The sequence below is a fragment of the Streptomyces sp. NPDC049879 genome (assembly GCF_044461265.1).
GTDB lineage: Bacteria > Actinomycetota > Actinomycetes > Streptomycetales > Streptomycetaceae > Streptomyces.
In genome coordinates this window covers 56,261-110,350 of record NZ_JBITKT010000005.1, presented here as the reverse complement: position 1 = coordinate 110,350, position 54,090 = coordinate 56,261, and the positions used below count along the sequence as shown (strand labels likewise).

Sequence of the window (54,090 nt, the reverse complement as noted above, 5' to 3'; positions counted from 1 at the left end):
GAGGAGCCGGGCCGAGCTGGACTCGGCGTACGTGCCGACCCCGTCGAGGTCCGCCCGCTCCAGCACCCCGCGCAGCAGCGCCCCGCCTATGCCGCGCCCCTGACGGCCGGGGCGTACGGCGCAGTACGCCACGTGGTAGTGCGCCGGCGCGTACGGATGCCGGCCCGCCAGGGTGTCGAACGCCGTGACCGCGCGCTCCGCGTACGGCCCCACCGCCGCCTCCAGGCGCGCCGCGAACCGCGCCGCCCGGTCGGCGGGCGGACGGGGCGGGCCCGGCGGGACGTACAGCAGCACGCCGTCCGCCGTGCCGTCGTCGTCCGACACCAGCGTCTCGCCGTGGGCCGCGAGGTGCTCCGCGAACAGGACGTCGAACAGGGCGGGCAGCAGCGTCCTGCGGCGGCGTTCCTCGGGGAAGATCCAGCGCATGACAGGCTCCGCCTGGAACGCCTGGGACAGCAGCTCGATCACCACGGGCCAAGCCTCCCCCCGCCCGCGCCCGGACAGGCCGGCGCGGCGCCCCGTTCACCGCATCGGGTGAAGATGGGGGCGTGGACCGAGACGCAGCCCTGGTGGGGCACTGGACCAGCGGACCGTTCGACTACGGCGCGATGGAGAGCAGCGACCTCGCCCTCCTGCCCGACGGCGGGGGCTGGACCGTGTACGCGTCCGTGTCGGGGACGCTGAGTGTCACGCGTTTCCTGTGGGGCTGCCCGCGCCCGGGTGTGCTGGAGCTGCGGATGACGCGGATCGTGGAGGGGACCTGGGCCAGCAGGGACGACGGCGGGTTCGCGACGGTGGAGACGGACGAGCCGTGCGACGAAGTGCTGCGCACCGGGTACGCGTTCGACACGGCGCGGGGCGGGGACGGCGCGCTGGTGGAGGCGGTGTGTTTCGAGGAGCCGGTGGAGTACTGCGTGCGGTACGCGCGGGGCGACCGCCGCGTCACGGCCGACCAGGACCCGTCGTGGTCAGTCGTCGGACGCGACCTGCCGTAGCGTGCGGCCGGTGCGCGCGGAGCGTGCGCGGACCGGGTCGGGCGTGCCGTGGCCCGAGGCGTGGCTGTCGTCGCGCTTGACCAGCAGCCATGCCTCGCCCTTGCCTTGACGGAAGCGGGTCAGCGCGTAACCGCCGCGCAGCTTGCGCCCGTTCAGTTCGAACGACAGGTGCCCCCGGCGCAGCGCGTCCGCGACGGACGAGCCGCGCTCCTGGTGCCACGTGCCCTCGTCCCAGATGATGACGGTGCCCGCGCCGTACTGGCCCTCGGCGATGGTGCCCTCGAAGTCGCGGTAGTCCAGCGGATGGTCCTCGGTGGGCATAGCGAGGCGCTTGTCGTGCGGGTCGGTGGACGGGCCCTTGGGGACGGCCCACGACTTGAGGACGCCGTCCGCTTCGAGACGGAAGTCGAAGTGCATGCGGCTGGCGTCGTGGATCTGCACGACGAAACGGGGCCCGGCGCCGTCCGCCGAGCCGCCGCTCGGCTCGCGGGTGCGGTCGAAGTCCCGCCTGCGCCGGTACTCGGACAGCTCCTCGCCGCCGCCGTCCTTCCCGTGTCCCTTCGCGCTCACCCCTCCATGCTGGCACCGGCCCGCCGGGTCCGCACGTCCGCACGCCCGCACGCCCGCGCGACGGGCGGGCCCGGCCGGGGCGGCGGATGATGGCCGCATGGCGCGGCAGGAGCGGGACCACGGGGCGGGGGTCGCCGTACGGGAGCCCGCGGGGCGCCGGGTGCTGGGCGCGGCCGTGTTCGGCTCGGGCATGGCGATGCTGGACGGGACCATCGTCACGGTCGCGCTGCCCCGCATCGGCGCCGATCTGGACGTGCCGCTGTCCGACCTGCAGTGGACGCTCAACGCATACATGCTGACCCTTGCCGGGCTGATCCTGCTCGGCGGCGGCCTGGGGGACCGCTATGGGCGGCGCCGGGTGTTCGTGATCGGCGTCATCTGGTTCACCCTGGCGTCGCTGCTGTGCGGCATCGCCCCGAACGGGAACGCCCTGATCGCCGCGCGTGCCCTCCAGGGTGTGGGCGGCGCGCTGCTCACCCCAGGGTCGCTGGCGCTGATCCAGGCGACGTTCCGGCCGGGGGAGCGCGCCAAGGCGGTCGGCCTGTGGTCGGGGCTCGGCGGGGTGGCGACGGCGTGCGGGCCGTTCCTGGGCGGCTGGCTGGTGGACGGGCCGGGCTGGCGGTGGATCTTCTTCATCAACGTGCCGTTCGCGCTGGTCGTGCTGGTGCTGACGCGCGGGGTGCCCGAGAGCCGGGACTGGGACGCGTCGGGGCGCTTCGACGTGCTGGGCGCCGCGCTGGCCGCCCTCGCGCTGGGCGGCGTCACGTACGCGCTGATCCAGCGGACGGTGTGGGTGGCGGCGGTCGGTGTGGTGGTCGGCGCGCTGTTCGTCCTGCGTGAACGGCGCGCGCCCCGGCCGATGCTCCCCCTGGACGTCTTCCGCTCCCGCCTCTTCACCGCGGCCAACCTGGTCACCCTGTGCCTGTACGCGGCGATCGGCGGCGTCTTCTTCCTGCTGCCGACACAGCTTCAGAACGGCCTCGGCTACTCGGCGCTCACCGCCGGGGTCGCCACCCTCCCGACCACCCTGCTGATGACCGCGCTCTCCGGGCCCGCCGGTGCCCTGGCCCAGCGCATCGGCCCACGGCTGCCCATGACGGTCGGTCCGCTGATCGCCGCCGCCGGACTGCTCCTGCTGCACCGCGTCCACCCCGGCGGCTCGTACTGGACGACGATCCTCCCGGGCGTCGTCGTGCAGGGCCTCGGCATGAGCCTGTTTGTCGCACCCCTGACCGCTACGGTCCTCGCCTCCCTGGAGGACCGGCGTGCCGGGGTGGCCAGCGGGGTGAACAACGCCGCCGCGCGCGTCGCCCAGTTGTTCGCCGTCGCGGCGCTCCCGCTGGTGATCGGCCTGTCCACCGACGACTACCGGGACGCGGGCGCGGTGGACGCCGCCTTCGGCCGGGCGGTGCTGGTCTGCGCGGGGCTGATGGCGGTGGGCGCGCTGGTGTCCTGGTTCACCGTGCCGGGGGAACTGGTGCAGGCGGAGAAGGGACGCGAGGACGGCCGCCGTCCAGGGGGCGAACGCCCCGCCGCGCCGCAGTGCCGCACACACTGCGCCGTCTCCTCGCCCCCACTGGAACCCGGCCCGCACCACGACCGCGCGCGCTGACCCGTAAGCCCCCGCGGGAGGCCCGCATTCGCGTCGCACTCCTGCGCGAGCGGGGCGATAGTGGGGCCATGACATCCTCGCCGGGGCTGTGGTCGCGGAACTTCGCCCTCTTCTTCACGGCGCGCACCGTCGCCAAGCTCGGTGACATGATGCTGCCCGTCGCCCTGGCGGCCGGGCTGGTGGCGCAGGGCGGCGGGGCCGGCTCGGTGGGCGCGGCGCTGGCGTCGTTCACCGCATGCTTCGCGGGGTTCGTCGTCTTCGGCGGGGTGATCGCGGACCGGTTCGAGACGCGGCGGCTGATGATCGGGGCGGACGTGGTGCGCGTCGTCACCCAGTCGGTGACGGCGTGGCTGTTCTTCGCGGGGCAGGCGCAGCTGTGGCAGCTGTGCGCCTTCGGGGCGGTGAACGGGATCAGCGCGGCGATGTTCCAGCCGGGCGTGGCGAGCACTGTGCCGCGTATAGCGGAGGACGTGCAGGGGGCGAACGGGGCGGTGCGCACCGCCGAGTCGGCGATGGCGGTCCTCGGCCCGGCGACGGCGGGCACGCTCGTCGGTGTCACGTCCCCCGGCGGGGTGTTCGCCGTGCACGCCTGCACGTACCTCGTCAGCGCCCTGTGCCTCCTGCTGCTCCGGCTCCCGGCGCAGCAGCGCGGCGAACGGGGCACCGGCACGTTCCGCGCCGACCTGGTGGAGGGCTGGCAGGAGTTCCGGGCCAGGACGTGGATGTGGGGCGTCATCCTCATCTGGATGCTGCTGATGCTGATGGCCTGGGGACCGGCCGTCCCGCTGGTCGCGACCCTGATGATCGGCGAGCACGGCGAGGGCGCGTACGGCCTGGTGAACTCGGCGCTCGGCGCGGGCATGGCCCTGGGCGGGCTGCTGGCCATGCGGTTCCGTCCGCGCTATCCGCTGCGCGTGGGGGCCGTGGTGCTGTTCGGGTACTGCCTCCAGCCGCTGACGGTGGGCGCGGGCATGCCGCTGCCGGTCGTCATGGGGGGTTTCGTCATAGCCGGGGCCGGCATGGCGTTCTGGGGCGTCATGTGGGCCACGTCGGTGCAGACGCAGGTGCCGGGCGCGGTGCTGAACCGCATCCACGCGTACGAGGTCGCCGGTTCCCTGGTGATGATGCCCGTCGGCCAGGCCCTGGCCGGGCCCGCTGCGGGGGTGTTCGGTACGGACGAGGTACTGCTCGCCGGTGCTGTGGCGTGCGTCGTGGGACCCGCGACACTGCTGGCCGTTCCCGCCATCCGGCGGCTGCCGCGCGTCAGCGGCAGCAGGCGTCACCCGGTGCCCGTGCCTGCGCAGCGGCGGGTGGTCAGCAGCGCCGAGGGCGAGCAGCGGGGGTGAGGGCGACGGGGTCAGCCGCGCAGGGGGCAGGGCAGGCGGGGATCGGTGTGGTTGGGCGAGCAGCCGATGACGTCCAGCGTGAGGTACCCCGTCCCGCGCAGGTACCAGCCCGCGTGCACGTCGCCGCCCCAGGCGAGCGTCAGCGCCGCCGACCGTGCCCGGCCGGGCACGTCCGCCCGCTCGTGCGCGTCGGCGAACGCGGGTGCGGCCCGTGCCGCCTCCCGGCCGAACCAGTCGGCCGCCGCGTCCGGCGCGCCGAGGGTACGGGCCACGGCGCCGGAGGGCCGCAGCAGCCAGTCGCTGATCCGCAGGGGCGTGCACGGGTTGGCGAGGAAACCGGGCGAGGGCGGCGTGCCGGGTGCGGCGGCGGGGCGCCGGTCGGCCTCCTGGTCGAAGACGCGGCGTTCGCCCTGCCAGTGGTAGGCGTGGAAGTGCGCGGGCGGCATGTCCCTTCAGGTCGGCCGCGCGCGCCCGGGGCTGGAGAGCCGGAACGGTGACGGCCGCCCGGTCGTTACCGCCACAGCCGACGAAAGGTGAGGATCATGGACGCGCTGTACACCGCCGTCGCCACCGCGAACGGCCGCGAGGGCCGCGCCGTCTCGTCCGACGGGCAGCTCGACGTCGGCCTGGCGCTGCCGCCCGCGCTCGGCGGCGACGGCCGCGGGACCAACCCGGAGCAGCTCTTCGCCGCCGGGTACGCCGCCTGTTTCGCGAGCGCGCTCGCGGGCGTGGGGCGCCGGGAGAAGATCGACACGGGGGACGTGTCCATCACCGCCGAGGTGGAGATCGGGCAGGACGACAAGGGGTTCGCCCTGGCCGTGACCCTGCGCGCGGAGCTGCCGGACCACCTCTCGGGCGCGGAGGGCGAGCGGCTGGTCCGGCAGGCGCACGAGGTCTGCCCCTACTCGCGCGCGACACGGGGCAACGTGCCGGTGACCCTCGTGGTCGAGTAGCGCGCCGGGGTGGGCGGTGCGCGCACGGGCGTCCTGCGCCTGGGCCGCCGTGCGCGGACCGCGTACCCCCGGGAGCGCCCAGGCGTCCCCGCGCGGGAACGAGGCCCCGTCCCCTGACGCGCCCGGTCACCTGCGGCGGTCAGCGGCAAGAGCCCGCGCCCGGCTCAGCCCCAGGTCCGGCCCGCCGGTTCCTTGATGGTGCGGTTGATCCTGTTGAAGAAGTTGGTCAGTGCGATCTCCAGGTTGAGCGAGCCGATCTGCCGCTCGGTGAAGTGCGCGCCGGCCTCCTCCCAGATCTCGTCGGTGACCCCCTCCGCCCCGTCCTGCAGCCGGGTGGCGGCCTCGGCCAGCGCCAGCGCGGCGCGCTCCGCGCCGGTGAAGAACGGCGCCTCGCGCCAGGCCGCCACGGTGTGCAGCCGCTCGTCCGTCTCCCCGGCCTTCCTCGCCGCCGCGGCGGCGGCGTGGACGCACGCCGAGCAGCCGTTGATCTGGCTGGCGCGCAGGTGGACCAGCGCGAGCAGCCTCGGGTCGACGCCTCCGGCGGCGATCGCCTTCTGCAGGTGCCCGACGGCCTTCCACACGTCGGGATTGTCCGTGTCCTTGTCCTTCAGCCGGTTCTGCATGGCAGGTGCTCTCCTCGGTCCGGGGCGGGGTTACCTCACGGGGCTGGTGCCCGTCACCCCTCTGACGGAGCAGCTTCCACGGAGGTATCACCCATGTCCGGCGCACATCCCGCAGATCCGATCGCCGAGGCCTTCGAGGCGCACCGCGACCGGCTCACCGCCGTCGCCCGCCGCGTGCTCGGCTCGCACGCCGACGCGGACGACGCGGTCCAGGAGGCGTGGCTGCGCCTGTCCCGCCAGGACGCGGGCACCATCGACAACCTCGGCGGCTGGCTGACCACCGTGGTCGGCCGCATCAGCCTCGATCTCCTGCGCTCGGGCCGCACGCGCCCGACGGTCCCCCTCGACGACCAGCCGCCCGGGGCCACCGTGACGCTCGACGACGACCCGAACCCGGAGGAGCTGGCGGCGCTGGGCGACTCGGTCGGCCTGGCGCTCACGACGGTCCTGGACTCGCTGCGGCCCGACGAGCGCCTGGCGTTCGTGCTGCACGACGTGTTCGCCGTGCCGCACGGGGAGATCGGCGCCATCATCGGCAGGTCGGCCGACGCGACGAAGATGCTCACCAGCCGCGCCCGCCGGAAGGTGCGGACCGCGCGGCGGTCCGCGGGCGACCGGCGGCGGGAGCGCGAGGTGGTCGCGGCGTTCCTGGCGGCGGCCCGCGAGGGCCGGTTCGAGCGGCTGCTCGAAGTGCTGCACCCGGAGGTCGAGCTGACCGTCCACGCGCCCGGCGGACGGTTCGTCACGATCGGCGCCACCGAGGTCGCCGGCCGCGCCCGGGTGGCCGCCGCCGCGGCGCGCGGGCACGCGGCGACCGTCGGCGGGCGCCCCGGCGTCATCGCCTGGCACGCGGACGGCACGCCGCTGTCCGTGCTCGCGTTCACCGTCGCCGAGGGCCGCATCACCGGGATCACCGCCGTGGTCGATCCAGCCGAACTGGCCCTCATGGACCTGCCGGACGCGGTGTGACCGCCCACCGCCCGGCAGCACGCCGGCCGACCGGAACGGGCGACGGGCGTCAAACGCGCAGCCGCCCCCGCCCCCCGTCCCCCAGGTGTTCGACTCCCGCCGCGCCCCCGCCGCCCGTCGCCGCGCGGGCTGCCCAGGCCGCACCCCGCGCCCGCGCCTGCCCAACCCACTCCCGCCACACAGCCCGCCCACCAGCACCACCGCCCCGCACGGCCCCGCCACCAACGGCCGCCCCACCCGACCGGCGCCGCCACGCCCCGCACCTCCGCGCCCACCACCCCCCACCGCAGGTCAACGCCGCCATGACCCGTCCTCGCACGCGACACCCGCGGCGCACCACCCCGTACGCTCCCTCCGGCGCCCCCAGGCCAACCGTCCCCTCACCCCTCCGTACGACCCGCCGCGCCCAATCCCGCGCGCCCGCCGCCCGTTCCCCCGCGGCCACCCCATGACGCCCGGCCCATACGGCCCGGCACACCGCCTGTGGCGGCCGGTGCACGTCCCGCCCCTTCATCCTGGCGTGACGGCCACCGCGCGGCCGGGGACTTGCCGCACAGCGGAAGGAGACACGTTCATGCCGATCGTCACCGCCGGGAACGCCCGGGTCCACTACACGGTCACCGGCACCGGGCCGCCCCTCGTGCTCGTCCACGGCACGGGCGCGCTCGGCGCGGAGGGCACCTGGAGCGGGATCGCCCCCGCCCTCGCCGACCGGCGCACCGTCATCGCGCCCGACCTCTCGGGCACCGGCAGGACCGAGGACGACGGGGCGCCGCTCACCGTCGAGGGGCTCGCCGCCCAGGTGGCGGCCGTCATCGGGCACGCCGCGGACGGCCCGGCCGCCGTGCTCGGCTACTCGCTCGGCGCCCCCGTCGCCACCGCGCTGGCCGCGCTGCGCCCCGACCTGGTGGCCAGCCTGATCACCGTCGCCGGGTGGGCGCACACGGAGGGGGACGCGTACCTCAGCAACGAGTTCGCGCTGTGGCGATGTCTGGGGGACCTGGACGCCGAGGCGTTCGGCCGCTGCGTCACCATGACGGGCTTCAGCCGCGGCTTCCTCGGCGCGCTCGGCCACGACGAGGTGGAACGGCTCGTCCGCGCCATGCCGCCGACGCCGGGGACGCTGCGGCACGTGGACCTCGACCGGCGCATGGACATCCGCGCTCTGCTGCCCCGCGTACGCGCGCGCACCCTGGTGATCGGCTGCGCGCAGGACGCGACCGTGCCGGTGGAGCACAGCCGCGCGCTGCACGCGGCCATCGCGGGGGCGCAGTACGCGGAGATCGACGCGGGGCACGCCGCGTTCTTCGAGCAGCCGGAGGAGTTCGTCAAGCTGGTGCGGGACTTCGTGCCCGCGTCCTGACGCCGCCGCCCGCCGCCCGTCGTCAGACCGCCGGTTCCGCGGCCTCCGACTCGGTCATGACGGTGTCCCCGAGGATCGTCGCGTGTTCCAGGACGTCTTCGAGCGGGTCGTCGATCTGCCCGGTCCCGATGAGCGCGAAGCGCGGTCCGATGCGGGTGTCGCCCGCGTAGTGCTCGTCGGCCGCCGCGGTGCCCGCGCCCAGGGCCGCCGCACCCGCCGTCGCGAGGGCCAGCAGCGGCAGTCGTGCCGGCAGTCGTGCCCAGAGGGTCCGGTTGCTGGTGCTGTGCATGTCCACGCCTTTCCGACGACCCCGCACCACGCGGGAGTTCGGTCTGCTAATCAGGCGGGCGTCCAGAAGGTTACGGTTTCACCAGGTCGTATTACCGTGCGTCAGGTGACTACTGCATCCCGCCCCGGCCCGCGCGTGACCGCGGCCGTCCCCCTCCTGCTCGCCGCCGCCCTGCTGGCCGCCTGCGACCAGGCATCCGAACTGCCCGGCACCGACCCCGCGCCGCCGTCCGCGTCCGGCGGCGGCACCACCGCGGGCACCACCCTCCCCGGCCTCCCGGAACCGGCCGAGGCCCGCGCGCTCCTCGACGGCCTCACCGTCGCCGACGCCGGCTCGATGAGCGGCTACTCCCGCGACCGCTTCCCCCACTGGGCCGAACGCGACGGCTGCACGGTCCGCCAGCTCGTCCTCGAACGGGACGGCGAGGACGTGACCGCGGGCGACGACTGCCAGCCCGCCTCCGGGACATGGACCAGTGCCTACGACGGCGAGACGTTCACCGAGCCGGGCGACCTCGACATCGACCACATGGTGCCGCTCGCCAACGCCTGGCGCTCCGGCGCCGACGAGTGGACCGACGACGAGCGCGAGGCGTTCGCCAACGACCTCGACGCCCCGCAGCTCCTCGCCGTCAGCGCCGCGAGCAACAGGTCCAAGGGTGACCAGGGCCCCGACGAATGGCTGCCGCCCGCCGAGGACTTCCACTGCACCTACGCCGTGGCCTGGACGGCGGTGAAGGACACATACGGCCTCACCGTCACCGCCGCGGAACGCGACACCCTCGCCGGACTCCTCGACGGCTGCGCCTGACCGCGCGCGGGGACGGGGCGGGAGCCGGGGGAAACCCGTTTCGCACCACGGAATGCGGCGTTATGATCCCGCTGTTCACGTTTTCGGGTGCGACGGCCCGCCGGCCGTCCCCGCGCGGTCCTGTCCCCCCACCCGGCCGGCACACGGACCGCACCGGGAGCCGAGGAGGCAGCGGTGGATCTCTCCAGCGCGCACAGTTACCGGCTCGACTGGATCACCAGCTTCGTCGCCGTCGCCAGGCACGGCGGCTTCTCCGCCGCGGCCAAGGCCCTCTACCGCTCGCAGCCCCGCGTCAGCAGCCATGTCGGGGAGCTGGAACACGTCCTCGGCGCCCGGCTGTTCGACCGCTCGGTCCAGCCCGTCGCCCTCACCCCCGAGGGGCGGGCGCTGCTGCCGCACGCCGAGGAGATCATCGCGCGCCTCGGCGTGTTCGCCGACGTCGCGGGCGGCGCGGACGGGGTGCTGCGCGGCGAGGTGCGGATCGGCATGTACCCGAGCGCCGCCGCGTACGCCTACCCGCCCCTCGTACGCGCCCTGCGCCGGCGCGCGCCGACCGTGCGCACCACCCTGGCCGAGGGCCCCGCGCTCTCGCTGGAGAGCGGGCTGTCGGACGGCGAGATCGACCTCGCGCTGCGGCCGGTCCTCCCGCTCGTCCGCGACGACCGGCTGACGTACCGGCGGCTGTGGAGCGAGCCGCTCGTCGCCGTCGTGCCGCACGGCCACCCGCTGGCCGGGCGCGGGCCGGTGACGCTGGCGCGGCTCGCGGCCTTCCCGCTGGTCACGATGGGGGAGCCGGCCGAGGGGGCGCCCCGGCAGTTCGAGACGAACCTCGCGTTCGCCGAGGCGGGCGTCCGGCCCGAGATCGCCTTCGAGACGACCCAGCCGCAGACCCTCGCCGCCCTGGTCAGGGGCGGGCTCGGCGTCGGCTTCACCAACGCGCTCGCCATGACCACGGCGAACTGCGAGGGCGTCGAGCTGCTGCCCGTCGCCGAGCGCCACATCCGGCGGCACGTCGCCGTCTGGTGGCGCGCCGACCGGCCCGAGTCCCCGCTGCTGCCGCTCGTGCGGGACGTGATCGCCGGGCTGCCCGCGCCCCGGCTGGCCGAGGTCGCCGACCCGTACGACCCCTACGACCCGTACGACCCCTACGGCACGGCGGACGCCGTGGCCTGATCCCCCGGGGTATCGCGACAACGGATGGCCCCCATTCGGGTACGCCCCACCGCGGCACCGGGCACCGCGCGACCAGTCCCCAGGGCGCCTACCCGGGGTTACGGTGACAGCCCCGCGCCGAAGGATCCGCATGACCGCATCGCACGAGCCGCAGCCCCCCGCCGCCCCCCGCAGCGCCGCCTGGTTCGGCACCGAGGGGCGCAACGGCTTCATCCACCGCTCCTGGCTGCGCAACCAGGGCCACGGCCCCGAGGTCTTCGACGGACGCCCCGTCATCGGCATCGGCAACAGCTGGTCGGAGCTGACGCCGTGCAACGCCCACCTGCGCGACCTCGCCGAGGCCGTCAAGCGCGGGGTGTGGCAGGCCGGCGGCTTCCCGCTCGAATTCCCCGTCATGTCGCTCGGCGAGCCGCTGATGCGCCCGACGACCATGCTCTACCGCAACCTCCTCGCCATGGAGACCGAGGAGACGCTCCGCGCCAACCCGCTCGACGGCGTCGTCCTCCTCTCCGGCTGCGACAAGACGACGCCCGCGATGCTGATGGGCGCCGCCAGCGTCGGCCTGCCCACGCTGATGGTGACCGGCGGGCCGATGCTGAACGGCAAGTTCCAGGGCCGCGACATCGGTTCGGGCACGGACGTGTGGCGGCTGAGCGAGGAGGTGCGCGCGGGCCGCATGTCGCCCGCCGACCTGACCGACGCCGAGGCGTGCATGTCCCGCAGCAGCGGCCACTGCATGACGATGGGCACCGCGTCGACCATGGCCTGCGTCGTCGAGGCGCTCGGCGTCCAGCTGTCCGGCGGCGCCGCGATCCCGGCCGTGGACGCGCGGCGGCGCGCGATCGCCCAGGAGTCGGGGCGGCGGATCGTGGCGATGGTGGGGGAGGACCTGCGGCCGTCCGCGCTGCTGACGCGCGAGGCGTTCGAGAACGCGATCCGCGTCAACGCCGCGCTCGGCGGCTCCACGAACGCCGTCGTCCACCTGCTCGCCCTCGCCGGGCGCGCCGGAGTCCCGCTCGCGCTGGACGACTTCGACCGGCTCGCCGCCGATGTGCCGGTCCTCGTGGACCTGATGCCGTCCGGGCGCTTCCTCATGGAGGACTTCTACTACGCGGGCGGGCTGCCCGTCGTCCTGCGTGAACTCGACGCCATGGGCCTGCTGCACGCGGACGCGATGACCGGCAGCGGCCGCACGGTCGGCGAGGAGGTCGCGGGGGCGCGCTGCTGGAACCGGGAGGTCATCCGCACGGCGGAGGAACCGTTCCGCCCCGCCGGGGAGGGGACCGTCGTGCTGCGCGGCAGCCTCTGCCCGGACGGCGCCGTCCTCAAAGTCTCGGCCGCCTCGCCCGAACTGCTGCGGCACCGGGGCAGGGCACTCGTCTTCGACCGCGTCGAGGACTACATCGCGGCGGCCGACGACCCCGACCTGCCGGTGGACCCCTCGACGGTGATCGTCGTGCGCGGCGCCGGGCCGCGCGGCTACCCGGGCTTCCCCGAGGTGGGGAACGTGCCGGTGCCCAAGGTGCTGCTGGAGGCGGGCGTCGAGGACGTGCTGCGCATCAGCGACGCGCGCATGAGCGGCACGGGGTACGGCACGTGCGTCCTGCACGTCGCCCCCGAGGCGGCGGTCGGCGGGCCGCTGGCGCTGGTGCGGACGGGCGACTGGATCGAACTCGACGTCCCCGCCCGGCGCCTCGACCTCGCCGTGGACCCGGCGGAACTGGCCGCGCGCACCCCGGCGCCGGTGGCCACGGAGATCCCCGCGCGCGGCTGGGCGCGGCTGTACGTGGAGCACGTCCAGCAGGCGGACGTGGGCGCCGACCTGGACTTCCTCACCGGCGGCAGCGGGGACGGCGTGCCCCGGCACTCGCACTGACCGCAGGGGTCACAGGGGGCCGGTCACAGGGGCGTGCGGTAGTTCTCCGCCTTGTCGAGCGTCGCGGTGAAGCGCGCCCACTGCTCAGCGCCTTCCGCCGTGGGACCCACGGTGAAGTCCTCCGGGTCGAGGAAGTCGAGCCGTTCGCGTGTGGCGGGATCGAGGTCCCGCCACGCCGCTTCGTCCTGCGGTGACCGAGCCACAGTTGTCGCACACCCAGATGTTGTTGTCCACGCGTCGCCTGCCGCCCCCGACCTGCCCTGTTACGGACAGCGGCCGTGGGAGAGACCGACTGTAGCGTGCCGCGCGGGGGCGCGGCAGCCCCTGACGCCGCGGGGTGACGCGTACGCCCGCGCGGCGTCAGGGGTGGTGCGTACCGATCAGGCCACGCGGGTCAGCCGTTCGCCGACGGCGGGTTCCGCCAGGTCGTCGGCGAGGGCGACGGGCACCTTGGTGCCCGCGACCGTCAGCGTCCCGACCTCCGTGCCCGCCGCCGCGCTGCCCGGCACGCCGTCCTCGGCCGGGGTGAGCGTCAGGTCCACGCTCATCCCGGCCCAGCCGACGGCGGTCACATCCTCGGTGACGGCGACGGGTGTCCGGCCGCCGAGCCCGTCGTCCACATAGCCGACGACATCACCCGCCGACAGGATCGTTTCGGTCCGCAACTGTTCCTGCGCGAAACGGATCAGAGTGTCACTGGCCGCGATCGCCCCGTCGAGTATGGAGTTGTTGAGCGGGTCCTGGTCCACGACGGCGCCGACGATGAGGCGGTGCTCGTCCTCGCCGACCGGCTGCTCGACGGCGAACAGCAGGTTGCCGCCCGCCGCGGTCGTCGTGCCGGTCTTGATGCCGACGACGTTGTTCAGCGGCACGAGGCCGTTCCAGTTGTAGTGCAGCTCGTCGTACATGTCGGTGTACGAGGGCTGGCGCGCGATCTCCCGGAAGATCCCGTCCCGCATCGCGGCCTCGCCGAGGATCACCTGGTCCGCCGCCGTGCTGACCGTGGTGTCCTCCAGGCCGCTCGGGTCGGTGTACGTGGTGTTCTCCATGCCGAGTTCGCGGGCGGTCTCGTTCATCTTCTCGACGAACGCCTCCTCGGACCCGGCGTCCCAGCGGGCCAGCAGGCGCGCCACGTTGTTCGCCGACGCGATCAGCAGCGACTGGATCGCCTCGTACTCGGTGATCTCGTCACCCTCCTGCACATCGACGGTGGACTCGTTCTGCGCGCTGAGACCGCTGTCCTCCTCGGCCTGCTGGTCGATGGGGATCAGCTCCCCGAGCCCGGCCTCGTCGGTGATGGGGTGGTCGCGCAGGATGATGTAGGCCGTCATCACCTTGGCCACCGAGGCTATGGGCGTCGGCTCCTGCGCGCCGGACGAGCCGAACGAACCGATTCCCGCCACCTCCAGATGCGCCTGCCCGGACGACGGCCAGGGCACGTCCGCCGCGTCGCCCTCGAACGTGAACGTCTCCGCGGCCGTCAGCCGCAGCTCCGGATCGGGCAGCGGGCGCAGGAACTGCGCGACCGCGACCGCGACCACCAGCAGCAGGACGACCGGCGTCCAGATCTTCACGCGCCGGGCGGCGGTGCGCAGGGGCGTGGGCGGGGGCGGCGGCCGGTTGGTCAGGGCGGCGAGCAGCTCCAGCGGGTCCTTGGGCTCCTCGGCGGGTGCGTCCGCCGACTTCAGCGGGACGTACGTGCTGGCCGGGGGCTCGGTCGTCCCGGTGGCGGAGGGCGGCAGCCGGAGGGACGTGGTCTTCCGGTCGGCGGGAGGTTCCTCCCGTTCCTCCGGTGCGCCGTCCTCCTCGGTGGCCGAGGGCGGCAGCCGCAGGGAGGTCGTCTTCCGGTCGGCCGGGGGCTCCTCCGCCGTGTCGGCCGGGACGCGGAGGGCCGTGGTCGGCTGGTCCACCCGCTTCCCGGGCAGGGCGAACATGGCCGTCGGCTGGTCGACGGGACGCTCGTCCCCCTCGCCGCCGTCCTCCTCCGGCTGTCCGGCCTTCCCCCGGGGCTTCTCGCCGCCTGGCTTCTCCTCCGCCGGATCGTCCGCCGGCGCGACGTCGGCCTGCCCGGAGGCCTCCTCGGAGTCCTCGTCCTTGTCGTCGTCCTCCTCGGGCTCGGCGCCGCTCTCCGCCGCCATGGGAACGCGCGGATCACGCGGGGCGGGGAGCTTCAGGGCCGTGGTGGCCTGTTCGACATCCTTGCCCGCCTGCCCGGCGTCGCCACGGTCCGCGCTGTCCGCGCCGTCTGCGCTCTCCGTGCCGTCCGCGTCCTCCGCGCCGCCTGTGTCCCCCGTGGTGTCCGTGCTGTCCGGGCCCGAGGGCGACCGACCGGCGGGCTCCCCCGCCTCCTCGTCGCCGCCCTCGCTCTTCCCGGCGTCACCGGCGCTGTCCGTGCTGTCAGCGCCGTCCGTGCCGTCCGCGGCGTCGCTGCCGTCTTCCCCGGCGTCCTCCGCCGTGGTGTCGGCCGCTTTCTCCGCGTCCTCCGGCTCCGGCGCCTCAGCGGCCCGCTCTACGTCCGCCCCCTCTTCGGCCTGCCCGGTCTCCGCGGTGTCCGCCGTCTCAGGGCTCTCCGTGTCCGTACGGTCTTCCGCCGTGTCCACCCCTGTGCTGTCCTTCGTCACGCCCTCGTCCCCGGGAACCTTCGCACTCCGGGGAACCTCCAAGGCCCTCCCGGACGTCTTCTCCGATGACTCCCGCTCCCGCTCCGAAATGTCCGGGGACCTGCCCGACACCCGTGCCTCCCTGCAAGTCGTTCTCGCCGCGCTTCGAAGTACCCGTCGGCCCTACCAGTCTGCCGGGTCCTGTGCACCTCGGTACGCCACGTCCGTGGCGACGGGTTTCTGCCGTCTGCCCTTGAGGACGACAACGACATATCTACGGGTTCCCGCCCATAGCGACCACGCGCTCTCGACAGAACAATGTGAGAGGCGTCACCCTGTCTTTCATCCACGCGGGGAGGCATGGATGGGCAGGAGTCGTAGAACCATTCCGGAGGAGCTGCTGCTGCTGGCTCTGGACCCGGCGACGGGCACCACAGCGCAGCCTCAGTCGCTCGACCTCGGCCTTGCCGGGGCGCAGCTCGTCGAGCTGGCCCTGGCGGGTCGGATAGCCCCTGATGGGGACCGAATAGCCGTGATACTGGCACGGCCGACCGGAGATCCCACCCTGGACTCCGCTCTGGAACTGCTGCGCAGGCGCGGCAGCCCGGTGCGGGCCGTCCACTGGATCGGCGGGCCCAGACTGGGACTTCGCCAAACCTACCTCACTCATCTGGAACGCTGCGGCATGGTGCACGCGGTGGAGAACCAGATGTGCGGGGTTCTGCCGACGACCCGGTACCAGGCGACGGACACCGCGGTCAGCAGGCAGATCCGGGCTCGGCTGGACAGCGCGATCCGCACCGGCACACCGCCGGACGCGCGGACCGCGGCACTCGCGGCACTGGCACACGCGGTCGGCCTGGGCAAGCACCTCTATCCCGGCAACGAGGGGCGGTCGTCCCGCTCCCGGCTGCGGGATCTGATCAGGCACGACCCGATGGGCGGCCTGGTGGCCCACGCCGTCATGGACGTCCAGAACGGTGCGGCGGGCCAGGCGGCCGCCGCACGGCGCCCGCAGCCCAGCGGCGCGCCACGCAAGACGGGACACGCTCCGGTGGCCGCGGCCATGGCCGTGGTCGGACAGCCGGGGCCTCCCGAGCAGATGCGGCGGAGAGGGGTGACACGGGCCGCGCCCCGCCCTTCGTTGTCGCACTAGACGGCGCACCGGCGCACGCGCCGGGACGCCCACGCGCCACCACATGAACACGCGCGATACCGGACCACCGGGAGCCGCACAGTGAGCGTGGGGTGTGGCTACGGCCCCAGACGACGGCCGTAGCCACACCCCACGCTTGCGCGCGGCCACACACAGTCGCCAGTCTGATCATCATGCTGTCGCCAATCCTCTGCGGCGGCGCCCCGCCGGGTGGGACGCTGCTCCTGCGACAGGTACGTGATCGCTGACCGACGGAGGTGCAAGTCCGTGGCGGGCAATGTCAATCCCACTGTCCGGCGACGCAGGCTCGGCCAGGAGTTGAGGCGTCTCCGGGAGGAGCGGGCCATGACGGCGGAGCAGGTCGCCGACCGGCTGCTCGTCTCGCAGTCGAAGATCAGCAGACTGGAGAACGGGCGGCGCAGCATCAGCCCGCGCGACGTCCGCGACCTCTGCGGTGTCTACGAGGTCGAGGACCAGCTGCTGATCGATTCCCTCATGCAGATGGCCAGGGAGTCGCGCCAGCAGGGCTGGTGGCACGCGTTCGCCGAACTCTCCACCACCTACAGCGTCTACATCGGCCTGGAGACGGACGCCTCGTCCCTGCGGGTGTTCGAGCCGCAGGTCGTGCCGGGGCTGCTGCAGACCGAGGCGTACGCCGAGGCCGTCATCTCCGGGGCGCTGCCCGAGGTGGGGCAGGATGAGGTCGCCAGCAGGGTCCAGGTGCGGATGCGGCGGCAGCAGCGCCTGCGGGACGACCGGAACCCGCTGCGGCTGTGGGCCGTGGTGGACGAGGCCGTGCTGCGCCGCGAGGTCGGCGGCCCCGCGACGATGGTCGAACAGCTCCACCGCCTCGCGGAATGCGCCCAACTGCCGAATGTGACGCTCCAGGTGATGCCCTTCTCCGCGGGCGCGCACCCCGGTGTGAACGGGCAGTACTCCGTGATGGAGTTTCCCGAGGCGAGTGATTCGACGGTCATTTACCTGGAGGGCGGCACGAGCGACCTCTATTTGGAGAAGCCGCACGATGTGCAGTACTACAGCGTGATGTACGAGCATCTGCGCGCCCAGGCGCTCAGCCCCGACCACTCGCGCGCCTTCATCGCCAAGTTGGCTGCGGATTACGGGAGTTAGGCAACGGGCACGGGGGTGCCGGGCGCCGGAATATACACGCCCGTCCCCGTGCGCGGTGGGGGAATTCCGGGAGGAACCATCCGGTCGGGTGACGATGTCCGTGGAATGCCGGGTGTGACGGCTACGGTCACGGCGTTACTACCGACCGGCACTTTCCGGAGCAGACACATGGCAATCGAGCAAGGCATCACGCGCACCTGGACGCGCTCCTCCTATTCCGCGGGCAATGGCGCCTGCGTGGAGGTGAAGTCCCCGGCCCGCGGCCTGCTGGCCATCCGTGACTCCAAGGTCCCCGGCGGTCCCCGGCTCGGGTTCGCCCCCCGGTCCTGGTCGGCGTTCCTCGGTGTGATGGACGGGGCGGCGCGCGTCGGCGAGCGCGCCTGACACAGGCCCGGTGCCGTCCGGATGCCGTCCGTCACGCTCCGGACGGCATCCGGGCGCACCACGCACCGCACGCGGCCCTGTGTGCCGCGTCGGTGTGCGTCGCGTTGATGTGCGCCGCGCGGCGTCACGATCCGGTCCCCCCTCCGCCCGTCTCTCGTGGCCTCCCTCCTCGCGTGCGGACCGGGCGGTCAGCCGGCCTGCTGCGGCGGGCCGCCGCGCCAGCGGGGGAGCGGCCTGCGGCCGACCGCCACCTCGAAGGCCGCCCGCGCGGCGATCCGGGTCGAGTCGAGCAGCGGCAGCGACGATTCCTCCTGCCCGACGAGCAGCGGTATCTCCGTGCAGACGAGCGCGACGGCGTCGCAGCCGCGCCCCGCCAGCCGGTCGATCACCTCCGCGAAGGCCCGCCGCGCCTCGCCGGTGAACCGCCCGTTCAGCAGCTCCTCGAAGATGATCCGGTGGACGGTCTCCCGGTCGCGTGGCTCGGGCCGCTCCGCCGCCATCCCGCGCCGTGCGAACGCCTCCCGGTAGAGCGGGCCGTCCATCGTGAAGCGGGTGCCGAGCACGCCGATCCGCCGCCTGCCCCCGGCGGCGGCCCGCTCCGCCACCAGGTCGGGCAGGTGCAGCCCCGGCAGGGCCAGCGCCGGACCTGGCAGCCCGAGCGCGAGATGCGCCGTGTTGTCCGGGCAGACGAAGAAGTCGGCTCCCGCGCGCGCGAGGCGGGCGGCGCTCGCGGCCAGCGCCGCGCGGACCGCCGCGTGGTCCCCCGCGTCCCACGCGGGCATCGACCGGGAGAGCGGGATGAGGTCCAGCGTCACGTCCGGATGGTCGTGCTCCCCCAGCTCGGCGAATCCCTCCTGGCAGAACGCCCGGAAGCAGAGCGCCGCGCCTTCGGCACTGTGGCCGAGGAGTCCGGCGTGCAGCGTCCCGTCCGGACGTGCGGCCTCCCGTGTCGCCGTTCCCGGCGTCGCGCCTGACATCATGACCCCCTGTTCGCCCCACCGAACTTCCGTCCACTGCAGTGAACACGCCTGCGGCCGCGTTCGTCAAGACGAACGAGCGGTCCGCCACAGCGAACACCCGAAGGAGTGACGACCCGTGGATCTCAACGCGACGATCGCCGCGTCCATCCGCCGGGAGAGAGCCCGCGCCGGGCTCACCCTCACCGAGCTGGCCCGCCGCGCCCGCCTCGCGAAGTCGACGCTGTCGCAGCTCGAATCGGGTGGCGGCAACCCGAGCGTGGAGACGCTCTGGGCCCTCGCCCTGGCCCTCGACGTCCCGTTCAGCCACCTCGTCGATCCGCCCGCGCCCCCCGTCCGCCTCGTCCGCGCGGGGGAGGGGGACGCGCACCACGCCGAGGACGCGGACTACGCGGCGACGCTCCTCGCCGCGGGTCCCGCGCACGTCAGGCGCGACCTCTACCGGATCGCGGCGGAACCGGGCGACTCGCACCTCTCCCCGCCGCACCGGCCCGGCACGGTCGAACACCTCGTCCTCGCCACCGGCCGCGCCGAGGCGGGGCCTTCGGACGACCCCGTCGAGCTGGCGCCGGGCGACTACCTCGCCTACCCGGGCGACGGCCCGCACCTCTTCCGCGCCCTCGCACCGGGCACGACCGCCGTCGTCGTCATGGAGCACCCCTGACCGGGTCCACGGGCCGCCCCTGAAGGCGCGCGAAGGTGACTGTCAGTGGCGGATGCCATCATCCGGGACATGGACGGACGGGGCATGGACGAACGGGCGAGAACGGTCGCGGCGCACTGGGACCTGACGGTGGCCGCCTTCGACGACGAGCCGGACCACGGCCTGCGGGACCCCGCCGTCCGGCGGGCATGGGCCGGGCGGCTGGCCGGATGGCTGCCCGGGGAGGCGTCCGACGTCCTGGACGCCGGATGCGGCACCGGCACGCTCTCCGTGCTGCTCGCGGAGGACGGCCACCGGGTGACGGGTGTCGACCTCGCACCCGGCATGGTGGCCGCCGCCGAGGCGAAGGCGGCACGGGCCGGTGTGCCGGCGGCCTTCCTCACCGGTGACGCGGCCGATCCCCCGACCGGTGGGCGCCGCTTCGACGTCGTGCTCGCCCGGCACCTGCTGTGGACCCTCCCCGACCCGCACGCCGCCCTCCGCGCCTGGACGGCGCGGCTGCGCCCCGGCGGACGCCTCGTGCTCGTCGAGGGGCGCTGGGAGCAGCCTGCGGGCGCGCCGCCGCCCTACGGCGGGGCCGCGGGCCCGCTGCCCTGGCAGGACGGGGTGGGCGCGCCCGAGCTGGCGGACGCCGTGCGCGCCGCCGCCGCGAGCGTCCTCGGCGGACGGGCGGGCGGGCCGGAGATCCGGGTCGAGCCGCTGGACGGCGACCCGGCGCTGTGGGGGCGGCCGGTCGCCGACGAGCGGTACGCGCTCACCGCTCTGATACCGGGCCCGCCTGGCCGAACGAGCCGCCGCTGATGCCGCGCACCGCCTCGTCCACGATCGCCTCAAGGCGCGCGTGGTGGGCGCCCCGCCAGTAGACGCGCCCGCAGTCGGGGCACTCGGCGAAGACGTCGTACGTGCGGCTGGTGCCGCCTTCGAGCCGGTCGCGCACCGACTCCTTGTCGGCCTCCCGCAGCTCGCCGTTGCAGGCGGTGCACCGCGTCCAGGGCGCGAGCGGCGGGGCGAAGCGGTCCAGCACCTCGCGCACCTGCTCGTCGGGCCGTGTGTGGTCGACGTGGGCGCCCGCCCAGAGTTCGCGACGCCGCAGCAGCCCCCGGTCGCGCGAGAGCAGGACGCGCCGTTCGGCGGCCGAGCGGGCGGCCAGGGCGGCGTCCCCCGGGTCCGGGGTCTCCCAGGCGGCGTCCACGCCCAGGAGGCGCAGGCGCCGGGCGAGCGTCCCCAGGTGGATGTCGAGCAGAAAGCGCAGCGGGGCGCCGGGGACCCGCTGCGGGCGTGTCACGGGCAGGACGTCCACCGCGTCGCCCGCCTCCGGGACGTGCGACGGGGCGACCTCGCGGCCGTTCACCAGCAGGCGGCCGACCTCGGTCAGCGGCACGCCGAACGACTCCACGACGTGCCCGAGCGAGGCGGTGCTGTCCGTCGCGACCGGCACGGCGGCCCCCCGCCGCCCGGCCGCCGCGAAGTGCCGCAGGGACGGCGCGAGCGTGAGGGTGATCCGGGGTCCGTCCACGCCGCCAGGATGCCACCGGCGCGCCGCGGCGGCGGCCCGGCGGCCCGTGTGCGGCCCCGTCGGGCGGGGCATACGCTGACAACAGGGACAGCAGGGAGGTGACGTCATGTCCGAGACACCTGAGACACCCGGCACGCCCGGCGAGGGCGGCCGGAACGAAACCCCGCAGGACCCGCCGACGCCGGACGGGCTGCTGCACAGCGGCGGCGACCGGCCCGTCGATCCCGAGGACCTGGTCAGGCTCAGTGGGCGCGAGCCCACCCCCGAGCTGATCGAGGAGGCCAGGCGCACGCTGGAGCGCGAGGGCCCGGCCGCCGTCGAGCGCTACCTGCCGTAGCGCGCCGCCCGCGCGCGGCGGAATGTTCGTCCGCCCCTCCTGGTTGGTGCGGGATACAGACAAGCACCGACCAGGAGGGCCTACGAGCGTGTCCGCAGGAGCCGAGGGGACCGACACAGCGACCGGGAGCAGCACGGAGGGCGCCGCCGCGCCGGCGGACGAGATCAGGGGCGTCCCGCTGGGCACGTCCCCGGTGCCGCTGTCCGTCCTCGACCTCGCGACCGTGGGCAGCGGGACGACGGCCACCGCCGCGCTGCGCGCCACCGCCGACCTGGCCCGCCTCGCCGAGCGGCGCGGCTACCAGCGCTTCTGGGTCGCCGAGCACCATTCGATGCCCGGCGTCGCCAGCTCGTCGCCGACCGTGATCCTCGGCCACCTCACCGCCAGGACCGAGCGCATCCGCCTCGGCACCGGCGGCGTGATGCTGCCGAACCACTCGCCGCTCGTCGTCGCCGAGCAGTTCGGCACGCTGGAGGCCCTGGCCCCCGGCCGTGTCGACATCGGCCTCGGCCGCGCCCCCGGCACCGACGCCGCCACCGCCGCCGCGCTGCGCCGGGGCAGGACCGACGGCCCCGACGAGTTCCCGCGCCAGGTCGCCGAGCTGGTGCGCTTCCTGGACGACGACTACCCCGACGGCCACCCGTACGCGCGCATCCACGCCGTGCCGGGACCCGTCCAGGGGACCGCGCCCGGGGGCGTCCAGTCCGCGCACCGGCCGCCCGTGTGGCTGCTCGGCTCCTCCGGCTTCAGCGCCGAACTGGCCGCCCACCTGGGCCTGCCCTTCGCCTTCGCCAACCACTTCTCGTCGGCCAACACGCTGCCCGCGCTGGAGCTGTACCGGGAGACGTTCCGCCCCTCGGCCGTACTCGACGCGCCGTACGCCCTCATCGGCGTCTCCGCGCTCGCCGCCGACACGGAGGCCGAGGCGTACCGGCAGGTGCGCACCGGCGCGCTGTCCATGGTCCGGCTGCGCACCGGGCGTCCCGGCCTCGTGCCGAGCCCCGAGGAGGCCGAGAACCACCCCTGGACGCCCATGGAGTCGGAGATGGCGGACGGCTGGCTCGCCAACGTCGTGCACGGCACCCCGGACGCCGTACGGGAGGGGCTCGACGCCCTCGCCAAGCGCACCGGCGCCGACGAGCTGATGCTCACCACCCAGGCGCACAGCCCCGAGGCCAGGCTGCGCAGCTACGAGCTGATCGCCGACGCCTACCGGTCCTGACCCGCCGCCCGTTCCAGCCTCCCCGCGAGGGCGGCGGCGTCCCGCGTGTACCCCGTCACCAGCAGTTCGCCGCCGTCCCGCAGCCGGATGACGCAGCGCACGTCGGTGCCGAGGGCACGCGCGGCGGCGTGCGGGCGGTCCGACCGCTCCACGGACGCGATCCCGTCCCACGCCACGGCGCGCTCGTCCCGGGGCCGCCGCCGCACGAGGCCCCCCTCGTGCAGCACGAAGACCTCGCCGCGCGTCCGCCGCGCCCGCACGGCGCGCGGAATCCCGTACCCGAGCCCGAGCAGCCCGAGGCCGAGGGGCGCGCCCGCGACGGTGTTCGGCCCCGAGGCGCTGTCCGACCCGAACCACCAGAGCAGCAGCGGGATCCCGGCCGCCACCCCGACGACCCCCACCGCCAGCGCCACCGCCGCGACCCGGGCGCAGCGCCCGCTGTCGGTCGGGTGCTCGCTCACCACGCCGCCGAGCGACGCCTGTCCCGCATCGGCCGTCATAACGGACCGCCACCCCTCGTCAGTTCCCGGCCACGTGGCGTCAAGTCTGCGCGTACGGCGGGCCGCCGGGCAACGCAGCGGCGGTCATCGGCCGACAGATCCGCCCGAAGGGGTGGCAACCGGCGGCCGGAACGCCGTAATCAGGACCGATGTTGGTGACCCGGGAACGAAGTACTAGGGTTCGGCCGTTGTCTCTCGCGCTACCGAACGGGGAAGCACCATGGCACAGCGGGTGCACCGGCCGGGCGTGCCCGGCGACCTGAGCGGGCCACGCCGTCTCTGGGCGCGGGCCGCCACCCTGGGCCTCCTGGCCACGGTCGGCATAGGCGGCGACACGTACGAGGCCGCCGCGGGCCGGCTCCACTGCGCCAACCCGGGCGGCAGTTACTGGTGGACGCTCACCCTGCACGGCGACGGCCGCGCCGTCTTCCGCGGCCAGGACGCGGACGGCAGCCAGGCCCACCTGCGCGCCGAGCCCGTCGACCTCCTCGCCACCGCGCCCGCCTGGCTGCCGCTGGACGAGCTGCGGCCCCGGCAGGCCGCCCGCGAACTCGGCTACGTCTACTGGTCCGACGGCGCCTCCTGGTCCCGCGCCCCCTACCCGGACGACCTCGCCGACGACGGACTCGAACTCTCCGCGGGCTGGGTCGGCGACGACGACGAGGTCGCCGAGGAACTGTGGGACGCGGCCGGTGGCGGCGACGACATGGCTGACGCCGTCGTCGCGTTCCTCGACCGCGCGGAGGCCCGTACGGTGGACGCCGACGCGATCCGCGCGCTGCTGGCCGCCTGTTCGCCGAAGGAGCCGCCGTCCGTCGAGGCCGCGCTGGAGTTCGCCGCCAGGGCGGATCTCACGCGCGCGGCCTGAGGGCGGGTCACAGCCGGACGAGCCCGGCGCCGGTCGGCCGGAAACCGCAGCCTTCGAGGTAGAACTCCCGCCACTTCTCCTCGAAGTCCACGTGCAGCCACTCGCATCCGGCCGCCCGCGCGTGCTCCACGGCGCACTCCACGAGCGCGCGCCCCACCCCGCGCCGCCGCTCCGCGACCGCCACGACGGTGTCGAGCACGAACGCGTGCCCGCAGCCGTCCCACGCCACGTTCACGAAGCCGACCAGCGCGCCGTCCGCCGCCCGCCGCGCGCACACCCACCCGAGGCTGAACCGCTCGACCTGCCCCCGCCAGTCGAAGTCGGGCGCCGGCGGATGCCCGAACCCCTCGGCGTGCAGCTCCTCGACCTCACCGTTCTCGAACGCGCCGCGCCATTCGCAGGCCACCGTGGTCACCGTCATCCCGCCACCGTAAGCGCGCCCCACCGATCCGGACCCCGCCTTTCCGCCAGAGATCATCGGCGCGGGGCGACTCGTTCCGGGCGTGGGGGCGCGTCACTCCGCCGGGGGGATGCCCGCGCGGCGGGCCAGGGCCACCGCGGCGAGGGTCGAGTGGACGCCGAGTTTGCCCAGCACGTTCTGCATGTGCGTGCGGACGGTGTGGGGCGAGAGGAACAGGCGCTCCGCCACAGCCTTGCGCCCCATACCGGCGAGCATGCAGCGCAGCACCTCCAGTTCACGCGGCGTCAGCGACTCGACGAGGCGCTCGTGCTCGCTGCGGTGGCGGCGGTCGCGGTCGAGTTCGCGCAGGACGCCGGTCAGCAGCGCCGGGGGCACGTGCGTCTCGTCCCGCAGTGAGCCCCGGACGACCAGCAGCAGCCGCGCCAGCGAACTGTCCTTCGCCACCCACCCGCGCGCGCCCGCCGACAGCGCGCGCGCCGCGAGCCGCGCGTCGTCGGCTGCCGCGAGCATGACAGCGCGGAGGTCGGGGAAACGCTCCCGCACGGCCGTCAGCAGGGCGCCGTCCGCGTCGAGTTCGGCGTCGAGCAGGAGGACGTCGTAGGCGGGGTACCCGGTGCGTTCGAGCTGCTGAAGCGCCGCCTGCGCGGTGCCCACGGCGGCGGCCTCGACGTCCGCCTCCGCCGTCAGGGCGGTCGCCAGGGACTCGGCGAAGATCCGGTGCCCGTCGACCACCAGCACCCGAATACGTTCCACTGCGCTGCCCTTCGAAGGCCCGGGAGAGCGGGGGACACGACGGCGCAGGGGCGCGGCGGGCATCGGCGGGCACGGGACACCGCGCCCGGCGGTCCTTCCGGACGTACGGCCGCCGCCGTACGCACCGATGCCGGTCGCGGGCACGCACCCGCCGCTCTCGCCCCCTGAGACAGCACCGGCCCCCACCGGTGCTGCCCCTCAGAGTACGTGCGGCGCGCCGTCGCGGGCAGTGGTTTGACAGAAGTAACCCGTCGGGAACGCGGAGAAAGCCCAGATCGCGGAAGTCCCTCAGCGGGTGAGACGGCGCGCGCCCGCGGACGGGACGGCCTCGAAGACGCGCGGTTCCGCGTACCCGGCCGCGGCGAACGCCTCCCGCACCGCCTCGCCGACGGCCTCGGCCGACGCCGCCTCCACGAGGACGATCGCCGAGCCGCCGAAGCCGCCGCCCGTCATGCGCGCGCCCAGGGCGCCCGCCGTGCCCGAAGCCTCGACGACGAGGTCGAGTTCGGGGCAGGAGACCTCGAAGTCGTCGCGCAGCGAGGCGTGGCCCTCCGTCAGGACCGGGCCGATGTCGCGCGGGCGGCCCGCGTCGAGCAGTCCGATGACCCGCTCGACGCGCCGGTCCTCGGTGACGACGTGCCGCACGCGGCGGCGGACCACCGGGTCGTCGAGCCGCGCCAGGGCGTCGTCGAGACCGTCGAAGGGCACGTCGCGCAGGAACGGCACGCCGAGCGCCGCCGCGCCCGCCTCGCACTCCGCGCGCCGCCGGGCGTACGCCCCGTCCGCGTGGCTGTGCTTGACCCGCGTGTCCACGACGAGGAGCCGCAGCCCCGCCTCGTCCATGGCGAACGGCACCTGGCGCCGCGCCAGGTCGCGCGTGTCCAGGAAGAGGACCTCCCCGGCGGCGCAGGCGGCGGACGCCATCTGGTCGAGGATGCCGCAGGGCATGCCGACGAAGTCGTTCTCCGCGCGCTGGGAGACGCGGGCCAGCTCGTCGGGCGTGAGCCCCAGGCCGTTCAGGTCGCTGAGCGCCAGCGCCGTCACCACTTCGAGGGCGGCGGACGACGACAGCCCGGCGCCCACGGGCACGTCGGAGGTGAAGTGGATGTCGGCGCCGCCCAGTTCGTGCCCGTCCGCGAGCAGCACCCAGGCGACCCCGGCCGGGTACGCGGCCCAGCCGGTGACGCGTCCAGGCGCCAGGTCGTCGAGGGAGACCTCGGTGATGCCGCCGTCGCCGTCCGCCGAGTGCAGGCGCAGCAGGCGGTCGGTGCGCCGGGAGACGGTGGCGACCGCGTTGTGGGGGAGCGCGAAGGGCATGACGAAGCCCTCGTTGTAGTCGGTGTGCTCCCCGATGAGGTTGACCCGTCCGGGGGCGGCCCAGCGCCCGTCGGCCGGCACCCCGTACACGTCCTCGTGCGCGGTCATCCCGCCTGCTCCTCTCGCTGCGCGAACGCCCACGCGTCCGCGATGATGCCGTCCAGGTCGGTCCGCTCCGGGCGCCAGCCGAGGCGCGCGCGGGCGCGGTCGGCCGAGGCGACCAGGACGGCCGGGTCGCCGGCGCGGCGGGGGGCCTCGGTCTCCGGGATGGGGTGGCCGGTGACGCGGCGGGCGCTCTCGACGACCTCGCGGACGGAGAAGCCGTTGCCGTTGCCGAGGTTGCAGATCAGGTGCTCGCCGGGGGTGGCGGCGTCGAGGGCCAGCAGGTGGGCCTCGGCGAGGTCGGCGACGTGGATGTAGTCGCGGACGCAGGTGCCGTCGGGGGTGGGGTAGTCGGTGCCGTAGACGGAGATGGCGGGGCGGCGGCCCTGGGCGACCTGGAGGATGATCGGGATCAGGTGGCTCTCGGGGTCGTGCCGTTCGCCGAACGTGCCCTCGCCGGTGCGGTGGGCGCCCGCGACGTTGAAGTAGCGCAGGGAGACGGCGGCGAGGCCGTGGGCGTGCGCCTCGCTGGTGATCATGTGGTCCACGGCGAGCTTGCTGGCGCCGTACGGGTTGGCGGGCGCGGTGGGGAAGTCCTCGGTGATGGGGCTGCCCGCCGGTTCGCCGTAGACGGCGGCGGTGGAGGAGAAGACGAGGCGGCGCACGCCCGCGTCGCGCATGGCGCGGAGCAGTTCGAGCGAGCCGGCGACGTTGTTGCGCCAGTACTTCTCCGGGTCGGTGACGGACTCGCCGACCTGGGAGGAGGCCGCGAAGTGCAGCACGCCGTCGAAGCCGCCGATGCCGAGGAGGCCCGCGGCGTCCTGCACGCGGCCCACGACCAGCTCGGCGCCGGGGGGCACGCCCTCCTTGAAGCCGGTGGACAGGTCGTCGAGGACGGTCACGCGGTGGCCTGCCGCCAGCAGCCGGGCGGCGACCACGCTGCCCACATAGCCCGCGCCGCCCGTCACCAGGTACGTGCTCACTTGTCCGTCGCCACCTCTCGCAGCCGGGCGGCAGCGGCCTCCGGCAGCACGTCGTTCACGAAGGCGCCCATCCCCGACTCGGAACCGGCGAGGTACTTCAGCTTCCCCGGGCTGCGGCGGATCGTGAACAGCTCCAGGTGCAGGGCGAAGTCCTCGCGGTCATCGATGCCGAACGGCGCCTGATGCCAGCCGGAAATATACGGTGTCGGCCCCGCGTCCTCGCCGAAGATCCGGTCGAAGCGCCGCAGCAGTTCGAGGTAGACGGCGGGGAACGCGGCGCGGGCGTCGTCGTCCAGGGCGCGCAGGTCGGGGACGCGGTGGCGGGGGTAGAGGTGCACCTCGTACGGCCAGCGCGCGGCGTGCGGGACGAACGCGGTCCAGTGCGGGGTGTCCAGCACGACGCGTTCGGCGGCGGCGCGCTCGGTGGCCAGCACTTCGTCGTAGAGGTTGGCGCCGGTACGTTCCCGGTGTGCGCGGACGGACCGCAGGGCGCGCTCGGTGAAGGGGGTGACGTACGGGTAGCCGTAGATCTGCCCGTGCGGGTGGCCGAGGGTGACGCCGATCTCGGCGCCGCGGTTCTCGAAGCAGTACACCTGGCGTACGCCCGGGTGCTGGGCCAGCTCGGCCGTGCGGTCGGTCCACGCGTGGAGCACCAGCGCCGCCTGCTCCTCGGTGAGGTCGGCGAACGACGCGTGGTGGTCGGAGGTGAAGCAGACGACCTCGCAGCGGCCGGTGCCGTCCCCGAAGGAGGGGAAGCGGTTCTCGAAGACCGCGACCTCGTAGCTCTCCGCCGGGATCTCGCTGAGCCGGTCGCCCTGGCTGGGGCACAGGGGGCACTGGTCGGCGGGCGGCAGGTATGTGCGGTCCTGGCGGTGCGCGGCGTATCCGATGTGCTCGTCGAGGAGTGGGTCGTGGCGGATCTCGGAGCGGGAGGCGGCGGGCGCGAGGGGGCGGCGGTCGAAGGCGTCGCGGACGGCGTCGTCGTGCGCGTCGTAGTAGATGAGCTCGCGGCCGTCGGCCAGCCGGGTGGCGGTCCTCTTCATGAGCTGTCCAGATCACGCGAAGTCCAACAGAATCAAACAATAGGCAGCATACAGTGCGGTGCGGCGCCCTGAGGAGGGCCGCGGGACACTTCCCGCGCGCGCTCGGACAAGCAACTTGCACAAGTTGCTTGCCGAAAACTACGGTGGCCATATGACCGAACCCGGACACGCGCCGCCGCCGGACACCACCGTCGAGACCGCGCACCGCCTGAGCGTCGCCATCACCCGGCTGCGCTCCCGCCTGCGCGAGGAGTCCGGCACGCACGACACCGGCCTGTCCATCTCGCAGCTGTCCGTGCTCCGCCGCGTCCTCGACGAGGGACCGGTCACCGCCGCCCACCTCGCCGCCGCCGAGCACGTCAGCCCGCAGTCCATCGCGCAGAACCTCGCCGCCCTCAAGGAGGCCGGGCTCGTCACCGCCCGCCGCGACCCCGCCGACGGGCGCCGCACCCTGATCACCGCCAACGCGAGCGGCGACGCCCTGGTGCGCTCCCTGCGCGCGTCCCGCAAGGCCTGGCTGGTCCAGGCGATCGACTCCCTCGTCGGCCCGGAGGAACGGCCCGCGCTCGATGCCGCGCTCGACCTGCTGGAACGGCTCGCCGCCGCCGACGTCCACAACGAGGGCCGCACCACCGCGCGGAAGGGGAACGGCCGCAAGGGAGCCGCTCCGTGACCGGAGCACCGCGCCGCGCCCCTGACGTACTTGCCCCTGCCGCCGCCCGTACGGACGGCGGCACCCGCCCGTTCTCCTGGCGCTTCACCGCCCCCCTGCTCCTCGGCGCCTCCCTCAACCCGGTCAACAGCTCGCTCCTCGCCACCGCCCTCACCCCCATCGCCGCGTCGCTGGGCGTCCCGGTCGGCCGGGTCGCCGTCCTCGTCGCGGCCCTCTACCTGGCCAGCGCCATCGCCCAGCCCACGGCGGGCAAGGCCGCCGAGGAGTTCGGGCCGCGCCGCGTCTTCCTGACGGGCGCGGCCCTCGTCGTCGCCGGCGGCACGGTCGGCGCCCTCGGCCAGGACCTCCCCACGCTCGTCACCGCCCGCGTCCTCATCGGCGTCGGCACCTCGGCCGCCTACCCCACCGCCATGCTGCTGATACGGCGCCGCGCCACCGACGCCGGACTGGCCGAACCACCCGGCCGCGTCCTGGGCGCCCTCTCCGTCGCGGGCCAGGCCACCCTGGCGCTCGGCCTCCCCGCGGGCGGCCTGCTGGTGGGCGCGGCGGGATGGCGCTGGACGTTCCTCGCCAGCGTCCCCTTCGCGCTCGCCGCCCTCGCGATGACCTGGGCGTGGATACCCCGCGACCCGCCCGTGGCGCGGCGCGGGAGCGCGCGGGAGGTCCTCGCCCGGCTCGACGTGGCGGGGATCGCCGGTTTCGGCGGCGCGATGACGGCGCTGCTCGTCTTCCTCATGGCGCTCCCCGAGCCCGCCTGGGCCGCACTCGCGCTGGCCGCCGTCCTCGCCGCCGCGCTGACGGCCTGGGAGCTGCGGGCCCGCGCGCCGTTCCTCGACGTACGGCTGCTCGCGTCGAACATGCCGCTCGTCCGCACGTACCTGCGCGTCGCCCTCACCCAGCTCGGCGTCTACACGGTGATGTACGGCGTCACGCAGTGGCTGGAGGCGGGGCGCGGCCTGTCGGCGGAGCAGGCCGGGCTGCTGGTCCTGCCGATGAGCGGCCTCGCCGTCCTCGTCACGCGGCCGGTCGCGCGGCGGAACATGCTGCGCGGCGCCCTCGTGGCCGCCGCCGCCGCGTCCCTCGCCGGCTCGGCCGGGATGCTCCTGCTCGGCACGTCGGCGCCCGTCGTGGCCGTCGTCGGCGTGACGCTGGCCTTCGGCGTCACGGTCGGCACCCAGGCGGCGGGGAACCAGACCGCCCTCTACCTCCAGGCCCCCGCCGGACGCATCGGCACGGCCGCCGGGCTCTTCCGCACCTTCGCCTACACCGGCTCGATCGCGTCCTCGACGCTGACCGGCGTCGTCTTCCAGGACGAGGTCACCGACGCGGGACTGCACACCATCGCCGTCGTCCTCATCGCCGTCAGCGCCGTCGTGCTGCTGATGGTCCTCACGGACCGCGCGCTGAGGAAGGACCCCACGCACCGCCCACGCAAGGAGACTCCCGCATGACCACCCCGCCCACCGCCGACGCCCGTACCACCGCCCTGCTGGTCATGGACCTCCAGCCGTCCGTCCTCGCCGCCCTGCCGGACACCGAGGCCGACGCGCTGGTGGAACGGGCCGCCGACGCCGTCGCGACCGTACGGGCCGCGGGCGGCACCGTCGGGTACGTCCGCGTCGGCCTGACGGACGCGGACCGCGCCGCTGTGCCCGCCGCCAACACGTCGTTCTCCCGGCTCGCCGCCGACCCCGGCCGCCTCCGCGCCGACGCGCCGGACACGGCCGTCGACGCGCGGCTGGCACCCCTGCCGGGCGACATCCAGGTCCGCAAGACGCGCTACGGCGCGTTCTCCACGACCGACCTCGACGCCCGCCTCCGCGAGCGGGGCATCACCACGCTCGTCCTCGCCGGGGTCTCCACGAGCGGCGTCGTCCTGTCCACCGCCCTCGACGCCGCCGACCGCGACTACGGCGTCTACGTCCTGTCCGACGCCGTGGCCGACGCCAGGACCGCCGTGCACCGCACCCTGGTCGCCGACGTCCTCCCGACCCGCGCCCACGTCCTCGGCACCGCCGCGCTGCGCGAGGTCCTCACGCCCTGACGGGCACACACCGGGCCGAAACGTCATCCGGCGAACGGCAAGTGTTCGCCCTGCCGTTAGGCCGACGCAACGTCAGTCCGCAAGGGACTACGGTCAGTCGGTATGAGAACGGATACACCCGACCCGTCACCCCCCGTGCCCGCCGGACCCCCCGCCCAGGGCCGCGCCGCACGCCGGGCCGCCCAGCGCAGGGCGGCGGCCACCAGGACGTCGCCCGCCGCGCTGGTCACGGCGCTGGTCGTCCTGCTCGCCGGGGCCGGTGTCCTGCTGCTGCTCGCGCCCGGTGGGCCAGGGAGCCTGGGGGTGGGCGACGCGGGGCCCGTGCTGGTCACCGGCGGGGCGTCCGCCTCGCTGTACCGGACGCTGACCGACGCCCTCGCGGACGCGCCGCACCTCGTCCACGTCGCGCTGGAGATAGCGAGCGAGGGCAGCGTCGTCGTCCTCGGCCTGATCCTGCTGTGGACCTGCTGGCTCGCCCTGCGCCGGGGCGACGCGCGCACCGTCGCCGCCACCGTCCTCGCGGGCCTGGGCACGATCGCCGCGTACGCCACCAGCGAGACGCTGAAGCTCGTCGTGGACGAGGAACGCCCCTGCCGCGCCGTCAGCGGCGCCGATCCGGTCGCCGAGTGCCCGCCGCCGGGCGACTGGTCCTTCCCCAGCAACCATTCGACGCTGGCGGCCGGGCTCGCCATGGGCCTGGCCGTCCTGCGGCCGCGGCTCGCGCCGGTCGTCCTGCCGCTCGGCGCCCTGGCGGGCCTGCTGCGGGTGGCGGTCGGGGTGCACTACCCGCACGACGTGCTGGCCGGGTTCTCCCTCGGCGCGTCCGTGACGGCCGCCCTGGTGCTCGCCGCCACGGCGCTCCTGGCGCGCCTGCTCGGCCCCCTCCTGGAACGCTGGGGCCCGCGCCTCGGCCTGGCCACCGCGACCGCGACCGCAGCCCCCCTTCCCCGCACCGACGGCCCCGGCCCCGCCGGTGACGAGGCCCGCTACGCGACGCCCCCCACCCGCGAACCGGACGGCCGCCGACGCTGACCCCCCGGCGCCCGCCCCGCCGTTCCGGCGCGCGTGGACCGGCGACGGGCCCACCCGTGAGGCGCGGCTCGCGGGCCCCGGCTCGACGCCAGCCGGGGACGGCCGTGGAGGAGCGGTGTCCGGTGCGCGTGCGTCGCGGTGGGAACGGGCCGCCCGGTGGCCGGTGGCGGTCAGCAGGTTCCGTAGCAGGGGTAGTTGAAGAACAGGCCGCAGCCCGCCGATGTACGGGTGCACCAGCACGGCTTGCCGTCCACGCAGCAGGTGCACCCGTCCGAGCACCAGTCGTCGCCGCAGTTGCACCCGCAGTTCCCCGCCTCCGCCGCGGTGGGGGCGGGGCCGAGGGTCGCCAGCGCCGCCCGCGCCTCCGGCAGGCCGAACGCCGCCACCGCGTCCGCCTTCAGCAGCTGGTACTCCCCGTGCGCCTCCTCCGTCACCTCGCCGGTGAAGGCGGAGTCGCGGCCCGCGAACCCCTCGGCGCGGTCCAGGACACCGCGCTGCTCCGGCGTGAGCCCCGGACGGGCGGCGCGGAAGCGGGCGAGGTGCTCCCGCCACAGGGCGGCACGGTCCGCCGGGGCCAGCTCGCGGAAGATCGCCCGGCGGAACGCCATCGGGTGGGCGGTCACCCCGTCGTAGTCCCGTGGCAGGGCGGCCAGGTTGTCCTTCACCCACGCCTCGGCCCGGCCGGTGGCGCTCGCGGCGGGCGCGCCGCCGAGTACGGCCACCGCGCCGAGCCCGGCGAGCAGCAGGAACCGGCCGCGCGCCATCCCGTCCCCCTGTCCCGCCCGCGCCCGGTCGCCCGCCCGCAGCGCGCCAAGGGCCCGCAGCACGCGGACGGTCCGGCGCGGGCCGAGGTGCAGCGCGAGCCGTACGCCCATGGTGCGCCCGGTCCAGGCGCGCGGCGGCGTCAGGCCGTCCACGGGGACGCGCAGCAGCGTGGGCGCGTGCGGCGGCTCGGCGCCGAACGCCGCCTCCCGCCAGGCGCGGACGCCGGGGTCGCCCAGCGGCATGACGCCCAGCCGCTCGCCGCTCGCCTCCCCCACCTCGCCGGCCAGTGACCGGCACCGGCAGCAGTCGGCGTCGAACGCGAGAATCCAGTGTGCGGTGGTCATATGGGCCCCCCGAGAGCGATGGCGCGGTCACGCGCAGGGATTCTCGGTCACCCGCTGCCCCCGGAAACGGCGCGCGGAAGCCTTCCCCGGCGCACACACGGACCCGTGAGCCCCTGCGCCGGGGGACGTCCACGGCGACCAGGACCGGACTCGGTGTCCGGGGCGGCCGAGTGAAAAGGGCCGCACAGTTCGGCGACGCGCCCGTCCCGCAGCTCCCGCCGGGATGCCGCGCGGGCTCGCACGGACCGTAGCTCTGTCCGCCGACGGCCCGCGCCACGCCGGGGTCACGGGCGTCGAACCCCTCGTCCGTCTCCCGTCCGTGGCGTGGGCACGGGCCGGTTCGGGGGACGAGCGTCGGCGGGGCCGAGTGCCGTGGCCCGGACGACAGCGGAGGATCACGTGGCGTTCCGGCGGGGGGAGAGGCCTGGCCGCCGTAGGGTGGGGCCGCCTGCCGAGGGGGGCGGGCGTGCCGAGCCGCGAGGAGGACTCCGTTGATCCGGTCCGCTGAACCCGCCGACACCGGTGCCGTCGTGGAACTGGCGGTGACCGCCGGGCTGTTCGGCCCGGAGGAGGCCCTCTTCGTCACCGCGATGATGGCCGGGTACTTCGGCGGCGCCGCCGAGGAGGGGCACCGCTGCCTTGTCGATGACGCGGACGGGCTGCGGGCGGTGGCCTATCGTCAGCCGAAACCGGCGGCCGATCGCGTGTGGGACCTCACGATGATCGCCGTCCGGCCAGGTCACCAGGGCCGGGGGATCGGAACGGCCCTGCTGCGGCACGTCGAGGAAGAGCTGCGCGGCGACGGGCAGCGGCTCCTGCTCGTCGACACCTCCGGCACCCCTCCATACGACCGCGCCAGGACGTTCTATGCCGGATGCGGCTATGCCGAGGAGGCCCGGGTGCGGGACTACTGGGCGGACGGCGACGACCTGGTGGTCTTCCGCAAGGCCCTGACGTGAACGGCGGACCGCGCACGCCGCCTCCGGGCGCTGGAGGTGTCAGCGCGGTCGTTGGAGGTGGTCGAGGAGGCCGGTGCGCACGGCGAGTGCCGCCGCTTCGAGGCGCGATGTCGTCCCCAGCTTGGTCAGCAGCCGCTGGACGTGGGTGCGCGCCGTGCTCGGGGCCACGCCGAGGCGCTCGGCGATCCGCCGCGTGTCGTCGCCCTCCACGATCCGGGCGAGCACGGCCGCCTCGCGGTCCGTCAGCAGGGCCGCGAGCCTGGCGCCCTCCGCGTCCGGCGCCAGCCGGGGGTGCAGCAGTTCGGCGAACGCGTCGCGCAGCAGTTGCGGCGCCACCGCCGCCTCGCCCGCCTTCGCCTTGATCATGGCCCGTTCCACCCCCTCTATGCGCTCGTCGTGCCGCACGTACCCGCGCGCCCCCGCCGCGAAGGCCGCCGCCACGCCGCGCGGTCTCGGGACCGGGCCGAGCACCACCACGGCCACGCGCGGACTCTCCCGCCGCATCCGCAGCAGCGGGTCGAGCGCCCCCGGCGCCTCCGGCGCGGACGAGCCGAACAGCGCGACGTCCGGCTGCTTGCTCACCGACAGCTCGCACAGCCGCGACACCGGCGCACCGGCGCCCAGCACCCGGTGGCCGCGCACCCGCAGCGCCGAGGCCAGCGCCTCGGCGACCAGCCGCCGGTCGTCCACCACCACCACGCGTACGTTCATGGCCTCCACCCCGCCCCGGTCGTCGCGCTCAGCTCCCCGGCCGGTACGGCGGGGGAGCGCCGGGGCCCGCGCACCCGCCGCGCGCGAGGGATCTCGCGGGCGCGGGCGGGTGTGCCGTCGCTGCGCGGCGGGCGCCGGTCGTGCGGGAGACGGACGCCCGGCGGTCCCGACTCCTTCTCGCGTGCCCCCCGGCCGGACGCCGCCGCCGACGGCGCCATGCCGCCGGGACCGGACGTCACGGCCGGCCCCTCCGGGCCGCGAGTGACGTACTGATAGGCCATGATTCTCCCCTGCGCCACCCCGGAGGGCCGGATCTGGCCACCCGCCGCCCGCCCGCGCCCGCCTACCGGTAGACCAGCAGCGCCGGCGGGCCCTCGCCCGCCGCCCCGGCGCTGAACGACTGGTTGAGCAGCATCAGGGTGCCGTCCCGCCACACGGGTATCCGGTCCACGGGGAACAGGCCGGACATCATCTCCCACTCGTCCATGCGGGCGGCGCGGTCGAGGCCCATCACGGCGCTCGCCTCCTCGGTCGCCGGGTCGATCGCGACCACCAGGCCCTCCAGCTCCTGCGTGCCGGGCTGGTAGGCCAGGATCCTGCCGTCCACCGAGTCGAACGGGCGTATCCCCCCGCCGTTGACGGCCGGGACCTCGTACTCGCCCTGGCCCGTGGACAGGTCGAACGAGACGACGGCGGCGTCGCCGTAGGGCACGTTCGTCCCCAGATAGAGGTGCCCGTCGAGGACGACGCCGAGGGGGCAGTCGGCCAGGGCGTTGATGCGGCACGGGGAGACGTAGCGCTGGTCGTCGTAGTCGAGCCGCACGGCGATCTCCTCGCGGGCGTCGTCCACGACGAGGATGCCCTCCTCGCCCGCGCCCGTCTCGTCCGTGTCCAGATCGGCCGTGACCACCAGGGGGTCGAGGGACAGCACCGCCTCGACCGAGAACGGCCGGTCCTCGTACGTCGTCCCGTACTCCCACCGCCACAGCTCGTCGCCCGCCGCGTCGGTGGCGCGGATCGCGCCGCCGTCCTCGTCCCCGGACGCGTCGCGGCAGATCATCTGCGAGACCAGGGCGCCGTCGATGACGGCGTACGAGCCCTCGACGCAGCGCTGGGTCTCCAGCGAGGAGCGCCAGATCCGCTCGCCGTCGCTGACGCTGTACCCGCCGCTGCCGACGCCCCAGCCGACCGCGACCGTGTCGCCGAGCAGCGCCGGGTAGCTCCACTTCCCGGGGTCCACGGCGTCCTCGCCCAGCGGTATGGACACGATCTCCTCGCCCGCCTCGATGTCCACGACGGTGACGGCCTCGCAGTCGCGGCCCTGGAGGACGGCGATGCGGCCCGCGTCGGCGGTCGGCGACGCGTTGCACGCGCCGCCCGACAGCTCGAAGGGCAGCTCCCAGCGCTCGGCGCCGGTCTCCAGGTCGTACGCCACCAGCGCGTCGTGCATCAGCCGCACGAGGGTGTCGTCGGTGAACCAGACGCCGCGCGCGTCGACGACGATCTCCTCCTCGGGGATCTCCGGCGCGGGCACCTCCCAGGCGAGCGAGGCCGTGATCGGCTCCTCGGGCAGCGTCTCCCCGTCCCCGCCGCCCTGTCCGTCGTCGCCGGACGGCTGGGCGGCCGGGGTCCCGCCGCCGTCCCCGGCGAGGTACCAGACGAGGCCGCCCGCCGCGAACAGGACGGCCAGGACGAGGGTGACGACCAGCACGGTGCGCGCCGGATCGCGCCGCCGCCCGCCACCGGAGCCGGGATCGGGGCGTGGACCGGGAGCGGGAACGGGCGTCACCGGAGGGGGAGTCGCGCCGTACGGCGCGCCGGGCGGGCCGGGCGGGTGGGGTGTGACGGGCGCGGGCGGCACCGGCGGGCCGAAGGCGCCGTCCGCCGTCTCCCGCCCCGCGACGGCGTACCCGTCCGGTGGCGCGGGCGGGTAGGCGTACCCGGCGGGCGGGGTGCGCGGGTAGCCGTACCCGGGCCGCCCCGGCGTGTCCCCGGCCGGGGTGTCCATCCTCGGCGGCGGCCCGAACGAGCCCTCCGGCGGTGGTGTCGGCTGCGCCATGCGTCCCCCTGCTCACCGTGCCCGGTCCGGAACGGCCGGGCCACGCGGTGTGTTTCCGTCGCCCACCTGTTTACCACCGGCCACCGACAGTCGCCCCGCCGGTACCGCCGGGGACCACCGGGGACGCGACCGGCGGCGCCCATCGGCCCGCTCTCCGGGCCCCGCCGGACGCGGTGCGTCGCGGGCGGTGGGAAGGCCCACAGCGCGGCCCCGGAGGCTGGTGCCCCGAACGTTCCTCGTACCGGGCGCACTCGGGGCGATGCGACAACGCGGCGAGGTTCCAGCCCCCATGCAGGCAGCACGGTCCCGAACGCCCCTTGTGAAGACGCGTCCCAGGGTCCGTCTTCACAAAGGCCGTCCGGCCGCTCGCGGTTCCCCCGGCCTGGCGGCCTGGGGGCACCGCGTCAGGCCGGGGGAGCGTCGCGAGCTGGGCGCCCGCCCCCTTCGACGACGCGTCTCAGCCCTCGTCGGACAGTTCGAGCCAGCGGTTCTCCAACTCGTCCCGCTCCTCGGCCAGTTTCCGCAGCTCCGCGTCGAGGTTCGCGATCTGCTGGAAGTCGGTCGCGTGCGCGGCCATCTCGCCGTGCAGCTCGGCCTCCCGCGCCCCGATGCGGTCGAGCCGCCGCTCGATCCGCTGGATCTCCTTCTGCGCCGCCCGCGACAGCTGCGCGGGCTTCGCCGCGACCGCCGCCACCGGCGCGGCCTGCGGCGCGGCCGCCACCGCCCCGGCCGTCTGCCGCGCGCGCCGCTCCAGGTACTCGTCGATGCCGCGCGGCATCATCCGCAGCGTCCCGTCGCCCATCAGCGCGAACACCGTGTCCGTGACGCGCTCCACGAAGTACCGGTCGTGGCTGATGACGACGAGCGAGCCGGGCCAGCCGTCGAGGAGGTCCTCCAGCTGCGTCAGCGTCTCGATGTCGAGGTCGTTGGTCGGCTCGTCGAGGAAGAGGACGTTCGGCTCGTCCATCAGCAGCCGCAGGATCTGCAGCCGCCGCCGCTCGCCGCCCGACAGGTCGCCGACCGGCGTCCACTGCCGCTCCTTGCCGAAGCCGAAGCGCTCGCACAGCTGGGACGCCGTCATCTCCCGGCCCTTGCCGAGGTCCACGCGCGCCCGCACGTTCTCGACGGCCTGGAGCACCCGCCACGTCGGGTCGAGTTCGGCCACCTCCTGCGACAGGTACGCGAGCCGCACCGTCTTGCCGATCGTGACGCGCCCCTCGCTCGCCTCGCCCGTCGCCATGGCGCGCAGCAGCGACGTCTTGCCCGCGCCGTTCACCCCGACCAGGCCGATCCGGTCGCCGGGGCCGAGCTGCCAGGTGAGGCGCGTCAGCAACTCCCGCTGTGCGGCGCCCTCGCCGACCCGCAGGGTGACGTCCTCCAGGTCGTAGACGGTCCTGCCGAGGCGGGCGCCCGCGAAGCGCATCAGCTCGGCGCTGTCGCGCGGCGGCGGGACGTCCTCGATCAGCGCGTTGGCCGCCTCGATGCGGAAGCGCGGCTTGCTGGTGCGGGCGGGTGCGCCGCGCCGCAGCCAGGCCAGTTCCTTGCGCATGAGGTTCTGCCGCTTGGACTCCTCGGCGGCGGCGACGCGTTCACGCTCGGCGCGCGCGAAGACGTAGTCGCTGTACCCGCCGTCGTACGCGTGGACCGTGCCGCGCTGCACGTCCCACATGCGGGTGCAGACCTGGTCCAGGAACCAGCGGTCGTGCGTCACGACGACCAGCGCGGACCGCCGTGTCCGCAGGTGGGCGGCGAGCCAGGAGATGCCCTCGACGTCGAGGTGGTTGGTCGGCTCGTCGAGGACGAGGAGGTCCTGCTCGGCGATGAGCAGCTTGGCGAGCGCGATGCGCCGCCGCTCGCCGCCGGAGAGCGGGCCGACGACGGTGTCGAGCCCGGCGGGGAAGCCGGGCAGGTCGAGGCCGCCGAACAGGCCGGTGAGGACGTCGCGGACGCGCGCGTCGCCCGCCCACTCGTGGTCGGCCAGGTCGCCGATGACCTCCTGCCGCACGGTCGCGGCCGGGTCGAGGGTGTCCGACTGGGTGAGGACGCCGAGGCGCAGCCCCCCGGAGTGGGTGACGCGGCCGTCGTCGGCGGGTTCCTGGCGCGTGAGGATGCGGATCAGGGTCGTCTTGCCGTCGCCGTTGCGGCCGACGACACCGATGCGGTCGCCCTCCCCGACGCCGAGCGACACCCCGTCGAGCAGGGTGCGCGTCCCGTAGACCTTACGGATGGACTCGACGCTGGCGAGATTCCGCTGTTCAGGCATGGGAGACGATGGTAGTCGCCCCGGGGGCGGGGGCTGTTGTCGCACGGGCGGTACGGCATGTGCCGGACGCGGCCAGCGTGCCGGCCAGGGTACGGGCGGCCCCTGCGTCGGCGGTCAGGAACGCGACGGTGGGTCCCGACCCGGAGACGAGACCGGCCAGTGCGCCGCCGCGCAGGCCCGCGTCCAGGGTGTCGGCCAGTGGGGGCCGCAGGGACAGGGCGGCGGGCTGGAGGTCGTTCGCGTGGGGCAGTGCGGCGGCCAGGGCGTGCGGGTCGCCTGCGGCGAGTGCGGCGAGGAGCGCCGGGTGCGGCTCGGGCTCGGGTACGGGGGCGGGGCCGCGCAGCCGGTCGCACTCACGGTAGACGGCGGGGGTGGAGAGACCGCCGTCGGCGAGGGCGAAGACCCAGTGGAACGTGCCGCCGACCGGCAGTTCCGTCAGCTGCTCGCCGCGCCCCCGGCCGAGTGCGGCGCCGCCGACGAGGCTGAACGGCACGTCGGAGCCGAGCCGCGCGCACAGGCCGAGCAGTACGTCGCGCGGGGTCCGCGTGCCCCACAGGGCGTCGCAGGCGAGGAGGGCTCCCGCCGCGTCGGCGCTGCCGCCCGCCATGCCGCCCGCGACGGGGATGTCCTTGGCGATGTGGAGGCGGACGGCGGGCTTGAGGCCGTGGTGTTCGGCCAGGAGCACGGCGGCGCGTGCGGCGAGGTTCGTGCCGTCGAGCGGGACGTCCTCGCTGCCGGGGCCTTCGCAGGTCAGTTCGGGCGCGCCGGTGTCGGCGGGGCGGGCGGTGACGTGGTCGTACAGCCCCACGGCCAGGAAGACGTTGGCCAGGTCGTGGAAGCCGTCCGGGCGCGGGCCGCCCACGGCGAGCTGGACGTTGACCTTCGCGGGGACGCGGACGGTGACGGCGGGTGCGGGCTGCATGGTGCGGCTCAGTCTAGGGGCGGCGGCGGGGGCGCCAGCGCCGCCGGGAGCTGTGCGAAGAACGCCACGGCGTCCGCCCGCCACAGGCCGCGCCAGCCCGCCGCCTCGGCGGCGGCGGCCCGCGCCCAGCGCTGCATGTCGGCGCGCAGCGACGCGTCCACGCCCCGGCGCACGGCGATCTCCCGTATCCGCGCGACGGTCTCCGGCGCGCACTCCCGGTCGCCGAGCGCCGCCTCGACGGTGGCGCGCTCCGCGCGGTCGGCGGCGGCGAGCAGCGCGCGCACCGCGTACGTGCGCCGTCCCTCGCGCAGGTCGGCACCGGCGGGCTTCCCCGTGGCGGCCTCGTCGCCGAAGAGGTCGAGCCAGTCGTCGCGCAGCTGCCCGAGGATGCCGACCGGCACCGCGTAGCGGCGCAGGCGTTCCGTGTGCGCCGCCGGGTCCTCGCCCGCCGCGATCAGGCCGAGGCGCAGCGGGGCCAGCACCGAGTAGCGGGCCGACTTGAACTCGGCGACGGTGTGCAGCAGTTCGGCGTCCGGCAGCGGGTGGAAGTCGCGTTCCAGGTCGGCCATCTGCCCGGCGACGGTCTCGGCCCCGGCGCGTACCAGCACCTCCGTCATCGCCTGCCGCACGGACGCGGGCGCGGGCGCGGTGAGCACGGCGTCGACGGACAGGAACGCCGCGAGGTCCCCCGCCAGCACGGCCAGCCCGAGTGCCGTGCGCTCCCCGTCCGGGAACCGGGCGGTGGGGAACTCCGCGCGGTACGCGGCGTGCACGGACGGGGCGCCCCGCCGGGTGGCGGAGCCGTCGATGATGTCGTCGTGCACCAGGCCGTGGGTGTGGAGCAGTTCGACGGCGACCGCCGCCTCGTCGAGGCCCGCCGGGCGGCCGTCGCCGTCCTGCACGAGCCGCGCCGCCTCGTACAGCACGGCGACGCGCAGCCGCTTCCCGCCGCGCAGCGACTGGTCGCGCAGCAGGTCGAGGGCGCGGCGCGGGAAGCGGGTGAGCGGCGGGACGTCGAAACGTTCCTCCACCCCCGCGAACCACGCCGCGAACAGCGCCTCGAACCGCGCGCGGTGCCCCGCGACGCGCGCCCGCGCACCGGCGGGCGCCGTCACCGCCCCGCGCCCGGCCGGTGCTCGGCGAGCCGGGCGAAGTCCGCCACCGTCAGCGCCTCGCCGCGCGCCGTCGCCGGTACGCCCGCCGCCCGGCACGCCTCCTCGGCCGCCGCCGGGGACCCCGCCCACCCGGCCAGCGCCGACCGCAGCGTCTTGCGCCGCTGCGCGAACGCCGCGTCCACCACCGCGAACACCTCGGCCCGGCCCGCCGTCGTCACCGGCGGCTCGCGCCGCTCCAGCGCGACGAGCCCCGAGTCCACGTTCGGCGCGGGCCAGAACACCGTCCGCCCGATCGCCCCGGCCCGCCGCGCCCGCGCGTACCAGGCCGTCTTCACGGACGGCACCCCGTACACCTTCGACCCGGGCCCGGCCGCCAGCCGGTCGGCGACCTCCGACTGCACCATGATCAGCCCGCGCTCCAGGCTGGGGAACGCGGCGAGCATGTGCAGCAGGACGGGTACGGCGACGTTGTACGGCAGGTTCGCGACGAGGGCGCGCGGCGGCGGCCCCGGCAGCTCCGTCACGCGCAGCGCGTCGTCGTGGACCAGCGCGAAGCGGTCGGCGCGCTCCGGGAGGCGCGCGGCGACGGTCGCGGGCAGCGCGGCGGCGAGCACGTCGTCGATCTCGACGGCCGTCACGTGCGCCGCCTCCGACAGCAGCGCCAGCGTCAGCGAGCCGAGCCCGGGTCCGATCTCCAGCACGGTGTCCTCGGGCCCGACGCCGGCCGCGCGCACGATGCGGCGCACCGTGTTCGCGTCGATCACGAAGTTCTGCCCACGCTGCTTGGTGGGCCGCAGGCCGAGCGCGGCGGCCAGCTCGCGCACGTCACCCGGGCCGAGCAGGGCGTCGGTGGCGGTCATGCGAAGACCCGCCGCGTGTTCTCGGCGATGTGCCCGGCCAGCTCGTCCTCGCCCATGCCCTTCACCACGGCCATCGCCCGCAGCGTCACCGGGATCAGGTACGACGCGTTCGGCCGCCCCCGGAACGGCGCGGGCGTCAGGAACGGCGCGTCCGTCTCCACCAGCAGCAGCTCGGGCGGCGCGGCGGCGAGCGCGTCCCGCAGCGGCTGCGCGCTGGCGAAGGTGACATTGCCCGCGAACGACATGAAGTACCCGGCCTCCGCGCACACCTCGCTCATCGCGGCGTCCCCGGAGTAGCAGTGGAAGACGGTGCGGCGCGGCGCGCCCTCCTCGCGCAGGATGCGCAGCACGTCCGCGTGCGCGTCCCGGTCGTGGATGACGAGCGCGACGTCCCGCTCCTTCGCGAGCCTGATGTGGCGGCGGAACGAGCGCTGCTGCGCCGCCGTGCCCTCGGGGCCGGTCCGGTAGTAGTCGAGCCCGGTCTCGCCGATGGCCCGCACCTCGGGGTGCCCGGCGATCGCCCCGATCTCGTCCAGCGCCGCGTCCAGCGCGGCCGGGCCGTGCTCGGCCTCGATACGGGCGGCCTCGTTCGGGTGCAGCGCGACACCGGCCCAGATCGCGTCGTGCTCGGCGGCGGTCTTCACCGACCAGCGGGCGCGCTCCACGTCGCAGCCGATCTGCACGAGGCGCGGCACGCCCACGGCGGTCGCCTTGGCCACCGCCTCCTCGACGCCCGGCGTCTGCATGTCGAGGTGCGTGTGCGAGTCGGCGACCGGCACGGCCAGCGGCTCGGGCAGCGGCGGCGGGACGTTCTCCTCGGCCTTGGCCTTGGCGGACTTGGGCATGCCCCCGATCCTACGGTGGCCCCGCCCGCCGTCCCGCCCGCGCTGCTGGGACGTGCCCTGCTGCCCCGGTGAGCGTGACGGTGCGGCTGACGCCGGGCCTTGTCCGTCGCGCGATGCCGGTGTCCGGGGGTGGGGGACCCCGCCCGCCCGCGCGGCGGTCAGGCCCGCTTGGCCGCCACCACCGCGTCGAACACCGCCCGCTTCGGCACCCCCGCCTCCCGCGCCACCTCCGCGATGGCCTCCTTGCGCGCCTGCCCCGCCTCCTCGCGCCCGGCGACCCGCCGCGCCAGCTCCGCCGCGTCGGCCGGACCGCCGCCGTCCGCCGCCGGGTCGGCCCCCGCGACGACGACGGTGATCTCGCCGCGCACCCCCTCGGCCGCCCACGCCGCCAGCTCGTCCAGCGGCCCGCGCCGCACCTCCTCGTACGTCTTGGTCAGCTCCCGGCACACGGCCGCCCGCCGCTCCCCGCCGAACGCCCGGGCCATCGCCGCGAGCGTCGCCGCGAGCCGGTGCGGCGACTCGAAGAAGACGAGGGTGCGCCGCTCCTCCGCCGCCTCCCGCAGCCGCGCGTCCCGCTCGCCCGCCTTGCGCGGCGGGAACCCCTCGAAGCAGAAACGGTCCACCGGCAGCCCGGAGAGCGCCAGCGCCGTCAGCACGGCGGACGGCCCCGGCACCGCCGTGACGCGCACGCCCAGCTCCACCGCCGCCGCCACCAGCCGGTAGCCGGGGTCGGAGACGGACGGCATCCCCGCGTCCGTCACCAGCAGCACGCGCGCCCCGCCCGCCAGCTCGCGCGCCAGCTCCGGCGTACGCGCGGCCTCGTTCCCCTCGAAGTACGACACGACGCGGCCGCCGATCCGCACATCGAGCCCCTGCGTGAGCCGCCGCAGCCGCCGGGTGTCCTCGGCCGCCACCACGTCCGCCTCCGCCAGCTCCCGCGCCAGCCGCGGCGGCGCGTCCGCGAGGTCGCCGATGGGGGTCCCGGCCAGTACGAGAATGCCTGTCACGCCCCACATCCTCACCCATCGCCCGCCCCGCCCGTCACCTCCGGGCGGCGGCACCCGCCCGGGGGCACGCGGGCGGATGCCAAGATGGCCCGTGATGAGCAGCCAGACCGCGCCCGGCACGGAGCAGGCGACCCCGCCGGCGCCACCCTCGGAGACTCTCCCGGAGAGCAGCGCCCCCGGCACGGCCACGGGCTGGGAGCGGAGGCTGCGCCGCTTCGGCTGGACGGCCCGGCTGCCCGCCGGTGTCCGCGAACGCCTCGTCCCCCCGTACCCCGAGCCGGGCACCAGGCTGTGGCAGTACTTCGGCCTCGCCGGGACCACCGCCGCCCGCCTCGCCCGCTGGACCGGCTGGGGCGGCCCGCTGCTGGTGGCGCTGCTGGCGGGCGTGCTGCGCTTCGTGAGCCTCGGGTCCCCCGACGCGGTGATATTCGACGAGACGTACTACGCCAAGGACGCCTGGTCCCTGCTCCAGCACGGGTACGAGACGGAGTGGCCCGACGACGCCGATGAGCGGATCATCGCCGGTGACATCCCGGCCGCCGACGCCGCCGCGTACGTCGTCCACCCGCCCGCCGGGAAGTGGGTCATCGCGCTGGGGGAGTGGCTCTTCGGCCTCGACCCCGTCGGCTGGCGCTTCATGACGGCCGTGCTCGGCACCCTGTCCGTCCTGCTGCTCTGCCGCATCGGGCGGCGCCTCTTCCGCTCCACCTTCCTCGGCTGCCTCGCCGGGCTGTTCCTGGCCGTGGACGGCCTGCACTTCGTGATGAGCCGCACGGCGCTGCTCGACCTGGTCGTCATGTTCTGGCTGCTCGCCGCGTTCGGCGCGCTGCTGGTGGACCGCGACAAGGCGCGCGCACGCCTCGCCGCCGCGCTGCCCGAGGGCGGTGACGGACTGCTGCGCCCGGACGCGGACCTCGCGCGCCGCCTCGGGCTCGGCGCCCGGCCCTGGCGGGTGCTGGCGGGCGTCTGCCTGGGCCTGGCGTGCGCGACGAAGTGGAACGGGCTGTACGTGCTGGCCGCGTTCGGCATCATGACGGTCCTGTGGGACGCGGGCGCGCGCCGGGTCGCGGGGGCGCGCGCACCGTACCGCGTGATGCTGCGCAAGGACGCCCTGCCCGCGTTCTGCTCGCTCGTCCCTGTGGCGCTGGCGGTGTATCTCGCGTCCTGGGCGGGCTGGTTCGCCACCTCGGGCGGCTACTACCGCGACTGGGCCGCGACCAGGAGCGGCGACAGCGCGTGGAGCTGGATTCCCGCGCCGCTGCGCAGCCTGTGGCACTACAGCAGCGAGGTGTACAGCTTCCACGTCGGCCTCACCTCGGAGCACAACTACCAGTCGAACCCATGGAGCTGGCTGGTCGCGGCCCGGCCCGTCACGTACTTCTACGAGTCGTCCGACGCGGGCCAGAACGGCTGCGGCTACTCCAGCGGCTGCTCCCGCGAGGTGCTCGCCCTCGGCACGCCGATGCTGTGGTGGACGGCGTGCTTCGCGCTCGCGTACCTCTGCTACCGCTGGCTGCTGCGCCGCGACTGGCGGGCGGGCGCGGTGCTGTGCGCGGTGGCCGCCGGATACCTGCCCTGGTTCATGTACCAGGAGCGCACGATCTTCTACTTCTACGCCGTCGTGCTGGTGCCGTTCCTCTGCCTCGCGGTCGCCATGCTGATCGGCGCGCTCCTCGGACCGCCCGGCAGTACGGAACGCCGCCGCGTCACCGGCATCGTCGCCGCAGGGGTCCTCGTCCTGCTCATCGTGTGGAACTTCGTCTACTTCTATCCCATTTACACCGGTACGGAGATCCCCCGCGACGGCTGGCGCGCCCGCATGTGGCTCGACAGCTGGATCTGAGGCCCCACCCGCACCGCAGCGTGACGAAGATGTGACGCCGGGCTGCGCCCCGGTCTACCCGGTGTAGCGGTTATGCTGCGGCCAGGCCGCCGGATTCCGGGGCATCTCAGTGAGGCCCGCGGGGCCTCCTCCAGGGGCAGGACAGGGCGTAGCGATGCGGAGCGGACAGCGGATCGCCGTCACAGCGGGTGTCTGTGCGGCAGTTGTCTCGGTGGTGGGGTTCGGCGCGTACAGCCTGCTGGGCGGTGACGACGACGGGGGCACGGCCAACGTCGCGTCCACGTCCGACAGCACGCCGTCCGGCACACCGAGCGAGGAGCCGGAACCGGTCACCGACGAGGAGGTGCTGGCGGCCTCGGCGGCGTTCTTCGACGCCTGGACGCTGGGCGACACGGCCACCGCGGCCGGGCTGACGGACGACCCGCAGTCCGCCCGCGTCGTGCTCGACGCGCTGGCCGAACGCGCCGGGCTCGCCGACCTGGCGCTCGAACCGTCCGCCCCGGACGGGGCCACCGTCCCGTTCGCCGTCTCCGCGACCGTCGCACTGGACGACGACGAGGTGGAGCCCGCGCCCTGGGAGTACACCTCCGCCCTGGAGGTCGTCCGCGAACGCGGCACCGGCGAGGCCGTCGTGGCGTGGGACCCGGCCCTGATCCATCCCGCGCTGGAGGACGACCAGATCATCGAGGCGGGCCCGGTCGACGAACTGCCGCCCGTCGAGGTCCTCGACGTGAACGGCGACGTCCTCACCGCCGAGGACCACCCGTCGCTGACGCCGGTCCTGGAGGACCTGCGCGAGCGCTACGGCGACGCGTCGGGCGGCACCGCCGGGGGCGAGCTGCGGATCGTGGACGCCGAGGGCGAGACCGTCGAGCGGCTCCTCGAACTGGCCGAGCCCGCCCCGGGCCAGGTGCCCACCACCATCGACCCGGTCCTCCAGGCGGCGGCCGAGGAGTCCGTCGCCGCGCGCGGGAACGCGTCGGTGGTCGCCGTCCAGCCGAGCACGGGCGCGATCCAGGCGGTCGCCAACGCCCCCGCCGACGGCATGAACACGGCGTTCGAGGGCTCGTACGCGCCCGGCTCGACGTTCAAGATCGTCACCGCGTCGCTGCTGATCGACCGCGGCCTCGCCTCCGCGAACGCCGCGCACCCGTGCCCCAAGTACTTCGAGCACGGCGGCTGGCGCTTCCAGAACCTGGACGAGTTCGAGATCGAGGGCGGCACCTTCGCCGACAGCTTCGCCGCGTCCTGCAACACCGCCTTCATCAGCCAGGCGCCCGAACTCGCCGACGACGACCTGGGCAACCAGGCGCGCGACGTCTTCGGCCTCGGCCTGACCTGGTCGATCGGCACGACGTCGATGGACGGCACGGTGCCCACGCAGTCCGACGCGCAGATGGCGGCCTCCCTCATCGGGCAGGGCGGCGTCCGCATGAACCCGCTGAACATGGCGTCCGTCTCCGCGACCGTGCAGAGCGGCGTCTTCCGCCAGCCCTACCTCGTCCCGCCGTCCTTCGACAACCGCGAGCTGGCGCAGGCGCCGCGCGGCCTGTCCGCCTCGACGGCGCAGGAGCTGCGGTCCCTGATGAACCGGACGGCCGTCAACGGGTCGGCCGCCGAGGCGCTCGCCGGGCTCGGCGGGGACATCGGCGGCAAGACCGGCTCCGCCGAGGTGGACGGCCAGGACCTGCCCAACGCCTGGTTCACCGCCTACCGGAACGACCTCGCCGTCGCCGCCCTCGTCCCCGAGTCGGGCCACGGCGGGACGAACGCGGGCCCGGTCGTCGCCGAGGTGCTGCGCGCCAGGGGCTGACCGCCCGGCCGCCCCCGCCGCCCGCACCGTACGCTGAGGCGTGCCGGCGCGGGCGGCGCTCACCGTCCGGAGGCGAGGGGAAGGGCCGGACGACCATGCGGGAGATCGCCGTCTTCAGCGGCAGCGCGCACCCTGAGCTGGCGGCGGAGGTCTGCGCCCACCTGGGCGTGCCCCTGCTGCCCACCAGGATCGACCGCTTCGCCAACGACTGCCTCCAGGCGCAGCTCCAGGCCAACTGCCGCGAGCGCGACGTCTACCTGATCCAGCCGCTGGTCAGGCCCGTGCAGGAGCACCTGGTCGAGCTGCTGCTGATGCTGGACGCGGCGCGCGGCGCGTCGGCGGCCCGTACGACCGTGGTGATGCCGCACTACGCGTACGCGCGCTCCGACAAGAAGGACGCCCCGCGCATCTCCATCGGCGGGCGGCTCATGGCGGACCTCATGGAGACGGCGGGCGCGAGCCGCGTGCTGGCCATGACGCTGCACTCCCCGCAGGTGCACGGCTTCTTCCGCGTGCCCGTCGACCACCTGCACGCGCTGCGCGAACTGGCCGCGCACTTCCGCCGGTACGACCTGGCGCGCGCCGTCGTCGTCTCGCCCGACCTGGGGAACGCCAAGGAGGCCGCCGCGTTCGCCCGGCTGCTGGGCGTGCCGGTGGCGGCGGGGGCGAAGCAGCGGTTCAGCGACGACCGGGTGTCGATCAGCTCGGTGATAGGCGAGGTCGCGGGGCGGGACGTCATCGTGCTGGACGACGAGATCGCGAAGGGCAGCACGGTCGTCGAACTGCTGGGCAAGCTGCGGGAGCTGGGCGCGCGGACGATCCGCGTCGCCTGCACGCACGGCCTGTTCGCGGCCGGGGCGCTCGGCAGGCTGAGCGCCGAGCCGGACGTGCTGGAGATCGTGTGCACCAACACGGTGCCCATCCCGGCGGGTGAGCGCACGGACAAGCTGCGCGTCCTGTCGATCGCGCCCGCGCTGGCGGAGGCGATGCGGCGCATCCACGACGGGGAGTCGGTCAGCGCGCTGTTCGACTCCTGAGGCAGCCGCCTGATCAGCCGCAGACGCCGCTCACGGTGGTGGACGGTCCGTTGACCAGTGTCCGGTTCGCCGTGGAGGTCCAGGAGACCGAGGGGCCGGCGGCGGAGGGCACGGTCAGGCCGGTGATGTCCGTGCTGCTCCAGGTGTGCGCGAACGCGCCGCGCGCCGTGAGGTTGCCGCACGCGCCCGTGCCCTGGAAGACGAGCGCGGACCTGCCGGTCGCCACGTCGGTGTCGGTCGCGGAGGTCTGCGGGTCGATCAGGAAGCTGAGGCCGTAGGGCCCCTCGAACTCGGTGTCCTCCGACGACACGTTGGGGTACTGGGACGTGACGCCGCTGTGGTGCACCACGCGCGTGATCGGCGTGACGGGGCGGCTGAACCAGGTGACGACGCCCTGGGCGCCCGTCATCGCGTACGGCGGCGGGACCGCGGTGAAGTCCCAGTCCGTGACGGCGACCCAGCGGTCCTTCCCGGCGACCGTCGCGATCCAGTAGACGTCCGGCGCGGCGACCGCGACGGGCCCGGTGGTGGCGGTGCCCGCGGTGCCGCCGACCCGTACCAGGCAGGCCTGTTCGGCGAGGGCGCGGTCGGCCGCCGCTTCGTCGGGCGCGTCCGCGACGATGTCGAGCACCCGCGCGGCGCCGCGCCCGGTGTCGGCCCGGAACTCCGGTACGCAGCCGCCGTCCGCGTCCGCCCGCGCGGGGGCCGCGGCCGACGCGGCGAGCACGGTCAGCAGGGCGAGGGCGGCGATACCCGTACGACGCACCACGGTTACCTCCTGGCACACGCATCGACAAAGCAACATTGTGCTCCTGTCGGCGGGTTCCGCGCCAGCCAGGTGCGGGGGGCAACCAGCGAGATGTGAACGGCGACCAGGGGGAGGCGGGCCTCGCGCCTGCCGCGGCTCCGCAAGACCGTGGCGGCCGTGCAGGGCGTCATGGGCACCAACCCCCGTGAGGGGCGCGGTCATTCGTGGGCCGATGTCGAGGCCGAGGTGTGCGACGTGATCGTCTCCGCGATGGTCTCGCCCGCCGCGTCCTGGACGACGGAGACGGCGAACCGGCCGGGGCGCCGGGTTCAGCGGCGCGCGGCGCGCGGGTCGAAGCCGAACGGCAGCTCCAGCCGGTGCGCGCGCAGCAGGTCGTCGTCGGCCAGCAGGTCGGCGGTCGGTCCGTCCGCGGCGATCACGCCCTCGCTGAGCACCACCGAGCGCGGGCACAGCTCCAGCGCGTACGGCAGGTCGTGCGTCACCATCAGGACGGTCAGGTCGAGCGAGCGCAGGATGTCGGCCAGTTCGCGGCGCGCGGCCGGGTCGAGGTTGGCCGACGGCTCGTCCAGCACCAGGATCTCCGGGTCCATCGCCAGCACGGTCGCGACGGCGACGCGGCGGCGCTGCCCGAACGACAGGTGGTGCGGCGGCCGGTCCGCGTACTCCGCCATGCCCACGCGTTCCAGCGCCCGCGCCACGCAGCTCTCCAGCTCCGCGCCGCGCAGCCCCGCGTTGGCCGGGCCGAACGCGACGTCCTCCCGGACCGTGGGCATGAACAGCTGGTCGTCCGGGTCCTGGAAGACGATGCCGACGCGCCGCCTGATCTCGGCCAGGGTGTCCTTGCGCACCGGCAGCCCGGCGACGCGCACGCTGCCCGCGCCCGCCGTGAGGATGCCGTTGAGGTGCAGGACGAGGGTGGTCTTGCCCGCGCCGTTCGGCCCGAGGAGCGCGACGCGTTCGCCGCGCCCCACGGTCAGGTCCACGCCGAACAGGGCCTGGTGGCCGTCCGGATAGGCGTAGGCCAGCCCTGAGACGTCGAGGGACGGCGCGGGGGCGTGCTCGGTGCTGCTGCTCACAGGGTCCATCCCAGCACACACACCACGAGGGCCGACGCGGGGAGTGCCGCCGCCCGCGCCCACTGCGCGCGGCCCGCGGCGAGCCGGTCCACGACGGGCATGCTGCCCGCGTACCCCCGGCTGAGCATGGCGAGATGGACGCGCTCGCCCCGCTCGTAGCACCGGATGAACAGCGCCCCGGCCGTCTTGGCGAGCACGCCCCAGTGGCGCGGTCCGCGCGCGGTGAAGCCCCGCGACTCGCGGGCGACGCGCATGCGCGCCAGCTCGTCCGAGATCACGTCGGCGTAGCGCAGCATGAACGACGCGATCTGCACCAGCAGCGGGGGCAGCCGCAGCCGTTGCAGCCCGAGGAGGACCTGCCGCAGCTCGGTCGTCGCCGCGAGCAGGACGGAGGCGGCGACGCCCAGGGTGCCCTTGGCCAGGACGTTCCACGCGCCCCACAGGCCCGACTCGCTCAGCGACAGGCCGAGCCACTCGACGCGCGGCCCGGCGGCGACGAACGGCAGCAGCACCGCGAAGGCGACGAACGGCACCTCGATCAGCAGGCGCCGCAGCACGAAGCCGGCGGGCAGCCGCGCCACCGCCGCGACGCCCGCGAGGAACGCGGCGTAGACCCCGAAGGCCCACACCGCCTCCCGCGGCGTCGCGACGACGGTGAGGACGAACGCGAGGACCGCGACCAGCTTGCAGTGCGCGGGCAGCCGGTGCACGGCCGAGGTGCCGGGCCGGTACAGCCGCGCCGCGCCGCCGCCCCGCCCGGCGGAACCGTGGGTACCGCTCACGGGGCGACGGTCTCCCGGCGCCCGGCCGCCGCGCCGTCGTTCCCCGCGCCGCCGCTGCCCTCCGCGCCGTGCCCGGTGCGGCGGCGGACGGCGACGAAGACCCCGGAGCCGACCGCGAGCGTCACGGCGACACCGGCCGCGCCCGCCAGGCCGGTGGACAGCCGCTCGTTGTCCACGTCCCGCACGCCGTAGTCGGCCAGCGGCGAGTCGGCCATGTCGTGCGCGCGCGCCTCCTCGGCGATGCCCTCGTCGGTCGCGACGCGCTCCAGGCCGTCCGGCTCGGCGGACGCGTAGAAGCTGACGAACGCGGCGCACACCACGGCCACGCCGAGACCGCCGAGCCACAGCGGGCGCAGGGAACGGGCCGGTGCGGCGGCCGGCCCGGGCGCGGGCGCCGGGGCGTCGGCACCCGCGCCGCCGCGTATGACCAGGGCGGGGCGCGCGACGGAACGGGCGGCGCGCACCAGGTCGGGCCGTACGGCGAGGACGGCGCCGACGGTCGCCGTCGTGATGACGGCCTCGCCGATGCCGATGAGGACGTGCACCCCGACCATGGCGGCGAAGACGCGGCCGAGGGACACGTCCGCCGTCCCGCCGATGGCGTAGAGCCCGGTGAACGCGATCGCGGCGACGGGCACGGATATCAGCGCGGCGGCGAAGGTGGCGACGGCGACGGGGCCGCGCGCCCCGTTCCGGCGCGGCAGGACGCGCAGCAGGGAGTGGAAGACCAGGTGGGCGACCACGGCGGTGACGACGCCCATCACCGTGATGTTGGTGCCGAGCGCGGTCAGCCCGCCGTCCGCGAACAGGAGGCCCTGCATCAGGAGGACGACCGCCAGGCAGAGCACGGCCGTGCACGGGCCCACCAGGACGGTCGCCAGCGCGCCGCCCAGGAGATGGCCGCTCGTACCGGCGGCGACGGGGAAGTTGAGCATCTGGACGGCGAAGATGAAGGCGGCGACCAGACCGGCCAGGGGCGCGGTGCGTTCGTCGAGTTCGCGCCGGGCGCCGCGCAGGGCGACGGCGACCGCGCCGGCGGCGACGACTCCGGTCGCCACCGACACGGGGGCGTTCAGGAACCCGTCGGGGACATGCATGCCGGTCTCACTCTCTCGGGTACGTCAAGCGGGTGCTTCGAGCGGGTACTGCGGGGGCGGGTACATCAGGGACGTTTCGAGCGACGTTCGATCATAGGACGCTCTTGCGAAGGGTTCGCAAGAGCGCGTCGGTTACATCTGGTCGAACGTACGCGGCCACGCACGCCCGTCCGCGCGCCCCTCGCGCCCCCCTCCGCCCCCGGAAACGCCGCGGAGCCCGGCCCCGCGCCGCCGCTCTCGCGGTGGTCACGGGACCGGGCTCCGTCACACGACACCCGGTGCGGCCCTTCGGCCGGGGGTCGGTTCAGCCCACGGACGCGGTGGCGTTCTCCCGCTCCGGCTCCAGGCTGTCGCGGCCCTTGCCGTTGGCCTTCAGATAACGCTCCAGGGACTCACCCTCCACGTCGACGTTGGGCAGCGCGCGGTCCAGCCACTTCGGCAGCCACCAGGCGCGTTCGCCCACCAGCCCCATCAGCGCCGGGACGATCGTCATGCGGACGACGAACGCGTCCAGCAGGACGGCCGACGCCATGCCGAGGCCCATCATCTTGATCATGGACTCGCCCGAGACGGCCGCGAAGGCGCCGAAGACGCTGATCATGATGATCGCCGCGGCGGTGACCACCCGCGCGTTCAGCCGGAAGCCGGTCACGATGGCGTCGTGCGCCTCCTCGCCGTGGACGTGCGCCTCGCGGATACGGGTCACGAGGAACACCTCGTAGTCCATCGCCAGGCCGAAGATCACACCCACCATGAAGATCGGCATCATGCTCATGATCGGACTGGTCTCCTCGACCCCGATCAGGCTCGCCGCCCAGCCCCACTGGAAGACGGCGACGATGATGCCGAGCGCCGCCAGCACGGACAGCAGGAAGCCGAGCGCCGCCTTCAGCGGCACCAGCAGCGACCGGAAGACGAGCACCAGCAGGACGAACGCCAGGCCGACGACCAGGGTCAGGTACGGCACCAGCGCGTCGTTCATCACCTGCGAGAAGTCGCTCTGCGCGGCGGTCTGCCCCGACACCAGCAGCTCGGCGCCCGTCTCCGCGGCGAAGTCGTCCGCGAAGTCGCCCCGCAGGTCGGCCACCAGGTCGGTGGTCTCCGGGCTCGACGGGCCCGACTCGGGGAAGACCGTCACGGTCGCGACGGTCCCGGCCTCGTTCAGCACCGCCGGCGTGGTGGTCACCACGTCGTCGTAGCCCTCCAGGTCGGCGGCGAGCGTCTCGCCCGCGGCCGTGAGGTCCACGCCGTCACCGCCCTGGAGCACCATCAGCAGCGGCCCGTTGAACCCGGCGCCGAAGCCCTCGCTGAGGGTGTCGTACGCCTTGCGCTGCGTGGTGTCGGGAGCCGCCACCTCGTCGCCGGGCAGGCCAAGCTCCATGTCGGCGACCGGCACGGCCAGCACGCCGAGGCCGAGGATGGAGCCCACGAGCACCAGACCCGGGCGGCGCAGGACGGCGCGCGACCAGCGCACGCCCATGGGCTCCTTGCCGTTGCGCTGGAGGCTGGCGGGGACGTGCG

54 protein-coding genes (2 of these 54 only partly in view) are annotated in these 54,090 nt (G+C 75.0%); 25 read left to right on the top strand and 29 right to left on the bottom strand.

The window, feature by feature from the left end; all coding sequences use genetic code 11:
* Positions 1-471: the 5' portion of a GNAT family N-acetyltransferase gene (locus ACIBPC_RS18435; RefSeq protein ID WP_362958404.1), read on the bottom strand. 102 nt of this gene lie to the left of the window's left edge; only the first 471 of its 573 coding nucleotides appear in the window; the start codon lies at positions 469-471; its stop codon lies beyond the left edge, outside the window.
* A 77-nt stretch (positions 472-548) separates the two neighbouring features.
* On the opposite strand from ACIBPC_RS18435, the gene ACIBPC_RS18430 reads away from it, so the two are divergent.
* On the top strand, positions 549-995 hold the full coding sequence (locus ACIBPC_RS18430; protein ID WP_398845869.1) for a hypothetical protein: 447 nt from the start codon (positions 549-551) through the stop codon (positions 993-995).
* Here ACIBPC_RS18430 and ACIBPC_RS18425 read toward each other — a convergent pair.
* Positions 969-1,565, bottom strand: coding sequence for a DNA polymerase ligase N-terminal domain-containing protein (locus ACIBPC_RS18425; protein WP_398845867.1), 597 nt, complete (start codon positions 1,563-1,565; stop codon positions 969-971). The two genes, ACIBPC_RS18430 and ACIBPC_RS18425, sit on opposite strands and share 27 nt — an antisense overlap.
* A gap of 97 nt (positions 1,566-1,662) precedes the next feature.
* Between ACIBPC_RS18425 and ACIBPC_RS18420 the strand changes: the two genes are divergently transcribed.
* Positions 1,663-3,177 (top strand): MFS transporter, encoded by a 1,515-nt coding sequence (locus tag ACIBPC_RS18420; protein WP_398845864.1) that lies wholly within the window; start codon positions 1,663-1,665, stop codon positions 3,175-3,177.
* Positions 3,178-3,245: 68 nt separating this feature from the next.
* A complete protein-coding gene (locus tag ACIBPC_RS18415) occupies positions 3,246-4,523 on the top strand; it encodes an MFS transporter (RefSeq protein WP_362958393.1) in 1,278 nt (425 codons plus the stop codon).
* A gap of 11 nt (positions 4,524-4,534) precedes the next feature.
* Here ACIBPC_RS18415 and ACIBPC_RS18410 read toward each other — a convergent pair whose 3' ends face one another.
* Positions 4,535-4,969: a hypothetical protein gene (locus tag ACIBPC_RS18410; RefSeq protein ID WP_398845860.1), complete on the bottom strand. Its 435-nt coding sequence runs from the start codon at positions 4,967-4,969 to the stop codon at positions 4,535-4,537.
* Between the two features lie 96 nt (positions 4,970-5,065).
* On the opposite strand from ACIBPC_RS18410, the gene ACIBPC_RS18405 reads away from it, so the two are divergent.
* The gene (locus ACIBPC_RS18405) at positions 5,066-5,476 is read left to right on the top strand and encodes an organic hydroperoxide resistance protein (protein ID WP_362958387.1); all 411 of its coding nucleotides are present in this window, start codon (positions 5,066-5,068) and stop codon (positions 5,474-5,476) included.
* A 164-nt stretch (positions 5,477-5,640) separates the two neighbouring features.
* On the opposite strand, the gene ACIBPC_RS18400 is transcribed toward ACIBPC_RS18405, so the two are convergent.
* Complete coding sequence (locus ACIBPC_RS18400; RefSeq protein WP_398845857.1) at positions 5,641-6,099, bottom strand: carboxymuconolactone decarboxylase family protein; 459 nt, start codon at positions 6,097-6,099, stop codon at positions 5,641-5,643.
* Positions 6,100-6,192: 93 nt separating this feature from the next.
* Here ACIBPC_RS18400 and ACIBPC_RS18395 point away from each other — a divergent pair, with 93 nt between their 5' ends.
* Both ACIBPC_RS18395 and ACIBPC_RS18390 read left to right on the top strand, forming a co-directional pair.
* Positions 6,193-7,068, top strand: a complete 876-nt coding sequence (locus tag ACIBPC_RS18395; RefSeq protein WP_398845854.1) for a sigma-70 family RNA polymerase sigma factor — start codon at positions 6,193-6,195, stop codon at positions 7,066-7,068.
* Between the two features lie 574 nt (positions 7,069-7,642).
* On the top strand, positions 7,643-8,431 hold the full coding sequence (locus tag ACIBPC_RS18390; RefSeq protein ID WP_362958378.1) for an alpha/beta fold hydrolase: 789 nt from the start codon (positions 7,643-7,645) through the stop codon (positions 8,429-8,431).
* 22 nt (positions 8,432-8,453) lie between these two features.
* Here ACIBPC_RS18390 and ACIBPC_RS18385 read toward each other — a convergent pair whose 3' ends face one another.
* Positions 8,454-8,720 carry a hypothetical protein gene (locus ACIBPC_RS18385; protein WP_398845850.1) on the bottom strand — a complete coding sequence of 89 codons (267 nt, stop codon included), beginning with the start codon at positions 8,718-8,720 and terminating at the stop codon, positions 8,454-8,456.
* A gap of 105 nt (positions 8,721-8,825) precedes the next feature.
* Between ACIBPC_RS18385 and ACIBPC_RS18380 the strand changes: the two genes are divergently transcribed.
* From ACIBPC_RS18380 to ACIBPC_RS18370, 3 genes are all read left to right on the top strand, one after another.
* The gene (locus tag ACIBPC_RS18380; protein WP_398845847.1) at positions 8,826-9,530 is read left to right on the top strand and encodes an HNH endonuclease family protein; all 705 of its coding nucleotides are present in this window, start codon (positions 8,826-8,828) and stop codon (positions 9,528-9,530) included.
* 174 nt (positions 9,531-9,704) lie between these two features.
* On the top strand, positions 9,705-10,703 hold the full coding sequence (locus tag ACIBPC_RS18375) for a LysR family transcriptional regulator (protein WP_398845844.1): 999 nt from the start codon (positions 9,705-9,707) through the stop codon (positions 10,701-10,703).
* 130 nt (positions 10,704-10,833) lie between these two features.
* Complete coding sequence (locus ACIBPC_RS18370) at positions 10,834-12,579, top strand: IlvD/Edd family dehydratase (RefSeq protein WP_398845841.1); 1,746 nt, start codon at positions 10,834-10,836, stop codon at positions 12,577-12,579.
* A 23-nt stretch (positions 12,580-12,602) separates the two neighbouring features.
* On the opposite strand, the gene ACIBPC_RS18365 is transcribed toward ACIBPC_RS18370, so the two are convergent.
* Together ACIBPC_RS18365 and ACIBPC_RS18360 are read right to left on the bottom strand one after the other, a co-directional pair.
* Complete coding sequence (locus ACIBPC_RS18365) at positions 12,603-12,782, bottom strand: hypothetical protein (protein WP_362958366.1); 180 nt, start codon at positions 12,780-12,782, stop codon at positions 12,603-12,605.
* Positions 12,783-12,959: 177 nt separating this feature from the next.
* The gene (locus ACIBPC_RS18360) at positions 12,960-15,200 is read right to left on the bottom strand and encodes a D-alanyl-D-alanine carboxypeptidase (protein WP_398845837.1); all 2,241 of its coding nucleotides are present in this window, start codon (positions 15,198-15,200) and stop codon (positions 12,960-12,962) included.
* A gap of 343 nt (positions 15,201-15,543) precedes the next feature.
* On the opposite strand from ACIBPC_RS18360, the gene ACIBPC_RS18355 reads away from it, so the two are divergent.
* From ACIBPC_RS18355 to ACIBPC_RS18345, 3 genes are all read left to right on the top strand, one after another.
* On the top strand, positions 15,544-16,335 hold the full coding sequence (locus ACIBPC_RS18355; protein ID WP_362958360.1) for a GPP34 family phosphoprotein: 792 nt from the start codon (positions 15,544-15,546) through the stop codon (positions 16,333-16,335).
* Positions 16,336-16,602: 267 nt separating this feature from the next.
* Positions 16,603-17,466: a helix-turn-helix transcriptional regulator gene (locus ACIBPC_RS18350; RefSeq protein WP_362958357.1), complete on the top strand. Its 864-nt coding sequence runs from the start codon at positions 16,603-16,605 to the stop codon at positions 17,464-17,466.
* Between the two features lie 168 nt (positions 17,467-17,634).
* Positions 17,635-17,850: a DUF397 domain-containing protein gene (locus tag ACIBPC_RS18345; RefSeq protein ID WP_362958354.1), complete on the top strand. Its 216-nt coding sequence runs from the start codon at positions 17,635-17,637 to the stop codon at positions 17,848-17,850.
* 188 nt (positions 17,851-18,038) lie between these two features.
* On the opposite strand, the gene ACIBPC_RS18340 is transcribed toward ACIBPC_RS18345, so the two are convergent.
* On the bottom strand, positions 18,039-18,827 hold the full coding sequence (locus tag ACIBPC_RS18340; protein WP_398845833.1) for an aspartate/glutamate racemase family protein: 789 nt from the start codon (positions 18,825-18,827) through the stop codon (positions 18,039-18,041).
* A 118-nt stretch (positions 18,828-18,945) separates the two neighbouring features.
* Here ACIBPC_RS18340 and ACIBPC_RS18335 point away from each other — a divergent pair, with 118 nt between their 5' ends.
* Positions 18,946-19,491 carry a helix-turn-helix domain-containing protein gene (locus tag ACIBPC_RS18335; protein ID WP_398845830.1) on the top strand — a complete coding sequence of 182 codons (546 nt, stop codon included), beginning with the start codon at positions 18,946-18,948 and terminating at the stop codon, positions 19,489-19,491.
* A gap of 69 nt (positions 19,492-19,560) precedes the next feature.
* Complete coding sequence (locus ACIBPC_RS18330) at positions 19,561-20,292, top strand: class I SAM-dependent methyltransferase (protein ID WP_398845827.1); 732 nt, start codon at positions 19,561-19,563, stop codon at positions 20,290-20,292.
* Here ACIBPC_RS18330 and ACIBPC_RS18325 read toward each other — a convergent pair.
* Complete coding sequence (locus tag ACIBPC_RS18325) at positions 20,246-21,007, bottom strand: Mut7-C RNAse domain-containing protein (RefSeq protein ID WP_398845824.1); 762 nt, start codon at positions 21,005-21,007, stop codon at positions 20,246-20,248. The two genes, ACIBPC_RS18330 and ACIBPC_RS18325, sit on opposite strands and share 47 nt — an antisense overlap.
* 106 nt (positions 21,008-21,113) lie before the next feature.
* Between ACIBPC_RS18325 and ACIBPC_RS18320 the strand changes: the two genes are divergently transcribed.
* Positions 21,114-21,344: a hypothetical protein gene (locus ACIBPC_RS18320; protein ID WP_398845821.1), complete on the top strand. Its 231-nt coding sequence runs from the start codon at positions 21,114-21,116 to the stop codon at positions 21,342-21,344.
* Positions 21,345-21,507: 163 nt separating this feature from the next.
* Positions 21,508-22,566 (top strand): LLM class flavin-dependent oxidoreductase, encoded by a 1,059-nt coding sequence (locus tag ACIBPC_RS18315; RefSeq protein ID WP_398846560.1) that lies wholly within the window; start codon positions 21,508-21,510, stop codon positions 22,564-22,566.
* Here ACIBPC_RS18315 and ACIBPC_RS18310 read toward each other — a convergent pair.
* A complete protein-coding gene (locus tag ACIBPC_RS18310) occupies positions 22,554-23,066 on the bottom strand; it encodes a hypothetical protein (RefSeq protein ID WP_398845818.1) in 513 nt (170 codons plus the stop codon). The two genes, ACIBPC_RS18315 and ACIBPC_RS18310, sit on opposite strands and share 13 nt — an antisense overlap.
* 220 nt (positions 23,067-23,286) lie before the next feature.
* On the opposite strand from ACIBPC_RS18310, the gene ACIBPC_RS18305 reads away from it, so the two are divergent.
* Positions 23,287-23,934: a hypothetical protein gene (locus ACIBPC_RS18305; protein WP_362958334.1), complete on the top strand. Its 648-nt coding sequence runs from the start codon at positions 23,287-23,289 to the stop codon at positions 23,932-23,934.
* Between the two features lie 7 nt (positions 23,935-23,941).
* On the opposite strand, the gene ACIBPC_RS18300 is transcribed toward ACIBPC_RS18305, so the two are convergent.
* The 5 genes from ACIBPC_RS18300 to galT all read right to left on the bottom strand — a co-directional run bounded on the left by ACIBPC_RS18300 (position 23,942) and on the right by galT (position 28,553).
* Positions 23,942-24,355, bottom strand: a complete 414-nt coding sequence (locus ACIBPC_RS18300; protein ID WP_398845815.1) for a GNAT family N-acetyltransferase — start codon at positions 24,353-24,355, stop codon at positions 23,942-23,944.
* A 93-nt stretch (positions 24,356-24,448) separates the two neighbouring features.
* The gene (locus ACIBPC_RS18295) at positions 24,449-25,108 is read right to left on the bottom strand and encodes a response regulator transcription factor (RefSeq protein ID WP_362958328.1); all 660 of its coding nucleotides are present in this window, start codon (positions 25,106-25,108) and stop codon (positions 24,449-24,451) included.
* A gap of 288 nt (positions 25,109-25,396) precedes the next feature.
* Entirely contained in the window at positions 25,397-26,533 is a 1,137-nt protein-coding gene (galK, locus tag ACIBPC_RS18290) for a galactokinase (RefSeq protein WP_398845812.1), read from the bottom strand.
* Positions 26,530-27,510, bottom strand: coding sequence for a UDP-glucose 4-epimerase GalE (gene galE, locus ACIBPC_RS18285; RefSeq protein WP_362958322.1), 981 nt, complete (start codon positions 27,508-27,510; stop codon positions 26,530-26,532). Before galE ends, galK begins: the two co-directional genes overlap by 4 nt.
* A complete protein-coding gene (gene galT, locus ACIBPC_RS18280) occupies positions 27,507-28,553 on the bottom strand; it encodes a galactose-1-phosphate uridylyltransferase (RefSeq protein ID WP_362958320.1) in 1,047 nt (348 codons plus the stop codon). Before galT ends, galE begins: the two co-directional genes overlap by 4 nt.
* A 151-nt stretch (positions 28,554-28,704) precedes the next feature.
* On the opposite strand from galT, the gene ACIBPC_RS18275 reads away from it, so the two are divergent.
* The 4 genes from ACIBPC_RS18275 to ACIBPC_RS18260 all read left to right on the top strand — a co-directional run bounded on the left by ACIBPC_RS18275 (position 28,705) and on the right by ACIBPC_RS18260 (position 32,302).
* Complete coding sequence (locus ACIBPC_RS18275) at positions 28,705-29,226, top strand: MarR family transcriptional regulator (protein ID WP_362958317.1); 522 nt, start codon at positions 28,705-28,707, stop codon at positions 29,224-29,226.
* The gene (locus ACIBPC_RS18270; RefSeq protein WP_398845807.1) at positions 29,223-30,677 is read left to right on the top strand and encodes an MFS transporter; all 1,455 of its coding nucleotides are present in this window, start codon (positions 29,223-29,225) and stop codon (positions 30,675-30,677) included. Before ACIBPC_RS18275 ends, ACIBPC_RS18270 begins: the two co-directional genes overlap by 4 nt.
* The gene (locus ACIBPC_RS18265; protein ID WP_398845804.1) at positions 30,674-31,270 is read left to right on the top strand and encodes a cysteine hydrolase family protein; all 597 of its coding nucleotides are present in this window, start codon (positions 30,674-30,676) and stop codon (positions 31,268-31,270) included. Before ACIBPC_RS18270 ends, ACIBPC_RS18265 begins: the two co-directional genes overlap by 4 nt.
* Positions 31,271-31,372: 102 nt before the next feature.
* Positions 31,373-32,302: a phosphatase PAP2 family protein gene (locus tag ACIBPC_RS18260; protein ID WP_398845801.1), complete on the top strand. Its 930-nt coding sequence runs from the start codon at positions 31,373-31,375 to the stop codon at positions 32,300-32,302.
* 170 nt (positions 32,303-32,472) lie between these two features.
* Here the strand turns inward: ACIBPC_RS18260 and ACIBPC_RS18255 are convergent, their stop codons facing one another.
* On the bottom strand, positions 32,473-33,411 hold the full coding sequence (locus ACIBPC_RS18255) for a bacteriocin fulvocin C-related protein (protein WP_398845798.1): 939 nt from the start codon (positions 33,409-33,411) through the stop codon (positions 32,473-32,475).
* Positions 33,412-33,902: 491 nt separating this feature from the next.
* Here ACIBPC_RS18255 and ACIBPC_RS18250 point away from each other — a divergent pair, with 491 nt between their 5' ends.
* Positions 33,903-34,370 carry a GNAT family N-acetyltransferase gene (locus ACIBPC_RS18250; RefSeq protein WP_398845796.1) on the top strand — a complete coding sequence of 156 codons (468 nt, stop codon included), beginning with the start codon at positions 33,903-33,905 and terminating at the stop codon, positions 34,368-34,370.
* A gap of 39 nt (positions 34,371-34,409) precedes the next feature.
* Here the strand turns inward: ACIBPC_RS18250 and ACIBPC_RS18245 are convergent, their stop codons facing one another.
* The 8 genes from ACIBPC_RS18245 to rsmI form a co-directional block, all read right to left on the bottom strand.
* Positions 34,410-35,081, bottom strand: coding sequence for a response regulator transcription factor (locus ACIBPC_RS18245; protein ID WP_362958300.1), 672 nt, complete (start codon positions 35,079-35,081; stop codon positions 34,410-34,412).
* 343 nt (positions 35,082-35,424) lie between these two features.
* Positions 35,425-37,140, bottom strand: coding sequence for a PQQ-binding-like beta-propeller repeat protein (locus ACIBPC_RS18240; RefSeq protein ID WP_398845791.1), 1,716 nt, complete (start codon positions 37,138-37,140; stop codon positions 35,425-35,427).
* 457 nt (positions 37,141-37,597) lie between these two features.
* A complete protein-coding gene (locus tag ACIBPC_RS18235; protein ID WP_398845784.1) occupies positions 37,598-39,403 on the bottom strand; it encodes an ABC-F family ATP-binding cassette domain-containing protein in 1,806 nt (601 codons plus the stop codon).
* Positions 39,396-40,325, bottom strand: a complete 930-nt coding sequence (locus tag ACIBPC_RS18230; protein ID WP_398845781.1) for a 4-(cytidine 5'-diphospho)-2-C-methyl-D-erythritol kinase — start codon at positions 40,323-40,325, stop codon at positions 39,396-39,398. The genes ACIBPC_RS18235 and ACIBPC_RS18230 overlap by 8 nt, the downstream gene beginning before the upstream one ends.
* Before the next feature lie 8 nt (positions 40,326-40,333).
* Complete coding sequence (locus ACIBPC_RS18225; RefSeq protein WP_398845778.1) at positions 40,334-41,440, bottom strand: polyprenyl synthetase family protein; 1,107 nt, start codon at positions 41,438-41,440, stop codon at positions 40,334-40,336.
* The gene (gene rsmA, locus ACIBPC_RS18220) at positions 41,437-42,300 is read right to left on the bottom strand and encodes a 16S rRNA (adenine(1518)-N(6)/adenine(1519)-N(6))-dimethyltransferase RsmA (RefSeq protein ID WP_362958287.1); all 864 of its coding nucleotides are present in this window, start codon (positions 42,298-42,300) and stop codon (positions 41,437-41,439) included. Before rsmA ends, ACIBPC_RS18225 begins: the two co-directional genes overlap by 4 nt.
* A complete protein-coding gene (locus tag ACIBPC_RS18215; RefSeq protein ID WP_398845774.1) occupies positions 42,297-43,145 on the bottom strand; it encodes a TatD family hydrolase in 849 nt (282 codons plus the stop codon). The genes rsmA and ACIBPC_RS18215 overlap by 4 nt, the downstream gene beginning before the upstream one ends.
* Before the next feature lie 158 nt (positions 43,146-43,303).
* Positions 43,304-44,152 carry a 16S rRNA (cytidine(1402)-2'-O)-methyltransferase gene (gene rsmI / locus ACIBPC_RS18210; protein ID WP_362958283.1) on the bottom strand — a complete coding sequence of 283 codons (849 nt, stop codon included), beginning with the start codon at positions 44,150-44,152 and terminating at the stop codon, positions 43,304-43,306.
* A gap of 94 nt (positions 44,153-44,246) precedes the next feature.
* On the opposite strand from rsmI, the gene ACIBPC_RS18205 reads away from it, so the two are divergent.
* The 3 genes from ACIBPC_RS18205 to ACIBPC_RS18195 all read left to right on the top strand — a co-directional run bounded on the left by ACIBPC_RS18205 (position 44,247) and on the right by ACIBPC_RS18195 (position 48,845).
* Positions 44,247-45,995, top strand: a complete 1,749-nt coding sequence (locus ACIBPC_RS18205; protein WP_398845770.1) for a dolichyl-phosphate-mannose--protein mannosyltransferase — start codon at positions 44,247-44,249, stop codon at positions 45,993-45,995.
* A 211-nt stretch (positions 45,996-46,206) separates the two neighbouring features.
* The gene (locus ACIBPC_RS18200; protein WP_398845767.1) at positions 46,207-47,808 is read left to right on the top strand and encodes a penicillin-binding transpeptidase domain-containing protein; all 1,602 of its coding nucleotides are present in this window, start codon (positions 46,207-46,209) and stop codon (positions 47,806-47,808) included.
* Between the two features lie 95 nt (positions 47,809-47,903).
* A complete protein-coding gene (locus tag ACIBPC_RS18195) occupies positions 47,904-48,845 on the top strand; it encodes a ribose-phosphate diphosphokinase (RefSeq protein ID WP_398845764.1) in 942 nt (313 codons plus the stop codon).
* A gap of 13 nt (positions 48,846-48,858) precedes the next feature.
* Here the strand turns inward: ACIBPC_RS18195 and ACIBPC_RS18190 are convergent, their stop codons facing one another.
* The 5 genes from ACIBPC_RS18190 to ACIBPC_RS18170 form a co-directional block, all read right to left on the bottom strand.
* Positions 48,859-49,614, bottom strand: coding sequence for a hypothetical protein (locus tag ACIBPC_RS18190; RefSeq protein ID WP_398845762.1), 756 nt, complete (start codon positions 49,612-49,614; stop codon positions 48,859-48,861).
* Between the two features lie 308 nt (positions 49,615-49,922).
* Positions 49,923-50,699, bottom strand: a complete 777-nt coding sequence (locus ACIBPC_RS18185) for an ABC transporter ATP-binding protein (protein ID WP_362958269.1) — start codon at positions 50,697-50,699, stop codon at positions 49,923-49,925.
* Positions 50,687-51,472, bottom strand: coding sequence for a cobalt ECF transporter T component CbiQ (cbiQ, locus tag ACIBPC_RS18180; RefSeq protein WP_362958266.1), 786 nt, complete (start codon positions 51,470-51,472; stop codon positions 50,687-50,689). The genes ACIBPC_RS18185 and cbiQ overlap by 13 nt, the downstream gene beginning before the upstream one ends.
* The gene (locus ACIBPC_RS18175; protein WP_398845758.1) at positions 51,469-52,569 is read right to left on the bottom strand and encodes an energy-coupling factor ABC transporter permease; all 1,101 of its coding nucleotides are present in this window, start codon (positions 52,567-52,569) and stop codon (positions 51,469-51,471) included. The genes cbiQ and ACIBPC_RS18175 overlap by 4 nt, the downstream gene beginning before the upstream one ends.
* Before the next feature lie 304 nt (positions 52,570-52,873).
* Positions 52,874-54,090 carry the 3' portion of an MMPL family transporter gene (locus ACIBPC_RS18170; RefSeq protein ID WP_362958260.1) on the bottom strand. It continues 1,045 nt past the right edge of the window, so only the last 1,217 of its 2,262 coding nucleotides appear in the window; the start codon falls outside the window, past its right edge — the gene reads right to left on this strand; the stop codon is at positions 52,874-52,876.

Excerpts from the sequence above, each read along its gene's own strand:
- ACIBPC_RS18420 (WP_398845864.1), top strand. The coding sequence starts at position 1,663 with ATGGCGCGGCAGGAGCGGGACCACGGGGCGGGGGTCGCCGTACGGGAG.
- ACIBPC_RS18415 (WP_362958393.1), top strand. The coding sequence starts at position 3,246 with ATGACATCCTCGCCGGGGCTGTGGTCGCGGAACTTCGCCCTCTTCTTC.
- ACIBPC_RS18410 (WP_398845860.1), bottom strand. The coding sequence starts at position 4,969 with ATGCCGCCCGCGCACTTCCACGCCTACCACTGGCAGGGCGAACGCCGC.
- ACIBPC_RS18405 (WP_362958387.1), top strand. The coding sequence starts at position 5,066 with ATGGACGCGCTGTACACCGCCGTCGCCACCGCGAACGGCCGCGAGGGC.
- ACIBPC_RS18400 (WP_398845857.1), bottom strand. The coding sequence starts at position 6,099 with ATGCAGAACCGGCTGAAGGACAAGGACACGGACAATCCCGACGTGTGG.
- ACIBPC_RS18395 (WP_398845854.1), top strand. The coding sequence starts at position 6,193 with ATGTCCGGCGCACATCCCGCAGATCCGATCGCCGAGGCCTTCGAGGCG.
- ACIBPC_RS18390 (WP_362958378.1), top strand. The coding sequence starts at position 7,643 with ATGCCGATCGTCACCGCCGGGAACGCCCGGGTCCACTACACGGTCACC.
- ACIBPC_RS18385 (WP_398845850.1), bottom strand. The coding sequence starts at position 8,720 with ATGCACAGCACCAGCAACCGGACCCTCTGGGCACGACTGCCGGCACGA.
- ACIBPC_RS18370 (WP_398845841.1), top strand. The coding sequence starts at position 10,834 with ATGACCGCATCGCACGAGCCGCAGCCCCCCGCCGCCCCCCGCAGCGCC.
- ACIBPC_RS18355 (WP_362958360.1), top strand. The coding sequence starts at position 15,544 with ATGGGCAGGAGTCGTAGAACCATTCCGGAGGAGCTGCTGCTGCTGGCT.
- ACIBPC_RS18345 (WP_362958354.1), top strand. The coding sequence starts at position 17,635 with ATGGCAATCGAGCAAGGCATCACGCGCACCTGGACGCGCTCCTCCTAT.
- ACIBPC_RS18340 (WP_398845833.1), bottom strand. The coding sequence starts at position 18,827 with ATGTCAGGCGCGACGCCGGGAACGGCGACACGGGAGGCCGCACGTCCG.
- ACIBPC_RS18330 (WP_398845827.1), top strand. The coding sequence starts at position 19,561 with ATGGACGGACGGGGCATGGACGAACGGGCGAGAACGGTCGCGGCGCAC.
- ACIBPC_RS18320 (WP_398845821.1), top strand. The coding sequence starts at position 21,114 with ATGTCCGAGACACCTGAGACACCCGGCACGCCCGGCGAGGGCGGCCGG.
- ACIBPC_RS18310 (WP_398845818.1), bottom strand. The coding sequence starts at position 23,066 with ATGACGGCCGATGCGGGACAGGCGTCGCTCGGCGGCGTGGTGAGCGAG.
- ACIBPC_RS18305 (WP_362958334.1), top strand. The coding sequence starts at position 23,287 with ATGGCACAGCGGGTGCACCGGCCGGGCGTGCCCGGCGACCTGAGCGGG.
- ACIBPC_RS18300 (WP_398845815.1), bottom strand. The coding sequence starts at position 24,355 with ATGACGGTGACCACGGTGGCCTGCGAATGGCGCGGCGCGTTCGAGAAC.
- galK (WP_398845812.1), bottom strand. The coding sequence starts at position 26,533 with ATGACCGCGCACGAGGACGTGTACGGGGTGCCGGCCGACGGGCGCTGG.
- galT (WP_362958320.1), bottom strand. The coding sequence starts at position 28,553 with ATGAAGAGGACCGCCACCCGGCTGGCCGACGGCCGCGAGCTCATCTAC.
- ACIBPC_RS18275 (WP_362958317.1), top strand. The coding sequence starts at position 28,705 with ATGACCGAACCCGGACACGCGCCGCCGCCGGACACCACCGTCGAGACC.
- ACIBPC_RS18265 (WP_398845804.1), top strand. The coding sequence starts at position 30,674 with ATGACCACCCCGCCCACCGCCGACGCCCGTACCACCGCCCTGCTGGTC.
- ACIBPC_RS18260 (WP_398845801.1), top strand. The coding sequence starts at position 31,373 with ATGAGAACGGATACACCCGACCCGTCACCCCCCGTGCCCGCCGGACCC.
- ACIBPC_RS18255 (WP_398845798.1), bottom strand. The coding sequence starts at position 33,411 with ATGACCACCGCACACTGGATTCTCGCGTTCGACGCCGACTGCTGCCGG.
- ACIBPC_RS18245 (WP_362958300.1), bottom strand. The coding sequence starts at position 35,081 with ATGAACGTACGCGTGGTGGTGGTGGACGACCGGCGGCTGGTCGCCGAG.
- ACIBPC_RS18240 (WP_398845791.1), bottom strand. The coding sequence starts at position 37,140 with ATGGCGCAGCCGACACCACCGCCGGAGGGCTCGTTCGGGCCGCCGCCG.
- ACIBPC_RS18235 (WP_398845784.1), bottom strand. The coding sequence starts at position 39,403 with ATGCCTGAACAGCGGAATCTCGCCAGCGTCGAGTCCATCCGTAAGGTC.
- ACIBPC_RS18230 (WP_398845781.1), bottom strand. The coding sequence starts at position 40,325 with ATGCAGCCCGCACCCGCCGTCACCGTCCGCGTCCCCGCGAAGGTCAAC.
- rsmA (WP_362958287.1), bottom strand. The coding sequence starts at position 42,300 with ATGACCGCCACCGACGCCCTGCTCGGCCCGGGTGACGTGCGCGAGCTG.
- ACIBPC_RS18215 (WP_398845774.1), bottom strand. The coding sequence starts at position 43,145 with ATGCCCAAGTCCGCCAAGGCCAAGGCCGAGGAGAACGTCCCGCCGCCG.
- ACIBPC_RS18205 (WP_398845770.1), top strand. The coding sequence starts at position 44,247 with ATGAGCAGCCAGACCGCGCCCGGCACGGAGCAGGCGACCCCGCCGGCG.
- ACIBPC_RS18195 (WP_398845764.1), top strand. The coding sequence starts at position 47,904 with ATGCGGGAGATCGCCGTCTTCAGCGGCAGCGCGCACCCTGAGCTGGCG.
- ACIBPC_RS18185 (WP_362958269.1), bottom strand. The coding sequence starts at position 50,699 with ATGGACCCTGTGAGCAGCAGCACCGAGCACGCCCCCGCGCCGTCCCTC.
- ACIBPC_RS18175 (WP_398845758.1), bottom strand. The coding sequence starts at position 52,569 with ATGCATGTCCCCGACGGGTTCCTGAACGCCCCCGTGTCGGTGGCGACC.